Source organism: Aestuariivirga sp. (assembly GCF_020252395.1).
Classification (GTDB): Bacteria; Pseudomonadota; Alphaproteobacteria; order Rhizobiales; family Aestuariivirgaceae; genus Aestuariivirga.
Window position 1 is genome coordinate 1 of the sequence record NZ_JADCDB010000017.1, and the last position, 57,671, is coordinate 57,671.

Sequence of the window (57,671 nt, forward strand, 5' to 3'; positions counted from 1 at the left end):
GACGCTCAGAACACGTTCACGCAGATCTTGAGAATAGGCAACTCCCATCGCAGGTCTCCATGCCGAATCAACATGAACACTGAATCACCAAACAGGCCCTAAGAAAATCCGCGATTCCGCTAAGCGTGAAAATGCTCTAGCCAACGCTTCGGTGCATTTTGAGTGTAAACACGAAGCCGGTCCTTTTGACGGCCAATCATGTCCAGCACGGTTTCGTCAGCCTCGGTCAGGTTCTTGGCTTGGAACAGCGCCATGATAGATATCCAGTTTTAAACCATCGTTATGATGGATAATAACTATCATTGCGACAAGAGTTTTCTTTGGACGCGTCAACGTGGCCGCTCCGGGACCATCCACTTGCAATTCCTCCCCCATTTTGCTTAAAACCGCCCGTTCTAGCCGCCTGGCCTGTAAAGGGCATGCCATGGCGGCTTTATATCGCTTTGAAAGGATTAAGCAAAATGCCCAAGATGAAGACCAAGTCCTCGGCCAAGAAGCGGTTCAAGGTCACCGCTTCCGGCAAGATCAAGGCAGGTCAAGCCGGCAAGCGCCACGGCATGATCAAGCGCACCAACAAGCAGATCCGCAACCAGCGCGGCACGATGATCCTGGCTCCGGGCGATGAGCGCCTGGTCAAGATCCACATGCCTTACATCGCCAAGTAAGCCGAGGAGTTAAGACCCATGCCACGTTCAAAAGGCGGTACCGTCGCCCGCAAGTCCCACAAGAAGATCATCAAGCAGGCGAAGGGCTATTTCTCCCGCCGCAAGAACATCTTTCGCGTCGCCGTTCAGGCCGTCGAGAAGGCGGAGCAGTATGCCTATCGCGACCGGCGCACCAAGAAGCGCAATTTCCGCGCCCTGTGGATCCAGCGCATCAATGCCGCGACGCGCGAACTCGGCCTGACCTATGGCCGATTTATTCACGGCCTGGCCAAGGCCGGGATCGAGGTCGACCGCAAGGTCCTTGCCGATCTCGCCGTGCATGATCAGGCCGCCTTTGCCGCTCTCGTCGAGAAGGCCAAGGCTGCGCAGGCTTGACAGCCTCATAGATCACCACGTCGAATTCCGATTGCCTTGACCGGGCCACAGCGTGTCTTTCGCGGCACCTGCGCCCGGTCATGCCGTTTCTAGAGGAATACCTCAAATGAGTCTCGCCACTCTCGAACAGTCGATCCTCGCCGAGATCGACGCCGCAACCGATGAGACCGCACTTGACGCGGTGCGCGTCGCGGCGCTCGGCAAGAAGGGCTCGATTTCCGAACGCATGAAGAATCTCGGAGCCATGAGCCCGGATGAGCGGCGCGAGGCGGGTGCGGCCCTCAATGTGTTGAAGGACAAGGTTGCCGAAGCGCTTGGCGCGCGCAAGGCAAAGCTGCAGGAGATCGCACTCGAGGTCCGGCTCGCCTCGGAGAAGATCGACGTGACCCTGCCCATACGCCCCCAGGCGGCAGGCACCGTGCACCCCGTCAGCCAAGTGTGGGAAGAGGTGGTGCAGATTTTCGGCGACTTGGGGTTCTCCGTTGCGGAAGGCCCCCACATCGAGGACGACTTCCACAATTTCGATGCGCTCAATATCCCGCCTGAGCACCCCGCTCGGCAGGAGCACGATACGTTCTTCTTCCACGAGAAGGCCGATGGCTCGCGCATGTTGCTGCGCACGCACACGAGCCCGGTGCAGATCCGCACCATGCTGGCCTCCAAGCCGCCGATCCGCATCATCGCACCGGGGCGCACCTTCCGCTGCGACTCGGACATGACGCACACGCCGATGTTCAATCAGGTCGAGGGCCTCGTCATTGACGAGAAGGCGACGCTGGCGAATTTGAAGTGGGTGCTGACCGAATTCTGCAAGGCCTTCTTCGAGGTCGACGACGTGAAGATGCGCTTCCGCGCCTCGCACTTTCCTTTCACCGAGCCGTCGATGGAGGTCGATATTCAGTATTCGCGCGAGGCTGGCCAGATCAAGATCGGCTCAGGCGACAAGTGGCTGGAGATCCTCGGCTCCGGCATGGTGCACCCGAATGTCATCCGCAGCGGAGGCATGGACCCCGATAAGGTTCAAGGCTGGGCCTTCGGCGTGGGGCTGGACCGCATCGCCATGCTGAAATGCGGCATCCCCGACCTCCGCGCCTTCTTCGAGGCCGATCTACGCTGGCTTCGGCATTATGGGTTCAAGGCGCTGCAGGTGCCGACACTGGCGGGGGGGCTGTCGTGACTTCCCCTCACTTGCTCCGCATGCGGAGCGTTCTCTCCCGCTGCGCGGGAGAGAGTGCAGGAGTCGCTGCGCCCTTCTTCAACCTCTCCCGCAAAGCGGGAGAGGACGCCCGCGGCACGCGGGCCGGTGAGGGGAAGTCTCCCCATGCGTGACGGCGCCAAAACCACCCTCGCGCGGCAGCTCCGAAAGAGCGAGACCGCATCGCCATGCTGAAATACGGCATCCCCGATCTCCGCGCCTTCTTCGAGGCCGACCTGCGCTGGCTTCGGCATTATGGATTCAAGGCGCTGCAAGTGCCGATGCTGGCGGGGGGGGCTGTCGTGACTTCCCCTCACTTGCTCCGCACGCGGAGCGTTCTCTCCCGCTGCGCGGGAGAGAGTGCAGGAGTCGCTGCGCCCTTCTTCAACCTCTCCCGCAAAGCGGGAGAGGACGCCCGCGGCACGCGGGCCGGTGAGGGGAAGTCTCCCCATGCGTGACGGCGCAAAGACCGACCTCGCGCGGCAGCTCCGAAAGAGCGAGACCGCGGCGGAAAAGCGGCTGTGGCAGGCGCTGCGGGACCGCAGGCTCGACGGCCACAAGTTCGTGCGCCAGGCCACGGTCGGTCCCTACATCGCCGATTTCCTATGCCGCGAACGCAAGCTCATCGTCGAACTCGATGGCGCCACGCATTCCTCCGATGCGGACATCCTCTCTGACCGCCGGCGAACCGCCCATCTCGGTCGCCTCGGCTACAAGGTCGTCCGCCTACAGAACAGTGACGTGCTCAATGCCATGGACCTGGCCGTCATGGTCATCCGCGAGGCGCTTCGCGAGTTCCCCTCACCTGCTCCGCGTGCCGCGGAGCGTCCTCTCCCGCAAAGCGGGAGAGGCTGACGACGGAGTACACCCATGAAATTCACCCTCTCCTGGCTCAAGGACTATCTCGATACCACCGCCACGCTGGATGAGATCTGCGAGGGGCTGATCGGCGTCGGGCTGGAAGTGGAAGAAGTCACGGACAAGACCCGGCTGCTGGCCGACTTCTCCGTTGCCCATGTCCGGCTTGCCGGGAAGCACCCCAATGCCGACAAGCTGCGGCAATGCGTGGTGGAAACGAAGGACGGCACGAAGCAGGTGGTGTGCGGCGCCCCCAATGCGCGCACCGGCATCAAGGCGATCGTCGCGCTGCCCGGCGTCACCATTCCGGCCACGGGTGCGGTCTTCGCGCCCGCCACGATCCGCGGCGTCGAATCCCAGGCCATGCTGTGCTCGGAGCGCGAGCTGCTGATTTCGGACGAGCACAACGGCATCATCGAGATCGAAGGCGACTGGCCGGTTGGCACGCCCGCCGCCAAGGCCCTGGGCCTCGACGACCCGATGATTTACGTGAAGGTGACGCCCAACCGCCCCGATGCGCTCGGCATCTATGGCATCGCGCGCGATCTCGCCGCCAAGGGCCTTGGCACGCTGAAGCCGCTCGATGCGAAGAAGGTGGACGGCAGCTTCGACTCGCCCATCAAGGTCTCGCTCGATTTCCCCGATGACGACACCAAGCCCTGCCCGCTCTTCGTCGGCCGCTATATCCGCGGCGTGAAGAACGGCCCTTCGCCCGAATGGCTTCAGCGCCGCCTCAAGGCCATCGGGCTCCGTCCGATCTCGAAGCTCGTGGACGTCACCAACTACATCACCTTCGCTTATGGCCGCCCGCTACACGTCTTTGACGCGGACAAGGTGAAGGGCGATATCCGCGCACGCCTCGCCAAAGACGGCGAGACGCTGGAGGCGCTCGACAACAAGACCTACACGCTCTCGAGCGGCATGACCGTCATCGCGGACGACGCCGGCCCTGAGGCCATCGCCGGCATCATCGGCGGCATCCCCTCGAGCTGCACGGATGAGACGGTGAACGTCTTCCTCGAGGCCGCCTATTTCGACCCGCTGCGCACCGCGGCGACAGGCCGCGCGCTCGGCATAACGTCGGATGCGCGCTACCGCTTCGAGCGCGGCGTTGACCCCGCCTTCACAGCCCTGGGCGCCGAGATCGCGACCCGCATGATCCTCGATCTTTGCGGCGGCGAGGCCTCCCACGCCGTGGTGGCAGGCGAAGTGCCGAACACGGCGCGGAGCTATGCGCTGCGCAAGACGCGCGTTGCCTCGCTGGCGGGCGCCGCCATCCCCGTCATACGCCAGAAGGAAATTCTTGCTGCACTCGGTTATGGCGTCAGCGAGACGGCGGATGCGATCATCTGTTCGGTCCCTTCCTGGCGGCCGGATGTTCATGGCGAGGCGGACCTCGTCGAGGATGTATGCCGCATCTGGGGGCTCGACAACATCCCGCCCGCCCCGATGGAGCGCACCAGCGCCATCGCCAAGCCCGTGCTGAACCCGCTGCAGAAGCGCATGCTCGGGGCGCGGCGTGCATTGGCCGCGCGCGGCTTCAACGAGGCGATCACCTGGGCCTTCCTGCCCGAAGCGCATGCCAGGCTCTTCGGCGGCGGCCAGGCGGAGCTGAAGCTGGCGAATCCGATCTCGTCGGAACTCTCCGACATGCGCCCCTCGCTGCTGCCGAACCTGATCGCCGCGGCGGGCCGCAACATGGACAGGGGCTTCGCCGACATGATGCTCTCCGAAGTGGGTCACGCCTATGCCGGCGACCAGCCGAAGGATGAGACACTGCGCGCCGCCGGCATCCGCCGCGGCGCCTTCATGGGACGCAATGTGCATGGGGGTGCGCGCGCCGTCGACGCCTTCGACGCCAAGGCCGATGCGCTGGCCGTGCTCGAGGCCGCGGGTGCTGCCGTCGCCACGCTGCAGGTGGTGGCGGGAGCGCCTGCCTGGTTCCATCCCGGCCGCTCGGGCGCCATCCAGATGGGGCCGCAGAACAAGCTTGGGCACTTCGGCGAAATCCACCCGCGCGTGCTGGCGGCGATGGACGTGAAGGGGCCGCTGGTCGCATTTGAGCTCATCCTCAACGCCATTCCGGGATCGAAGCCGAAGGGTGCAACGCGCGCGGCCCTGGTCATCTCCGGCCTCATGCCGCTGTCGCGCGACTTCGCCTTCGTGGTCGACGATACGGTCGAGGCCGAGAAGCTGGTGAAGGCCGCGAAGAATACTGACAAGGCGCTGATTGCCGACGTCAGCGTCTTCGACCTCTACAAGCTCGAGGGCGGCAAGACGTCGCTCGCCATCGAGGTGACACTGCAGCCCAGGGACAAGACGCTCACCGAGGCGGAGATCGACGCCGTCTCGGCCAAGATCGTGCAGGCCGTCACCAAGGCCACCGGCGGAACATTGAGGAGCTGACCATGGCCAAGGCCAACAGCCGCAAAGTGCTTGCAGGCCTGAAGGCCCACCGGAAGAAGGGCGCGCCGGCCGACATGCGGCGCGCCTTCGAGCGCGATCCCAACCGCTTCGCGGAATTCTCCGCCACGGCCGGCGGCCTGCTGCTCGATTATTCCAAATGCGCGGTGAACAACCGCACCATGAAGCTGCTCGTGAAGCTGGCCAGTGCCTGTGACGTCGAGGCCAAGCGCGACGACATGTTTGCGGGCGCCATCATCAACTCCACCGAATCTCGCGCCGTCCTTCACACCGCGCTCCGCAACCGCGCCAACACGCCGGTGAAGGTCAACGGCAAGGACGTGATGCCGGACGTCAACGCCGTGCTCGCCGCCATGACGGACTTCGCGGAGAGCGTACGCCGCTCGAAGATCGCCGACGTCGTGAACATCGGCATCGGCGGCTCGGACTTGGGTCCCGCCATGACGACCCTCGCGCTGGCGCCCTATCACGACGGCCCGCGCCTTCACTATGTCTCGAATGTCGACGGCGCCCACATCGCCGATACATTGAAGCTCCTGACGCCCGAGACGACGCTGTTCCTCATCGCGTCCAAGACCTTCACCACCATCGAGACCATGACCAACGCGCAGACGGCGCGCAAATGGATCTCGGAGAAGCTGGGCGAACGACATGTGGGCGAGCATTTCGCTGCCATTTCCACCGCCAATCCCAAGGTCAAGGCCTTCGGCATTGCGGAGGACCGCATCTTCGGCTTCTGGGACTGGGTGGGCGGCCGCTATTCGATCTGGTCGGCCATCGGCCTGCCGCTGATGATCGCCATCGGCCCCGAACGCTTCATCGAATTTCTTGACGGCGGTCATGCGATGGACCGCCACTTCCGCGAAGCGCCTGTGCTCGACAATCTGCCCATGCTCATGGGCCTTCTCGGCGTGTGGCACCGGAACATCTGCGGCTATCCCTCGCGCGCCATCATTCCCTATGACCAGCGCCTGTCGCGCTTTCCCGCCTATCTGCAGCAGCTCGACATGGAATCGAACGGCAAGCGCGTCACGAAATCGGGTAAGCCCGTGAAGGGCGGCACTGGCCCCATCGTCTGGGGCGAGCCCGGCACCAACGGCCAGCACGCATTCTTCCAGCTGCTGCACCAGGGCACCGGCATCATCCCCGTCGAATTCCTGATCGCCGCCGAACCGCATGAACCTGGCGGTATGGCCGGGCACCACGCGCTGCTCGTCGCCAACTGCCTGGCTCAGTCACAGGCCCTCATGCTGGGCCGCACAGAGAGGGAAGCGGAGGCGCAGCTTCTCGCCATGGGCAAGAGCAAGTCGGAGGCGAAGGCGCTCGCCCCGCACCGCGTCTTCACCGGCAACCGTCCTTCGGTGACTCTCGCTTACAAGCGGCTCGACCCCTTCACGCTCGGCCGCCTCATCGCGCTTTACGAACACCGCGTGTTCGTCGAGGCCGCCATCTGGAACATCAACGCCTTCGACCAATGGGGCGTGGAACTCGGCAAGGAACTGGCCACGGGGCTGCAGCCGGTGGTGGAAGGCAAGAAGAGCGCCGGGGGGCTGGATTCGTCCACTGCGGGGTTGGTGACGTTCCTGCGCGGTTTCTGACCGCGTCAGAACATCGCCTCATCCATCTCCATCGCGGGGCCCGCCCCGGCGAGAATCTTCGCATGCAGTGCTGCTGAGTCCGGCAAGACCCGTTGCATGAAGAAGCGCGCAGTGGCGAGCTTGGCGCGGTGGAAGCCGGCATTGCTCCTGGGCAGCGACACGTCCGCAGCGCGGGCGAAGAGATAGGCCACCGCAGTGAGTGCAAGAAGCCGTGTGTAATCGACTGCCGCGGCCCCCACCTCTTCCGGGTGCGTGCCCGCCCGTTCGCGGATCACGCGCGTCGCATCCTCCAGAAGATCGAAGCTCGCCGCCAGCGGCTCCACGAATTCGGCCAGCGCGTCATTGCCCTCGTGGCGCCCGACGAAAGCCTCGACCGGCGTGGCGAAACTGCCGAACAGATCGAGATGCAACACCTTGCGGCCCAACAGGTCCATCGCCTGAATGCCGTTGGCGCCTTCGTAGATCGGCGTGATGCGCACGTCCCGCGCATATTGCTCCTGGCCATTGGCGCGGATGAAGCCATGCCCGCCCAGCACCTGCATGCCGATATTGGCCACCTCCACGCCGCTGTCGGTGAGGAAGGCCTTCACCACCGGCGTCATCAACGCCACCATGTCGCCGGCCTGCTTCCGAACCGCAGCATCGCCGTGCCGCTCGGACACATCCAGCGCCTGTGCCGTCCACAGCGCCAGCATGCGGCAGCCTTCGGTGAGCGCGCGCTGCGTCATCAGCATGCGGCGCACGTCGGGGTGGACGATGATCGGGTCGGCGGGCTCTCCCGCATCCCGCGCGCCGCCCGGCGCGCGCCCCTGCAGCCGCTCGCGCGCATAGGCGGCCGCGTTCCGGTAGGAGGCTTCGGCAATGGCGAGGCCATGGATACCCACCGCGATGCGCTCGGTGTTCATCATTGCGAACATGGCCTTGAGGCCCTGGTGCGGTTCACCCACCAGCCAGCCGGTGGCGCCGTCGAAATTCATCACACAGGTGGGGCAGCCATGGATGCCCATCTTGTGCTCCACCGAGCCGCAGGCCACCGCATTGCGCGCACCGAGCGAGCCATCGTCCTTCACCAGCACCTTCGGGACAAGGAACAGGCTGATGCCCTTGGTGCCCTTCGGCGCATCCGGCATGCGGGCCAGCACGAGATAGATGATGTTCTCGGTCAGGTCATGCTCGCCCGCCGAGATGAAGATCTTTGTTCCGGTGAGCGCATGGGAGCCATCACCATTCGGCGCCGCCATCGTCCTCAGCAACCCGAGGTCGGTGCCGCAATGCGCCTCGGTGAGGCACATGGAGCCCGCCCATTCGCCGCTTGCGAGCTTCGGCGCATAAAGCGCCTTCTGCTCCGCGCTGCCATGCTGGGCCAAGGCCACATAGGCGCCGCGCGTCAGGCCGGGGAACAGGCCGAAAGACAGGTTCGCGCCGTTGATCATTTCCTCGAACAGGACATTCACCATATGCGGCATGCCCTGCCCGCCATGCTCCGGGCTTGCGGTCAGCGCGGGCCAGCCGCCGTCGACCAGCCGCCTGTATGCCTCCTTGAATCCCTTCGGCGTTGTCACCACGCCGGAGTCGAAATGCACGCCCTCCTCGTCGGCACTGCGATGGAGCGGATAGAGCACTTCCGAGGAGAACCGCGCCGACTGCTCCAGCACGGCCCCGATCACATCGCGCGTGCAATGCCCGAAGCCGGGCAGTTGCGCATGGGTCTCGAAATCGAGAAGGTCGTAAAGCGTATAGAGGTGGTCAGCGAGCGGCGGGGCGAACACGGGCATGACCCGGAGTTCAGCACTCCACCACGTTCACCGCAAGCCCGCCGGTGGAGGTTTCCTTATAGCGCTCGCTCATGTCGAGCCCCGTCTGGCGCATGGTTTCGACACAGGTGTCGAGCGGCACGAAATGGGTGCCATCGCCGCGCAGCGCGAGGGAGGCCGCCGTCACCGCCTTCACCGCGCCGAAGGCGTTGCGCTCGATGCAGGGCACCTGAACGAGGCCACCCACGGGATCGCAAGTCATGCCGAGATGGTGTTCGAGCGCGATCTCGGCCGCATTCTCCACCTGCTCGTTCGTCCCACCCAGCGCCGCGCACAGGCCGGCAGAGGCCATGGCGGAGGCGGAGCCCACCTCGCCCTGGCAGCCCACTTCCGCGCCCGAGATCGAGGCATTGTGCTTGATGAGGCCGCCGATCGCCGCCGCGGCGAGCAGGAAGGTGCGGATGCCCTTCCCGTCGGCGCCCAGGCAATGGTCGAGGTAATAGCGGATGGTGGCGGGGATGACGCCCGCCGCCCCATTGGTGGGTGCGGTGACGACCTTGCCGCCCGCCGCATTCTCCTCGTTCACCGCCATGGCATAGACCGAGAGCCAGTCCATCAGCTGGTGCGGCTGGATGGCATTGTTGCCCTTCTCTTGGCTGAGCTTGGCATGGATCTCCGCCGCACGGCGCTTCACCTTCAACCCGCCCGGCAGCGTGCCGGTCTGGCGAAGCCCGCGGTTCATGCAGTCGCGCATCGCATGCCAGATGCGGTCGAGATTGGCGTCGAGCTGGTCCGGCGTCTGCGCCACCTGCTCGTTCGCCCGCTTCATCTCGACAATCGAAAGGCCGGAGCGCTTGCCCATCTCCAGCATCTCGGCGGCAGTGCGGAACGGGTAGGGCACGTCAACCGCCGGCTTCTCGGCCTTGCCCGCGGCGATGCTCTGGGCGCGCTCGGCCTCGGTCTGCACGAAACCGCCGCCGATCGAGAAATAGGTTTCCTGCAGCAGCACGTTGTTGTCATCGTCGAGGATGCGGAACACCATGCCATTGGCATGGCCCTTCAACGCCGGGCCGAAGTCGAAGATCACGTCGGTCGCCGGGTTGAAACCCACCGCGAAGTCATCGGCCACCTGAACGCACCCCCGCTCCGCCATCTGGCGCAGCACGTCGTCGACGCGATCGGGGTCCATGGTTTGCGGCTTTTCGCCGGCAAGCCCCAGGATCACCGCCCGGTCCGTGCCGTGGCCCTTGCCGGTGAAGGCCAGCGAGCCATGCAGCGTCACCGTCAGCCGCCCGGTGCGCGGCAGCGAGGCGGACGATGCAAGGCCGAGAAACCGCTCGGCCGCCACCATCGGCCCCACCGTGTGGGAGGAGGACGGCCCGATGCCGATCTTGAAAATGTCGAAGACGGAGAGGAACATGGCAACCAGAAATCATTGTTCGGAACCGGCAGCATAGCCGCTTCTGCCGCTTCTTGCGCCATAAACGTCTGGCTGGGGAGGGAAGCCAGTCGCAGCCGCCTGTGTCTCCCGTCCACCCCGGCGAAGCAGGAAACGGGAATCGCCATCCTCCGCCCTCCCGGCTCCGCCAGCCCGGCGCATGCTGGGGGCTGGCTTGATCCACGCCAGCACACCGGCCATAATGGGAACTTGCTTGGATAATTCAGGAATCGGAAGGATTCGCGAGAATTCGAATTCAGATGCTTCCGAATCGCGTGACCGGCAATCATGACCGCCGGCGTTTCCTTGTGGCGAATTTCTCCGAAAGCACTAGATTAGCGGTTCGTGAGCGATCTTTTTCTGATCTCGGGGGTTGATCTCCCGCACAGCGGCGGTGGCCCGGGGCCAAGGCCCCCGATGCGAAGGCCTGCGCGTGTACCGCTTGTCACCCCCAGGGTTCTTGAGGGTGCGATCCAACGCACCGTGTTCAAGCCCTCCGAGGGCCAGCTCGCAGCCGCGAAGAAGTATGCGCGCATCGCCAGGAGCGCCAATTTCGCCAGGCAAAAGGAAGTCAGCGTCCGCGACATCTTTTACACGGACATTCTCGGAACCATTCTCGGTTACTCGCGCTACGATCCCGAGAAGACCTACTCCCTGCATCTCGAGAAGGGCATCCGCACTGGTTCCGCGGATGCCGCGCTCGGGCGCTTCTCCGATGCCCAAGGCGATCGGCTCGTTGCGCCCCTGGAAATGAAGGGTCCTGCCTTCCGCGACCTGGATGCCATCATGCCAGGCCGGGGCAAAAGCCCGGTGCAGCAGGCGTGGGAATATGCCGTCGATTCTCCTGGCGTCTCCTGGGTGCTCGTCTCGAATTGCATCGAACTGCGGCTTTATCGCTTCGGCCGCGGGCGGGACGCCTATGAAAGCTTCGATCTCCGCCTGATCGATGACCCGGACCACCTCCGCCGCCTCATGCTGTTGCTCAGCGCGCAGCATCTGCTCGATGGCCACACGGAAGCGCTGCTCATCGAAACCGACAACGCGCTGCGGTCCGTCACGGACGAACTCTACAAGCAGTATCGAAAGCTGCGCGATGAAGTCCTCGCCTTCCTCACCTCGGCGGATGGCGGCCCCAGGCTCAACCGGCGCGCCGCCATCGAGCCGGTGCAGAAGCTGCTCGATCGCGTGCTGTTCATCGCCTTCGGCGGCGGAACGGGCCTGCTTCCGCAGCGCCTGCTTCAGAAGGCGGCGAAGGAACAAAGCTCGTGGCGTCCCGTGCCGGTGTGGGATAATTTTCAGCAGCTCTTCCGTTTCATCGACAAGGGCAGCGGCCCGCCCTTGCAGATCTGGGCCTATAATGGCGGGCTTTTTGCGCCCGATCCCGTGCTCGATGCCATCGTGCTGCCCGATCATCTGGCGCAGGCCGTGGCCGATATCGGCAATTGGGATTTCGGCAGCGAAATTCCGGTTACGGTTCTGGGCCGCATCTTCGAACAGTCCATCACCGACCTCGAAAAGCTGCGCGCCGAGGCTGAAGGCCGCCCCGCGCCGGACGTCGGCAAGGTTAAGAAGGAAGGCGTCGTTTACACGCCGGATCACATTGCCCGCTTCCTGGTCGAACAGACGGCCGGCAAGACGTTGGCGGAGCGTTTCGCTGCGCTGCTCAAGCAGCACACCGGCCGCGATTCCCTTCCAAAGTCGGATGACGATACACTGTGGCCAAGCCCCGGGGCCGAAGCCCGCTTCTGGCAGGATTATCTGGAGGTTCTTCGGTCGCTCAAGGTGCTGGACCCCGCCTGCGGGTCCGGCGCGTTCCTTGCCGCCGCATTCGATGTGCTGGCGGCGGACTATGCGCGGGTGCTCAACCGCCTCGACGAACTGAAGGTCCACACCGGCCTTGACGCCTTCGACGAAATACTGGGCCGCAACCTCTTCGGCGTCGACCTCAACATCGAGTCGGTCGAAATCACCCGCCTGTCGCTGTGGCTCAAAACGGCGCGCCAGAAGCACCGGCTTGCCAGCCTGGATGAGACCATCAGGGACGGCAACAGCCTGATTGGCGAGAAGAACTATGCCGACCGTCCCTTCGCCTGGGATGGCCGCTTCGCCGATATCTTGAAGCAGGGGGGCTTCGACATTGTCATCGGCAACCCGCCCTATGTCCGGATGGAGCTACTCAAGGACCAGAAGCCCTATTTCAGCAAGCATTACGAAGTGGCGGACGAACGCACCGACCTCTACGCCTATTTCTTCGAAAAGGGCGTGGATGTGCTGAAGCCCGGCGGGCGGTTGGGCTATATCTCCTCGTCCAGTTTTTTCCGCACCGGCTCCGGCGTCAAGCTGCGCGCCCTCATGGCCGAAGAAACCGAAGTCGAAACCGTCATCGATTTCGGCGACGAGCAGATTTTCGAAGGCGTCACCACCTATCCCGCCATCATCACGGCGCGCAAACTCGCCAAGGACGAGCAGCCCGCGGGCGAGTTGCGCTTTTTCAACATCAGAAAACTGCCGCCGGACTTGGGCTCAGCCTTTCAGGCCCAGTCGCAAGCCATGCCGCGAAACCGGCTGGGCTCCGCCTCATGGCAATTCGAAAGCGATGCCCTGGCGCGGCTGCGGGACAAGATCGCCAAGGGCCGAAAGACATTGGGCGAGGTCTATGGCGCGCCTTTGCGGGGCATCATAACGGGCCTGAACGACGCTTTCATCATTAACACGCCAACGCGTGACCGGTTGATTGCCCGCGATCCGAAATCGGCCGATCTATTAAAGCCGTTCCTCAAGGGCGAACACATCAAGCGCTGGCGCGTGGAGCCGGAGGGCTTGTTCCTCATCAACATCCCAAAAGGCAAGATCAGCATCGATGATTATCCGGCTATTCGGGATCATCTGTTTCCATTCAAAGCGGAACTGGAGAGGCGCGCAACAAAGCAGGAGTGGTTTGAGCTTCAACAGGCGCAGCTTGCGTATCAGAAAAAATTCTTACTACCGAAGATATCTTATCCCCATTTTCAGAACAGCAGAATGTTCTGCCTAGAAATTGATGGTTCCTTTTCGAATGATAAGTCCTACTTTATCCCAACTGGCGACCTTGCGCTCCTTGCGTATCTGAATTCGAACGTTTCTTGGGTTTTCCTGTGTGGAGTTTCGCCTGCTGTTCGAAACGGGTGGCATGAAATGAGGGTTCAGTATGTTGAGAGTTTGCCGCTCGCCAATCTTACGGCGGCAACTGAAGCTGCTCTGATCGATCTCGCGCAAATCTGTACCGAACTCTCGCGCGAAAGCTTCCAGATTAGCCGAGCGGTATATCTCCGTGTCGTCGCTGACCTGGCTAAAGGTAGAGCAGTTTCTGCAAAACTGCAGGAGTGGTATCAACTCGCTTTCGCTCAGTTCCGCTCCGAAGTGAAGCGAGTCTTTAGGGCGGATATTCCGGTCCGCGAGCGCGCCGAATGGGAGGCCTATCTCACGGAGGAAGGCACAAAGGTGAAGGCGCTTTCGGCTCAGATCGCAGCCGCCGAAGCAGAGATCAACCGTCTCGTTTATGCTGCCTTCGATCTCACCGATCCGGAAATTTCTTTGCTGGAAGAGTCGCTCGCCGGTCAGTTGTAACTTCGCCCGTGGAGCGTCAAACCCTCACTGCCAGAGCCCGCATCGGCTTCATCGCCGTCGACGACGGCGGCGCCCTTTTCGCGCTGCGCCGCACTGCGTGAACATGCATCAACCGCCCCGTCGTGAGCAGGGCAACCGCGCATGGCCTTCCCCACAAAGGGGATGAAAATCCTATCGCCAGCCGCTTGCGGGGGCGGGACGGCGAAGAGTTCCGTCGTCCCCTGTCGCCGCGCATGGGCGGCGGAAACGGGTGGTGCGGCGGGCGCGGGGGAGCGCCACCGCCGGTGGCCATTCCCGAATTGCAGTTCCCGCTTGCCGCGCCCCGTGCTCAAATGCCGGGCAAGGGAGCTGACGGGGATATCCGCTACCATGTTTGCCGTGCTTTTCGGCGTGTTCGCCGCGCTGTGCTGGTCTGTCCATGACGTGATTGCGCGGTCGATTGTTGGCGCGGTGGGCGGCTTCCGCACCGCGGCCTGGGTGATGGTGTCGGGCTTCATCCTGCTCTCGGCCTATGTGCTGTGGGAGGGCAGCGTCTGGCAGGCCTCCGGCCCCGCCATCTTCTCCGGCCTGGCTCTTGGCTTTGCCTATGGCTTCGGGGTGGGCGGGCTGTTCAAGGCCTTCAGCCTGGGGCCTGTGTCGCTGGTGGGGCCGATCACGGCGGGCTACCCAGTGCTCGCCGTGCTGTGGGGCGTGTTCAACGGTTTGGAGCCGACACCTTTGCAATGGGCTTGTGTCGGAGCGACACTGTTGGGCACCATTATCGTGGCACGATCCGGCGAGCCCGATGGCGGCATCAATGCTGTGGCGCCCGGCAAGATGCCAGTGCTGCTGTTCTTCGCGGTCATGGCGGTGCTGGGCTATTCGTCCTCCATCGTGCTGGGCCAGCAGGCGGCGCTGACCGTGGGCGAGGTCGATGCCACCTGGCTGTCGCGGCCCGTCGCGCTGCTGGTGCTGCTGCCCTTCGCCTTTCTCGATGGCAGGCGTTCGGTATTGACCCGAAACCAATGGATCGGGATCTTCGTTATGGGCGGGCTCGATGTACTGGGCGTCATCGCCGTCAATGCCTCGGGCCATTTTCCCGGCAAGGAGTTCGCCGGCATCGGTATTTCGGCCTATGGCGCGCTCTCGGTCATCATGGCGATGATCTTCCTCAAGGAAAAAGTTTCGCCCGGGCAGTGGCTGGGACTGGCCATGATCGTGCTCGGCGTGGCAACAATGTCGGTGACCCAGAATTGAGGTGGATTAAGTCAGACCACCTGATTTATCTTCGCGGCGATGACGGCAGGACCCGAGACATACCCATGATCAAGCCAGCCCCGCGCGGCGCCGACCCCGAGACGATCCGCGCTGAAATCCTTGAAAAACTTGCCTATTCGGTGGGCAAAGACCCCGCGGTTGCCAAGCGCCATGACTGGCTCACCGCCACCATCCTGGCGCTCCGCGACCGCATCATCGACCGCTGGATGGAATCGACCAAGCGCGCTTATCAGACCAAGGCCAAGCGCGTCTATTACCTGTCGCTCGAGTTCCTCATCGGCCGCCTGCTTCGGGATGCGATGAGCAATCTTGAGCTCACCGGCGCCTTCACCAAGGCCTTGGCCGCGCTCAATGTCGATATCGACCTGATCGAGGCGCTGGAGCCTGACGCGGCGCTGGGCAACGGCGGGTTAGGCCGTCTCGCCGCCTGCTTCATGGAGAGCATGGCGAGCCTCGACATCCCGGCCTATGGCTATGGCATCCGCTACAATCACGGCCTGTTCCGCCAGAAGATCACCGACGGCTGGCAGGTGGAACTGCCCGAAAACTGGCTTGAGCACGGAAATCCCTGGGAATTTCCGCGCCGGGAGGCCGCCTACGAGATTGGCTTCGGCGGGCAGGTGATGCCCGGCATCGATGCCAACAACCGCCACCAGCGGCGCTGGAAGCCGGCCGAGAAGCTCATCGCCTCCGCATGCGACACGCCCATGGTGGGCTGGCGCGGCAGGCGGGTGAATACGCTCCGCCTGTGGACGGCCCGCGCGCCGGACCCGATCCGCCTCGATGCCTTCAACAGCGGCGATTATGCGGCAGCCCTCTCCGGGAGCAACAAGGCGGAGATCATCACCCGCGTGCTTTATCCTGCGGATTCAACGCCCGCGGGCCAGGAGCTGCGGCTCCGGCAGGAGTATTTCTTCACCTCCGCCTCGCTGCAGGACATCATCCGCCGCCACATGCAGCAGTATGACGACATCCGGCTGCTGGCCGACAAGGTGGCCATCCAGCTCAATGACACGCACCCCGCCGGGGCGGTGGCGGAGCTCATGCGCATATTAGTGGATCATCATGGGCTGGACTGGGACGAGGCCTGGGAGATCACCAAGGCTGCGATCGGTTACACCAACCACACCTTGTTGCCGGAAGCGTTGGAAAGCTGGCCCGTGCACGTGTTCGAACATGTGCTCCCGCGGCACATGCAAATCATCTACGGCATCAACGCAAAACTCATCGGCGACGCGCAGAAAAGCAACTTTTGCAACGATGATTTTCTCGCTTCGGTGTCATTGATCGACGAGCACAATGGGCGCCGGGTGCGCATGGGGCAGCTGGCCTTCGTTGGCGCGCATTCGATCAACGGTGTTTCCGCCTTGCATACGGAACTGATGCAGCAAAGCGTGTTCCGAGACCTCAACAAACTCTACCCGGGCCGCATCAACAACAAGACCAACGGCATCACGCCGCGGCGCTGGCTTCTCGAGGTAAATCCGCGGCTTACGTCGCTTCTCAACGAGGCCGCCGGCGCCAATGCGATGGACGATGCCGAAGTTCTGACACAAGCCAAAGCCTCCGCCACGGATGCCGCCTTCCAGCAGCGCTTCGCGGCTATCAAACGGCACAACAAGGAAGAGCTTGCCAATCTGATCGCCGCGCGGATGGGACTGAAAGTCGATCCCGCGGCGATGTTCGATGTGCATGTGAAGCGCATTCACGAATACAAGCGCCAACTGCTCAACATATTGGAAACAATAGCACTTTACAACGCGATCCGCGCCCATCCCGAGCGGCCCTGGGCGCCGCGCGTCAAAATTTTCGCAGGGAAAGCAGCGGCGAGCTATGCCCAGGCGAAGCTCATCATCAAGCTGATCAACGATGTGGCGCAGGTCGTCAACAACGACCCTGACGTGCGCGACCTCCTCAAGGTCGTGTTCATCCCCAACTACAATGTGAGTTTGGCGGAAGTCATTGTTCCGGCTGCCGATTTGTCAGAACAAATTTCGACAGCGGGCATGGAGGCCTCGGGCACGGGCAACATGAAGTTCGCGCTCAACGGGGCGCTGACCATCGGCACGCTCGACGGCGCCAATGTCGAGATGCTGGAGCATGTGGGTGCGGACAACATCTTCATCTTCGGTCTGACGGCTGCGGAAGTTGATGAAAAGCGTCGCATTGGTGTTGACGCCGTTGCACTTCTGGATGCTGCCCCAGAGCTACGGAATGTCCTCGACCAACTGTCGTCCGGCGTGTTCTCGCCGGGTGACAACAACCGGTACCGGCCGATCGTCGACAGCATCACCCATGGCGACTGGTTCATGGTCGCCTCCGACTTCAAAGCCTATGCCGCGACCCAGCACGAAGTGGCCAAGCTCTGGCACCGGACCCGGGACTGGACGAAAAAGACGATCCTCAATACGGTGAACATGGGTTGGTTCTCGTCCGACCGGACGATCCGGGACTACGCCCGCGACATTTGGCACGTGCCCACCATTTGAGGAGCTGACGCCACATGGCCGACCCGGACTGGACACTGCCTGCACCTGAGGTCGAGGCAATCGTATCGGGTCGACACGGAGATCCCTTCGCCGTGCTGGGCTTGCACCAGGCTGGCGCGGAGTGGGTGGCCCGCGCCTTCGTGCCGGGGGCGGAGGAGCTCGAAGTCCTCGACACGGACGGCAGGCGTCTCGCCGCGCTGCCACGCCGGCACCAGGCCGGCTTCTTCGAGGGCTTGCTGCCAGTATCGTGTCGACAGGGGCTGGGCTATCTCGCGCGCAACCAGGGCGGCAGATGGACGGTGATCGACCCCTATTTACTGGGTCCGGTGCTGGGACCGCTCGACGATTATTACATCGGCGAGGGAAACCACCTGCGGCTTTATGACCGGCTGGGCGCGCATCCGATGCGGCACGAGGGGCATGACGGCGTGCATTTCGCGGTGTGGGCGCCCAATGCCTCACGCGTCTCCGCCGTCGGCGACTTCAACGGCTGGGACGGGCGAGCCCACGTGATGCGGAAGCGCCGCGACACAGGCGTGTGGGAGATCTTCATCCCCGGCGCGCAGGAAGGGCAATGCTACAAGTATGAATTGCTCGACCCCACAGGCAAACTGCTGCCGCTGAAGAGCGACCCGTTCGGATTTTCCGCCGAGATGCGGCCCAAGACGGCCTCGCGCGTGGCGCGTACCGATAATTTCAATTGGGAAGACAAGGCCTATCTGGACCGCCGCCGCAAGATCGACCAGCGCCGCACACCGATGTCGATCTACGAGGTGCATCTGGGCTCCTGGCGGCGCTGGAACGATGGCCGCTTTCTCACTTATGACGAACTCGCCGACACGCTGATCCCCTATGTGGCCGAGATGGGCTACACGCATATCGAGCTCCTGCCGGTGAGCGAGCACCCTTTCGACCCGTCCTGGGGCTACCAACCGACAGGGCTTTATGCGCCGACCTCGCGCTTCGGCGATCCGGCGGGCTTCGCGCGCTTCGTGGACGGCGCGCATCGCGCGGGGATCGGCGTCATCCTCGACTGGGTGCCGGCACATTTCCCGACCGACGAGCATGGGCTGGCACGCTTCGACGGCACCGCACTCTACGAGCACGAGGACCCGCGGCAGGGCTTCCACCCGGACTGGAACACCGCAATCTATAATTTCGGGCGGAGGGAGGTGGCAAGCTTCCTGCTCAACAACGCGCTCTACTGGCTGGAGCGCTATCACGTCGATGGACTGCGCGTCGATGCGGTGGCCTCGATGCTCTATCTCGATTACTCGCGCAGAGAGGGCGAGTGGATTCCCAACGAACATGGCGGGCGCGAGAACCTGGAGGCTATCGCCTTCCTGCAGCGCGTGAACCATGAGGCCTATGGCCAGAACCCCGGCATCGTGACCATTGCAGAGGAATCGACCGCGTTTCCCGGCGTGTCGAAGCCCACCAATGCAGGCGGCCTCGGCTTCGGCTTCAAGTGGAACATGGGCTTCATGCATGACACACTGTCCTACCTGAAGCGCGAGCCCATCCACCGCAAGCACCACCACAATGAGCTGACCTTCGGCCTGCTCTATGCCTTCTCGGAAAACTTCGTGCTGCCGCTGTCCCACGACGAGGTGGTGCATGGCAAGGGTTCGCTCTTGAACAAGATGGCGGGCGATGCGTGGCAGAAATTCGCGACCTTGCGCGCCTATTACGCCTTCATGTGGGGATACCCGGGCAAGAAGCTGCTCTTCATGGGGCAGGAACTCGCACCCTGGGGCGAATGGTCGGAGGCCAAGAGCCTGGACTGGAACCTGCTGGACCATGCGCCGCACCGCGGCGTGCAATCCCTCATGCGCGACCTGAACCACGTCTACCGCGGCACGCCCGCGCTCCATGCGCGCGACTGCGAGCCGGAGGGCTTCGAGTGGCTGACGGCGGACGACAAGGAAAACTCCGTCTTCGCCTGGGCGCGCCATTCGGGCGAGGGACACCCGATCGTGGTGGTGGTGAGCAACTTCACGCCTGTGCCGCGGACGTGCTATGCGCTGCCCATGCCGGTGGCCGGACGCTGGCGGGAGCTGCTCAACACCGACGCCCATATCTATGGCGGAAGCGGCATGGGCAACATGGGGGCGGTGGTGGCGGAACCGGAGCCGCTGAACGGCAAGCCGGCCCAGGCAAGCGTGACCTTGCCACCGCTCGCAACCTTGTATTTCATGCAGGATGGCTAGGGACGTGGTTTTCCCTCCCCCTTGTGGGGAGGGGAGAAGGAAATGGACGGCTCCCCACAAGAGCGAGGGGAACTGGAAACGGAGGAAGGCCCATGGCCGGACAGAGAAGGACCGGACCGCTGGCGCGCGATGCGATGGCCTATGTGCTGGCCGGCGGGCGCGGCAGCAGTGTCGCTGTGAGGTGGAGGTAACGATCATGCCTGACAGCAACCGGATAACGATGATCATCGAGGGTCTGCCCGAAGACGATGGCCGGGTCCGCTTTAAGACTTTCATCGATCAGCTCCAGAGTCTCAACGCAACAATCAATAGACTCGATCGAGAGCATTCCGAAGGTCGAGAGCACGTCGATTTTCAGATAGCCGAGCTTTCCTTCAACAGTCCTGTGCGCGTTGTTCTGGAACCAAAACCCACTGCGAATGCGCAAGGTATTGCGGCAGCCATCATCGATAGCTTCAAAAAAGTCGGGGATGCCATAGACGGCGATGATGATCTGAGCAGAATTGATAGCGATATTCTTGCTGATATGCGCGCCCTTGCCCGCCCGGTTGGTAAGCAGGTGAAATCCGCTTCTCTTCGATTCGATGGCGAAGAATTCAGATTGACCGAGCGTGTCTATAGCCGAGCTGATCAAGCTCTAGCCGTAACAGAAGAATGTGACGGAACCTTCGATGGAATGCTTGAGCAAATCAACATCCATCTTGGGGCGAACACCTTCCACATCTACCCGACTATCGGCCCCAGAAGGATCGCTTGCACCTTCCCAGCGACACTATACGACGATGCTGTCGCGGCCGTTGGTAGAAGAGTTGAAGTGTCCGGCTTACTCAGATACCGGTCGGGTGCAGACTTCCCCCATCAGATAATTGTGCGCGAAATCAGAGTGTTTCCCAACGAAGACAGCCTCCCAGATTGGGAGGACATCCGAGGAATAGCGCCAGATGCAACAGGTTCTTTAACGAGTGAGGCATTCGTAAGGGAGTTGCGTGATGCCTGGGTCTAGTCCTCTGTACTACTGGGATACATGCCTCTTCCTTGCTTGGCTGAAGGATGAAGAACGCCCAACGGGTGAAATGGCCGGGGTACGGGAAGTAATCGCCAAATGTAAGCGTCGCGACGCAGTCATGATGACTTCTGTTGTCACGTTGACGGAGGTCTTGAGCTCCCAATTGCCCGCTGGAACAGACAGACTCTTCACCGATCTAATGCAGAGAGTTCAACTCAAGTCCGTGGATACCAAAATAGCTCGCTTAGCTCATGACCTAAGAGACTGGTTTTGGCAAAGGCGAGCCGAGTACAACAATACCCCACTCTCTGTTCCTGATGCATTGCACTTAGCAACTGCTGTTCTGTACAAGGCAAATGAGTTCCACACATTTGATCGTAAAAACAGTCGTAACTCGCTCGGACTATTGCCTCTGTCTGGAAATGTGGGCGGCCACAAATTGGTTGTATGTAAACCAGAGGCAAAGCATCTGGAGCTTGATCTCCGAAGGCCGAAAAAATGACGAATGAAACGACATTCGATAACATAGCCGAATAGGGAGGAAGGCCCATGGCCGCACAGAGAAGGACCGGACCGCTGGCGCGCGATGCGATGGCCTATGTGCTGGCGGGGGGCCGCGGCAGCCGGCTGATGGAACTGACCGACCGGCGCGCCAAGCCCGCCGTGCCCTTCGGCTGCAAGTCGCGCATCATCGACTTCGCGCTGTCCAACGCGCTCAATTCCGGCATCCGGCGCATTGGGGTGGCCACGCAATACAAGGCGCACAGCCTGATCCGCCACATGCAACGCGGCTGGAACTTCTTTCGCCCCGAGCGCAACGAGAGCTTCGACATATTGCCGGCCTCGCAGCGCGTGTCGGAAGACCAGTGGTATGCCGGGACGGCGGATGCAGTGTACCAGAACCTCGACATCATCCTGAGCTATGGCCCCAAATACATGGCGATCCTGGCGGGTGACCATATTTACAAGATGGATTACGAGCTGATGCTGCAGCAGCACGTCAACTCCGGCGCCGACGTGACCATTGGCTGCCTTGAGGTGCCGCGCATGGAGGCGACGGGCTTCGGCGTAATGGCCGTGGACGGACAAGACCGCATCACCGCTTTCGTGGAAAAGCCGAAGGACCCGCCGGGCATTCCCGGCAACCCTGACATGGCGCTGGCCTCCATGGGCATCTATGTGTTCGAGACGGCGAAGCTGGCGCAGTGGCTGCGCGAGGATGCGGCGAACCCCCAGTCGAGCCGCGACTTCGGCAAGGACATCATTCCCTTCCTCGTCAATCACGGCAAGGCGGTGGCGCACCGCTTCACCGCGAGCTGCGTGCGATCGGAACATGAAACGGAAGCCTACTGGCGCGACGTGGGGACCGTCGATGCCTATTGGGAAGCCAATATCGACCTGACCGAGACGCTGCCCGCACTCGACCTCTATGACACCGAGTGGCCGATCTGGACTTACTCCGAGGTGACGCCGCCCGCCAAATTCGTGCATGACCTCGAAGGCCGGCGCGGCTCGGCCGTGGCCTCGCTCGTCTCCGGCGGTTGCATCGTGTCCGGCGCTTCCATCAAGCGCACCATGCTGTCGCCCAATGTGCGGGTGAACTCCTTCTCCGCGCTCGAGGAGGCAGTGGTGCTGCCGTCGGTTTTCATCGAACGCAATGTGAGCCTGAAGAAAGTTGTGATCGACACCAGCGTGCGCATCCCTGAGGGCCTCGTCGTCGGCGAGGATCCGGAGCTCGACGCCAAGCGCTTCCGCCGCACGGCGAGCGGCATCTGCCTCATCACCCAGCCGATGATCGACCGCCTGGCATTATGAAAGTTTTGTCTGCCGCTTCTGAACTCTTCCCGATGGTGAAGACCGGCGGGCTTGCCGACGTGACCGGCGCGCTTCCCGCCGCGCTCGCCGGACAGGGCATCGCGGTGACGAACATCGTGCCCGGCTACCCCGCCGTGATGGCGGCGCTGGAGAAGGCTTCACCCTTCCATGCCTACAAGGACCTGTTCGGCGGCGCTGCGCAACTCACCCGCGGCACGGCCCATGGGCTCGACGTCATCGCCATCGACGCGCCGCATCTGTTCGACCGGCCGGGCAACCCATATCTCGGCAAGGATGGCAAGGACTGGCCGGACAATGCCCAGCGCTTCGCGGCACTGGCCAAGGCGGCGGCCGACGTGGCGGGCGGCATCAACAAGGCCTATCGCGCCGAGGTGCTGCACTGCCATGACTGGCAGGCCGCGTTGGGGCCCGTCTACACGCATTTCCTCGGCGGGCCGAAGAGCGTGATGACGGTGCACAACATCGCCTTTCAGGGGCAGTTTCCGGCCTCCGTGTTCAGCCTGCTCGGCCTGCCGCAACAGGCCTTCGCCATCGATGGCGTCGAGTATTACGGCAATGTGGGCTACCTCAAGGGCGGACTGGCGACGGCCGATGCCATCACCACGGTGAGCCCCACCTATGCGCAGGAGATCTGCACGCCCGAATATGGCATGGGGCTGGACGGGCTGCTGCACGCGAGACGCCACGTGCTGCGCGGCATCGTCAACGGCATCGACACGGCTGTGTGGGACCCGGCGGCGGACGGGCGCATTCCAGCGACCTACAGCGCGAAGACGCTGCGGAAGCGTGTGGCCAACAAGCGGGCCCTCGAGGCGCGCTTCAAGCTTGAGCCCGGCGACGGCCTTATCCATGGCGTGGTGAGCCGGCTGACCTGGCAGAAGGGCATGGACATTTTCGCCGCGAGCCTCGATCAACTGGTGGCGACGGGGGCGCGGCTTGCGCTGCTGGGCACCGGCGAGACGGCGGTCGAGAACGCGGTCTTCGAGGCTTCGATGCGGCATCCCGGGCGGATCGGCGTCATCATCGGCTATGACGAGGACATCTCGCATCTCATCCAGGCGGGGGCCGACACCATTCTCGTGCCGTCGCGCTTCGAGCCCTGCGGGCTGACCCAGCTTTATGGCCTGCGCTACGGGTGCGTGCCGGTCGTGGCGCGCACCGGAGGGCTCAACGACACGGTGATCGACGCCAATGACGCCGCCCTGCAGGCGGGTGTCGCCACCGGCTTCCAGTTCGCGCCCGTCGACGCGGCGACGCTGGAACATGCGCTGGGCCGCGCCGCCGAATGCTATTCCAACGCGAAACTCTGGCAGGGTCTGCAGAAGCGCGGCATGGACCAGGACGTCTCCTGGGCACGCAGCGCCGCCGCCTATGCCCAGCTCTACCGCGCACTCGTGAAGGCCTGACCATCATGATCCTCACTGTCGCCACCACGCCCTTCGAGGGCCAGAAGCCCGGCACCTCCGGCCTGCGCAAGAAGGTGCCCGTTTTCGCAAAGCCGCATTATGCGGAGAACTTCATCCAGTCGATCTTCGACTCGCTCGAGGGCTTTGAGGGTCGGACGCTGGTGATCGGCGGTGATGGCCGCTATTTCAACAGCCAAGTCATCCAGACGGCGATCCGCATGGCGGCAGCCAATGGCTTCGGCCGCGTGATGGTGGGTCAGAACGGGCTGCTCTCGACACCCGCGGCCTCAAACCTGATCCGCAAGTACAAGGCCTTCGGCGGCATCATCCTGTCCGCCAGCCACAATCCCGGCGGGCCCGATGGCGATTTCGGCATCAAGTACAATGCCGGGAATGGCGGGCCAGCGCCGGAGAAGCTGACGGATGCGATCTACGCGCGCACGAAGACGATCGGCAGCTATCGCATCGCCACATCGCCGGACGTCGATCTCGGCCGCATCGGCGAAACGCGGCTGGGCTCGATGGCCGTGCAGGTGGCCGATCCGGTCACCGACTATGCCCAGCTGATGCAGGCGCTGTTCGATTTCGATGCGATCCGCGCGCTGATCGCCACCGGCTTCACCATGAAGTTCGATGCGATGGGGGCGATCACCGGGCCCTACGCGCACCGCATCCTCGAGGACATGCTGGGCTTTCCGAGGGGCACGGTGATGAACGGCACGCCCCTTCCCGATTTCGGCGGGCATCACCCGGACCCGAACCTCGTCCATGCGAAGGAACTCGTCGGCCTCGTGATGCCGGAGAGCGGGCCGGACTTCGGCGCGGCGTCCGATGGCGATGGCGACCGCAACCTGATCATCGGGCGCGGCATGTATGTGACGCCGTCCGACTCGCTCGCCATCCTCGCCGCCAATGCGACGCTGACGCCCGGTTACGCCAAGGGGCTCGCCGGCATCGCGCGCTCCATGCCGACGAGCTGTGCGGCGGACCGCGTGGCGGAGAAGCTTGGGATCGGCGCCTACGAGACGCCGACCGGCTGGAAGTTTTTCGGCAACCTGCTCGATGCGGGGAAGGCCACGCTCTGCGGCGAGGAGAGCTTCGGCACGGGCTCCAACCATGTGCGGGAGAAGGACGGGCTCTGGGCGGTGCTGATGTGGCTCAACATTCTGGCCAGGCGCCGCGAGAGCGTTGCCGGCATCGTGCGGAAGCACTGGGCGGAATATGGGCGGAACTTCTATTCGCGGCATGATTACGAAGAGGTCGATGCGGAAGCGGCCAACGGCCTGATGACGGCGCTGCGCGGGAAGCTGCCCGCGCTTGTGGGACAGCATGGTATCGCCACGGCGGATGACTTTGCCTATGACGACCCGGTCGATGGCTCGCGCACCACGAAGCAGGGCATCCGGCTGATCTTCGCTGACGGCTCGCGCATCATCTATCGCCTGTCGGGCACGGGCACCGCGGGGGCGACACTGCGCGTCTACATCGAGCGCTATGAGCCGGATGCCCGCCGCCACGCGATCGAGACGCAAGAGGCGCTGGCCGGTCTCATCGTGCTGTCGCGCTCCATCGCCGGGATCGAGCAGCGCACCGGACGCGCCGCGCCGACGGTGATCACCTGACAGAGGCTGCCCAACCCTTTCCACTCGGCGTGACGCCCTCGGCCGGGGGGGCGAATGCCGCCGTGGTGTCGCGCCATGCGACGCGGATTTTCGTCTCGCTGTTCGAGGGCGGCACGGAGGTGGCGCGGGCGCAGCTCACGCAGCGGCTGGGCGATGTGCACTACGGTTTCGTGCCGGGGCTGGTGGCCGGTACGCTGTATGGCCTGCGTGCAGAGGGGCCTTGGGCGCCGGAGCGGGGCCTTCGCTTCGATGCGGAGAAGCTGCTGCTCGACCCCTATGCGACGCGCATCAGCGCGCCGTTCCGTCATCTGCCGGAGCTGATGCAGCGGGGGGCGGAGACGCAGCACCTCGTGCCGAAGGCCATCGCCGGGCATGTGCCGGCCGATGCGGTGACGCTGCCGCCGCAGCGGCCGCAATTCATCTATGAAGTGCCGGTGCGGGCATTCACCATGCGGCATGCGCAAGTGCCGCAAGAGAAGCGCGGCACGGTGGCGGCGCTGGCCGAACCCGTCATCATCGGCCATCTGAAGCGTCTTGGCGCCGACACGGTGGAGCTGATGCCGCTCGCCGCCTTCATCGACGAGCGCCACCTGCCCGCCCTCGGGCTGTCCAATGCCTGGGGCTACAATCCCGTGAGCTTCCTCGCCCCCGATCCGCGGCTGGCGCCAGGCGGGCTCGCCGAGATCCGGGCCACGGTCGATGCGCTGCATGCGGCGGGGATCCGCGTGGTGCTGGACGTGGTTCTGAACCACACGGGCGAGAGCGACGCGCAGGGCGCCACCCTGTCGCTGCGCGGGCTCGACGAGGCGCTCTATTACCGGCGCGCAGGCGAGCAGCTCATCAACGACACCGGCTGCGGCAATACGCTGGCGCTCGATGAGCCCGCCGTGCTGCGGCTTGCGATGGATGCGCTCAGGAGCTGGGCCCAGCGCACGGGGCTCGACGGTTTCCGTTTCGACCTCGCAACCGTGATGGGGCGGACGGCCTCCGGTTTTTCCGCCGCTGCCCCATTGCTCGCCGCCATCGAGCAGGACCCGTTGCTCTCACGCCTCATCATGATCGCCGAGCCGTGGGACGTGGGTCCGGGCGGCTATCGGCTCGGGCACTTCCCGGCGCGCTGGCAGGAGTGGAACGACAGATACCGCGACGAGGTGCGGCGCTTCTGGCGCGGCGATGCCGGGGCCGGAGCCTTCGCCACGCGCATCGCGGGCTCGTCGGACGTGTTCGGCGGCCATCGCCCGCCCTCTGCCGGCATCAACTTCGTGGCGGCGCATGACGGCTTCACCCTGCGCGATTGCGTGACTTACGCCGCGAAGGACAACCATGCCAATGGCGAGGACAACCGCGACGGCAACTCCCACGAGCCAAGCTGGCCCGGCGGCGATGCCCGCGCACTGCTGGCGACACTGTTCCTCTCGCGCGGCACGCCGATGCTCACGGCCGGCGACGAGTTCGGCCGCAGCCAGCGCGGCAACAACAATGCCTATGCGCAGGACAACGCGATCACCTGGCTCGACTGGGCGAAGGCAGACCAGCGGCTCGTTGGTTTCACCACGGCACTCGTTCAGCTGCGCCGCACGCTGGCGCCGTTCTTCGCCGACCAGTTCCTGACGGCGGAGACGGCGCAGTGGTTCGGCGCCGATGGCGGGGCGATAGACTGGCAGGATGGCGGTGCGCCGGTTCTGGGCCTCCTGCTCACGGCGGGGACGCGGCGCATCGCGCTCGTCTTCAACCGCGGCGCTCCGCGTGCGGCGGCATTGCCGGTGCGCGGTGGCCGGCGCTGGGCGCGGCTGTTCTGCTCCGCCGAGGGGGACGAGCTTCCCGCACGTTCGGTCGCGGTCTTCGCGGAGGAGCGCATCGCGGCGGCGGGTGTTGCGGATGAGGAGGTCGCGGCGCTGGCGCGGGCGGCCGGCATTGAGCCTGAATGGTGGGAGGTCGATGGCACGCACCACCAGGTGAGCCTCGACACGCAGCGGGCGCTGCTCTCCGCAATGGGGCTCAGCTTCGCGACGGGAGACGACATCGAGCACGCGCAGGCGCTGCTGGCGCGGCCAAAGCCGGTGATCGCCAGCCCCGGCGCCTGTTTCGTGCCGGAGGACATTGCGCAGGGATGCCGCGTCTTCGGGTTGGCCTCGCACCTCTATGCGCTGCGGCATGGAAGGAGCGAGGGGATCGGGGATTTCGCGACGCTGGAGCGGTTTGCGGAGCTGACGGCGCGCATCGGCGGGCGCTATGCGGGGCTCAACCCACTGCACCACATGTTCCCCTCCGACCGCAGCCGGGCGAGCCCCTACCAGCCGTCGGACCGGCATTATGTCGACCCGATCTATATCTCCATCGCGCGACTGCTGGACACGCTCCCGCTGCCGCGCACGGCGGCGCTGGCGCAAGACGCGCGCGCGGGTTTCGCGCAGCTCGACCAGCTGCGCAATGTGGATTATCCGGCGGTGTGGGCGGCCAAGGCGCGGCTGCTGGAGAGCGCCTTTGCGGAATTCACCGGCAGCCCCGCCTTCGATGCCTTCGTGGCGGCGGGGGGCGACCAGCTGGCGGCGCATGGACGCTTCGAGGCGGAGCGGATGGGCGAGCAGCCTGCACCGCAGCGCATCGCCTATCGCGCCTTCCTGCAATGGGTGGCGGACGCCCAGCTGGCGGACGCGGCGCGGCGCCGGAACCTTTATGGCGACCTCGCCCTTGGCTGTGCCTTCGACGGGGGCGAGCTGGCGGCGAACCGGGAGGCCTTCGCCTCGGGTGTATCCATCGGGGCTCCGCCCGATCCGTTTTCCGAAGCGGGCCAGGTGTGGAACCTGCCGCCCTTTTCGCCACTCGCGCTCGACGCCCTGGGGATGGAGCCGATGCGCCGGGTGATTGCCGCCAACATGCGCCATGCCACGGCGCTGCGCATCGATCATGTGCTGGGCTTCGCGCGGCAGTTCTGGGTGCCGCAAGGGGCGGAAGGCCGCTTCGGGGCCTATGTGCGCTTCTCCCTCGACGCACTGATCGCGGTGACGGCCATCGAAAGCCAGCGAAACCGGTGCCTCGTCGTCGGCGAAGACCTCGGCACGGTGCCGGAGGGTTTGCGGGACAAGCTCGCGGCGGCGAAGATCTTCTCCTACCGCGTGCTGTGGTTCGAGCGCGAGGGGCTGGGCTTCAAGCCCGCCACTGCCTATCCGCCGCAGGCGCTCGCCTGCCTCGCCTCGCATGACCTGCCGACCTTCATGGGCTGGCGCGCGGGACGCGACATCGAGATTGCACAGGCCATCGGCCAGATCGATGCGGCAGAGGTAGCCGCGCGCAAGGCGGCACGCCGCGAGGAAGTGCGGCTGCTGGGCGAGCGCACCGGATATACAGGCGCCGATGAGATTGAGGCCAGCGCGGCAACGCATCGCTTCGTGGCCGGCACGCCATCGCAGATCATGCTGGTGCAGGCGGATGATCTTGCGGGCGAGACCGGCCCCCTCAACCTGCCCGGCACCGACACGGAATGGCCCAACTGGCGCCGCCGCGTGCAGGCGCCGGTGGAAGAACTGGCGGAGACCCCACTGGCAGAGGCAATCCTCACGGCTGTGAAAGAGGAGCGCGAGACATGAAGCGCCGCGTGACGATCGAGACGGTGGAGCCGCTCTCCCACCGCTGGGCGAAGCTCGACCGCTATACCATCCGTTATACGCGGAGCGACGGCCGCGAGGACGTGCTGATGCGGGAGGTGCACGACCATGGGCATGGCGCGGCCGTGCTGCCCTATGACGCCAAGCGCGGCACGGTGCTGCTGGTGCGGCAATTTCGCGTTCCCGCTTTTCTGCACGATGGCGATGGCTTCATCATCGAAGCCTGCGCGGGCCTGCTCGATGGCGATGATCCCGCGCACTGCGCCAAGCGGGAGGCGGAAGAGGAGCTGGGCGTGCACCTCGCCAGCCTGCGCTTCATGACCACCGTGTACAGCTCGCCCGGCGCAGTGACCGAGCGCATCTCGCTGTTCATTGCGGATTATGACCACGACGCGCGCATTGGCGTGGGCGGTGGCCATGCCCACGAAGGCGAAGACATCGAGGTTCTGGAAATGCCCTTCGACGGGATGCGCCGCATGGTGCAGGAGGGGCGGATCGCCGATGCCAAGACGGTGCTGCTCAGCTTGTTCCTCGAGCGTGAACTTGGCCTTCCGCCGTTGTGACGCCATCGGGACGGATCACGCGCAGCGTTCCGGCATCCCAGCTGACGCCGAAGCGCGCACCGGCGAAGAGCGGGGCCAGGCAGCGATAGTCGAAGCGCTGCGGCACATCGCCCAGCTTCTCCGCCGCGAGATTGAGCATCAGAACCGCCTGCAGGGGCCCGTGCACCAGCAGGTCCGGATAGCCTTCTTCCCGCGCATGGCGCAGGTCATAGTGGATGCGATGGCCGTTGAAGGTGAAGGCCGAGAATCGGAAGAGAAGCAGCGGCGTTGCATCGACCTGCCAGTCGGCCTTGATGTTTACTGCCGGCCCCACGGGCGGCACGCCCTCGCGGGGCGGATCGCGGAAGACCAGGTCCTGCCGCTCACGTATGGCGGTGCCCTCGCCATCGGCAATGCCGTGCTCCACCGACACGAGATACATGCCGCCGCTGCTGCCCTGCTTGAAACTGACATCACTGATCGCCGAGGTGCGGATGACCGTTGCGCCCTGGCGCAAGGGGCGCAGCATCTCGATGGAGCCACCAGCCCACATGCGCCGCGGCTGCGGGATTGGCGGCAGGAAGAGTCCTTTAAGCTCCGCGCCGTCCGGCCCCGTTTCGTCCGCTTTGGGCAAGGCGGGTGCAAGACCGAAGTGCAGGCCGGGCGGCGCGATGCGGTCTCCCGGTTCGAAGAGGAAGGGCGCCAGGGTGGCGTCGAATTCGTCGAAGAGCCGCTGGGTGAGCGTGTCGGCACGCGTGACGCTGCGGCCGACCCAGTCGCGGAAATCATCAGCCATCAATGAGACCTCGGGCGGCGCGGGATGTCGTCATGCATCATCGGCGAAGGATAGGGCTTGGCGCCTGGCCGCTTCAAGTGGACATGCCCGCGTGTTATGCCACGGGAACACACGGGGGAAAGGGATGAAGACGCCAAAGAAGATCCTGAACGATCCGCGCCGCGCCACCGCGGAGATGATGGAAGGCCTGGTGCTGGGCTATGACGGCAAGGTGGGCAAGGTGGAGGGGCATGGCGCCTTCTTCCTGAAGTGGATCCCCGGCGGCAAGGTGGCGCTGCTGGTGGGCGGCGGCAGCGGGCATGAGCCGATCTTCGGCGGCTTCCTCGGGCAGAACCTGGCGGATGGCGCGGCGGCGGGTGAGGTCTTCACCTCACCCTCGCCGCAGACGATCTGCGAGGCTGCGCGCGCCATCCACCGCGGCAAGGGCGTGGTCTTCGTCTATGGCAATTATTCCGGCGACAACATGAACTTCGACATGGCCGCCGAATTCCTGGCCGCCGAGGGCATCGAGACACGCACCATCAGGGTGCGTGACGACGTGGCGGTGGGCGCACCCGGCCGGCCGGACGAGCGGCGCGGCATCGCGGGCGATGTGTTCGTGATCAAGATCGCGGGCGGTGCGGCGGCGGAGTTGACTGATCTGGACGAGGTGGCGCGCGTGGCGGCGAAGGCGGAGGCCAATACGCGCTCGATGGGCGTTGCGGTGTCGCCCGGCTCCTTGCCGGAATCCGGCAAGCCCACCTTCGAGCTCGGCGACGACGAGATCGAGATCGGCATGGGGGCGCATGGCGAGAAGGGTGTTGCGCGGCAGAAGCTGACTACGGCGGATGACATCGTGGACCAGATGATGGCGCCAATCCTGCGCGACCTGCCTTACGCGCGCGGCGACGAGGTGGCGCTGCTCATCAACAACCTCGGCGCAACGACCATGTTCGAACTGCTGATCGCCAACCGGCGGGTGCGGCAGATCCTGGCGCGCGAGGGAATTGCCGTGCACAAAAGCTTCGTGGGGTCGTGGCTCACGTCACAGGAGATGGCGGGCTTCTCGATCTCGCTGATGAGGCTCGATGCGGAGCTGAAGCATTATCTCGATCTGCCGGCTTCGAGCTTCGGGTTCAGTTCACTCTGACGTCTTCTTGTCGCGTTTGCGTCTTCTCCCGCTTCAGCGGGAGAGGAACAAGAAGCTCAGCAGCTGCCATCCAGCTTGTTGATCGCCTCGACATTCGCCGCAGATGCGCCCTTGGGGTCGAACTCCGATGCGAGCCATGTATCCACGATGGCCTTCGCCAGTTCGGGGCCGATGACGCGGGCGCCCATGGTGATGATCTGAGCGTTGTTGGATTTCGCTGCGCGCTCGGCTGAATAGGTGTCATGTGTGAGGGCCGCGCGGATGCCCGGCACCTTGTTGGCGGAGATGCACACACCGATGCCGGTGCCGCAGATCAGGATGCCGCGCTGATACTCCCCATCCTTCACCTTGTGGGCGAGGCTGGCGGAAAGATCGGCATAAAAGCCCTGCTGGCTGAGGTTGGTGACCTGGAGGTCGGGCTTCGACTTCAGATGCGCCTCGATGACGTCCAGGAGCGGCTTTCCGGCGCTATCGGCGCCCACGGCGATCTTCATGCTGTTTCTCCCAATCTCTGTGTGACGGCGTCGATGATGCCGATATAGCCCGCGGGGTCCCAGGCGGACCTTCCGATGAAGAGCCCATCAATATCCGGCATGCTCGCCAGATCGCAACAGTTCTGCCGGTTGACGCTGCCGCCATAGAGAATGGGGAGCGGCTGGCCCGTGATCTCCGCCGTGAGGGCTTTCAGCTTCGCGTGCTGGGCGTTGGCGAAGCCCGGGCCGGCGGGGATGCCGCCCTCGCCGATAGACCACACGGGCTCATAGGCGATGACGACATTGCCGGGTGCTGACTTGCCAACGTCGCGGAGCGCGTAGCGCGTCTGCTTCGCCAGCACGTCAGCCGTGGCGCCAACTTCATACTCGCTGCGCGTGTCGCCGATGCAGACGAGGGCGATCAGGCCGTGCTTCACGGCAGCGGCAACCTTTTTCGAGACCGTCTCGTCCGTCTCGCCAAAATGCGTGCGGCGCTCGCTGTGGCCGAGCTCGACGAGCGTGGCGCCGCAGTCCTTCACCATCAAGGCCGAGACCTCGCCGGTCCACGCGCCCTGATCGGCCCAGTGCATGTTCTGCGCACCGGTAATGACGCGCGTGCTGGAGAGAATGTCCGCCACTTCGGCGATATAGGGGAAGGGCGGGATGACGAAGAGCTGGGCCTTCGTGGTGTTCGCAAAGGGCGATGCCTTCAGCGCTTCGGCAAAGGCGCGCGCTCCCGCGCGCGTCTTGTTCATTTTCCAGCTGGTGCCGATCCACGGCGTCTTCATCAGTTGTATCCCGTCTTGGTGTAGGGCGCCCAATAGGCAACGGACTCGCGGATCGCCGCCACTACGCTGCGGTCGGTGGGTTCGCGCTCGCGGAAGGCGAGCTCGAGGCAGAGCTCGTTGTCGGTGCCGCCGCCCGCCTTCACCGCGGCGATGAGCGTCTCCGGCGTGATGCGGCCGTTCTCGTTGTATTGCGCGGTGAAGGGCCAGTGGCCGCCCTTGTTCATGGTCGACTGCTTGATGTGGATGATGGGCGACTGGGTGGCGAAATCCTTCGCCCAGGCGAAGGGATCGACGTCAGCTGGATTCGGCGAGGTGACGTCGCCGTGGTCGATGTCGACCATGGGCTTCAACGGGATCGGCAGCTGCGCCGCATCGATCCAGTCCTGCAGCGCTTGCGTGTCCTTCAGCGTGTGGCCCAGTTCGCGGCCCACCGACATGGGTTCCCAGAACAGCCAGGCGAGGCCGCGCGACTTCGCATGCTCCGCCACATCGCGCCAGCAGTCGAGCGCAATCTTCATCAGCTCATCGCGTCGGCCGAGGTCGTCGTAGTCCTTGAAGGTGAAGATGCCGAACTGCGTGCCGATGGCGGGTGCGCCGAGATCGGCGGCGATGTCCGCCATCCCCTTGAACCAGCCGGCATAGTATTGCCGAACCTCCGCGTCCGGATGGGCGAAGTGGTTTAGGCGGCCATAGGGGCCGGTCATGATCGAGGTGATCTGCGCCCGCTTGCTGGCACAGGCCTTCGCCATGCGGCCGGTGAGGCGCTTGACGGTCGCGGGTTTCCAGGACGGGTTGATGAACTCATGCACCAGCTGGATGTGGCCGATGCCCACCTCGTCAGCCAGCGTCGCAATCAGGTCCTCGGGTTCCGCGAAGCGGTTCACGAAGGGGTTGGTGTTGACCGAGAGTGAAAATCCCATGCCTGGAGGTCCATGCCTGCAAATCCATGCCCACAACCATGCGCCGGATCAGGCTGTCCTGCCAGCGCAACGCCCGCTTCTATCGCGGGCGGAGCTTATCTGGAAGATATCTTACCTAGAGAAGAACTTTTCACGAGCCAAAGCAAGCGGCGCGTGGCCGCCTGCCCTGGCCCGGCCTTCCAGGTTAGGGCCTGCGGAACTGGCCGAAGTTCCACACGGGAGCGCCACCGATCACCAGGCGCATGTCTGAAACGTCAGGCAACTGCCGGAACTCCGCCTCGTCGAGGGAAAACACGATGCGGTTGGCGGCCCCCGCGACGAAACGCGACCAACGGAATGCCCTGTCGCCGATATACAGGGTGGGAAGCGAATCCATCACTGGAAAGCGGCGCGTGGAGGCGAGTTCGATCTCCACCACGCCGGCCTGACCGGCACCGCTGCGCGTGGCGGATTCTGGAACGGCCGGCCTGACCGCCACAACCTGGTTGTTTTCCCAGGCGGGAGGCAAAGCCCTGCTCGCCGCCGGGACGGAGCCTGCCGCGGTCCGCGGCGGCGCGGTGGAGAGCGGGGCCTCCGCCCGAACCAGCCTCACATTGCCCAGCGAGACGAGGCCGCTGGGAGTCTCGTCGAAGACGAACCGCACCCCGCGAAACTGGGACATGTCGGCTCCCCCAAAGGCCGAGAGGGGTATGCGCACCGTCTGGAAGACGGAGTTGTCCGGGGCCGGAATGGCGCTCACGGGACGGTAAACGAGGGCCACCGAGGAGAGCTTGACCGGAGCCGAAGGGTTTCCCGCTCCGGTCACCAGCCGCACAGAGAAATCGACGTCTCCGGCCGGGTTCATTTTCTGATCGCACAGCGAGTCATGGCATTCGAGCTTCACCCGGAACTCAAGGGCTTTGAAGGCGGCCGTGTTCACGCGGAGCGGCATTCTGGAGGCATTGACCTGCAGATAGGCGTCCGGCGTAGACCAGCCTACGAGGGCGGCGCGCTGTGAGCGGTCATGGCTCGGGCCGGCGCCGCTATGCATATACTGCGTCAGGCGATAAGGGGTATTCGCCACGCCGCGACTGGATCTTCCGGTCTTCCCCCTGAAATCGTCGATCACGAAGTTTGCCACCCTCCGAAGATTGGCCGTGTGGCCGCGGGCATAGGCAGCAATCTCCGTAAGCTCCGGCGGCAGGGGCCGCGACGGATCGAAGCGATCGGCCAGCGCGCCCAGTTTTACCGCGCCCACATGAGCGCGGAAAAATGGAATGACGGTGTTCTCCGCCGTGCTGCGCTGCGGAGCCGAGCCGGGATAGGGCGGGAACAGCGGTGTATGGCCGGCGCACTCGCCGGCATCCGACACCTGCCATTCGGTGTTGTAAAAATTATGGTTCGCGCCGAACACCTCGAAGCTAGACTTCGGCAAGACCTGCTTTTCGGCGCTGCGCATGATCATGCGGTCGAAGGGTCTCACGCCCTGAAGATCGTAAACATCGCCGTCGCACCCGGGCAGCAGCACATTCCACGCCACCCCCTCGGCATCGAGCGTGCGCGCGGTCTGGCCGTCGACCGGGCCGATCTCGAACAGCGCCTCGAAATTGACCGGTCCGATGCGCTTCGGCCATGGGCTTTTCAAATCGCGATACCGCGCGAGGGCGGCGCGCATGCCCTCGCCGCCGCGCGAATGCCCGAGGAGCCCGACGTGACCGAAGTCGATCAGGCCCTGCAAGCTGAAACCCAGACCTGCCGGCGTGGCGGCGCGGCCCGCGTTCCAGTCGGCAAGCTGCTGCAGATGGCGGAGCACGAGGCGCCCACGCCGCAGGTTCAGGCCAAAGTCGCCTCGCAAACCATCGGCGCCGGTGACACCGCGATTGGCATTGATCGACACAACGACGTAGCCCTGCGCCGCAAGCTTGGCGGCGAGGTAGTCATAGCCGCGATGGTTTGGCGTGGGCACGTAACCCTCGGGGCAGGTGCCCGAAAAAGTGTAGTCGATGCGGTCGTCGATGCGGATTCCCAGCTCTGGATCGACTCTGCCGCAGGTGCCGTGGTTGCCGTGCAGAAAACCAGAAGCGGATAGCGCCCGCTGGCGCTGGGGCGAAACACCGCGGCCCAGAGCTCCGTCTTCACATTGACAGCTACTGAAGAATCGAAAGCGGCTGGCAACTTGTATTCGCCCACGAGAAAGGCCGGGTTATCTTCAGCCGTCCGCGCGCCTGCGGCGGCGGAGCCGGACAAGAGGGCAGCCAGACACAGGAGAACCCAGCAAAGGCGCGTGGCCGTGTTCGGGGCGGAACACGTTGAAAAAGACGGATCGCGCATCGGGAACTCCGAGAACAGTGGGAAACAATATCGAATAAACATATCTCTCCGAGGTGTAGAAGGACAAGGCTTTTCTCTACGTCTCGATTTTCCGGCGGCCCTCCAATCGGCCCTAACACCGCCCGGCCGGATCCTGGGCCGTCCGTGCTGCACTGCACCACCGAATTCGGTTGACGCCACGCCGCATCTGAAAAATATTGCACCTCAAGAAAAAATTTGCACACGCCAAATGGGAAGACGTTGACGCTGTACCAGCCAGCCCCTCAGGTGGATGAGGAGGCCGCACTCGCGGCCCGCGCCGCGTGGCTGCATTTCGCAGGCGGCAAGACGCAAGGCGAAGTCGCCGAGCTGCTGGGCGTTCAGAGCACCAAGGCGCACCGGCTGATCGCGCGGGCGCGTGCCGATGGCCTCATCCGCGTCTTCGTCGAGGGCCCGATCTCCGGCTGCATCGCGCTCGAAGAAAAGCTCAAGGCCGATTACGGCCTCGCCTTCTGCGAGGTGGTGCCCAACATCGATGAAGGTTCACTGCCGCTGCGGACGCTGGGCATGGCGGGCGCGCGCTATCTGCGCAACCTCATTGAGGCGGGCAAGTACCGCATGATCGGCATGGGGCATGGGCGCACCCTGGCGGCCGCCGTCGATCTGATGCCGGGCGTTGCCGCGCACAAGACGAAATTCGTGTCGCTCCTGGGCGGCCTCACCCGGCGCTTCGCGGCGAGTCCCTTCGACGTGATCCACCGCCTGGCCGAGCGCACCGCGGCGGAAGCCTATGTGATGCCGGTGCCGTTCTTCGCCAACAGCGAGAAGGACCGCCAGGTTCTGGAGGCGCAATATGGCGTCTCCGGCGTCATCGCCATGGCCAGGGAGGCGGAACTCTACATCGCCGGTATCGGCGAGGTGGACGCCAAGAGCTTCATCGCCACCGCCGGCATGGTGGACGAGGAGGACGTCGACGAGGTGATGAAGACCGGCGCCTGCGCCGAGCTCCTCGGCCACTTCTTCAACGAACATGGCGAGCACCTGCCAAACTCGGTGTCCGCGCGCGCCATGGCGCCGCGCTTCGCCGGCCTGAAGAGCCACCGGATCGTCGCCCTTGCCGGCGGCACATCGAAAACTCGGGCCATCCGCGCCATTCTGGCGCACGGACTTCTTTTCGGCCTGATCACCGACGAGGCGACCGCCAAGCGCCTCGTCTCCCTGAAACCGGGACGTGAGCCCGGCAAGAAGAACGGAAAACCCGCGCCGGGCTAACAAAGAAGACCCACAACCAAAACGGAGGAATGGGAATGTTCGAGAAAGAAAAGGGCCTCTTCGACGCCTTCGTGGCGAAGAAGATCAGCCGCCGCGAAGTGATCAATGGTGCAGGCAAGCTGGGCCTTTCGGCCTCGATGGCCGGCATGTTCCTGACCCAGGCGCAGACCCGCGCCATGGCCGCCGACTTCGACTGGATGAAGCACAAGGGCACGAAGCTCAAGCTTCTGCTCAACAAGCATCCTTATGCCGATGCCATGATCGCCAATATCCAGGCCTTCAAGGACATGACCGGCATGGACGTCTCGTGGGACATCTTCCCCGAGGACGTCTATTTCGACAAGGTGACGGCGGCGCTGTCCTCGGGCTCGACCGAGTATGACGCCTTCATGACCGGCGCCTACATGACCTGGACCTATGGTCCGGCCGGCTGGATCACCGACTTGAACGAGTTCATCAAGGACCCGGCCAAGACCAATCCCAACTATAATTGGGAAGACGTGCTGCCAGGCCTGCGGGCTTCCACCTCGTGGAACGGCGTGCCAGGCGGCGAGCTGGGCTCCGCAGATGCCAAGCAGTGGTGCATCCCGTGGGGCTTCGAGCTCAACAACATCGCCTACAACAAGACGATGTTCGACAAGGCGGGCGTGCAGCCGCCGAAGAACATCGGCGAGATGATCGAAGTCTCGGCCAAGCTCACGAAGGACCTCGGCGGGCCTTATGGCATCGGCGTGCGCGGCTCGCGCAGCTGGGCCACCATCCACCCGGGCTTCCTCTCCGGCTATGCCAACTTCGGGGAGAGGGACTTCAACGTCACCGGCGGCAAGCTGAAGGCGGCGATGAACTCGGCGGGATCCAAGTCCTATCACAAGGACTGGGTCAAGATGATCCAGGACTCAGGGCCGAAGAACTGGTCGACCTACACCTGGTACCAGGTCGGCACGGACCTGGGCGCCGGCGCCTCCGCCATGATCTTCGATGCCGACATTCTCGGCTACTTCATGAACGGCGGCGACAACAAGGAGAAGGGCAATCTCGGCTTTGCGCCGTTCGCGGCCAACCCGGCGGCGGCGGCCCCGACGCCCAATGTGTGGATCTGGTCGCTGGCCATGAACAATGCCGGCGCCCAGAAGGACGCCACATGGTATTTCCTGCAGTGGGCAACCTCCGTCGAGCACGACCTGTTCGGCGCCCGCAAGATGGACTTCGTCAACCCCGTCCGCGCCTCCGTCTGGAAAGACGAGGAGTTCCGCGCCCGCATCGACAAGTCCTATCCGGGCTACCTCAACCAGTACGAAGTCTCCGCGCCGGGCGCGAAGATCTACTTCACCGCCCAGCCGCTGTTCTTCGACCTCACCACGCTGTGGGCGGAAAACCTGCAGAAGATGGTGGCCAAGGAAATCGCGGTCGACGAAGGCCTCGACGCGATGGCCGCCGAAATGGACAAGAAGCTGGTTGAAGCCGGCCTCGGTTAAGTAACTGACTGGCGCGCGGGGCAGCCGTCTCCCTGCGGAACCCCGCGCGCTTTTCCGTCTCCACCGTCCCACCGCCGAATTCCGGGTCCCCCGAATGACAGCCGCCGCCACAGAGATGCAGAGCCCCGTAAAGCAGAGCCGCTTCATGCGCCGGGCGCTTCCCTACATCCTGTCGCTCCCTGCACTGCTGATGTGCATCGGGATCCTCATTCCGTTCTTCACCGCCGTCTATTATTCGATGCTGCGCTACCGGATGAACCTGCCCGCCATGAAGGGCTTCATCTGGTTCCAGAACTACATCAACTTCTTCACCGACCCGAAATTCTGGAACACCGTCTACATCTCGCTCACCTATGCCTTCCTAACCGTGAGCCTCGAACTGCTGCTCGGCCTCGCCATTGCACTGCTCCTGCAGCGGCCGTCGCGCTTCAACAACATCGCCTCGATCCTGCTGTTGCTGCCGCTGATGACGGCGCCGGCGCTGGCCGCGCTGATGTGGAAGCTGATGACGAATCCGGGCTTCGGCGTGCTGAGCTATCTGCTCTCGGTGATCGGCATCCAAGACTTCAAGTGGGCGTCGGACCCTGACACCGCCCTCTTCACCGTCGTGCTCGTCGACATGTGGGTCTACACACCCTTCATCATGATCCTGCTGCTGGCAGGCCTGCGCTCGCTGCCCAAGGCTCCCTTCGAGGCCGCCGCACTCGACGGCGTGCCGCGGAGCTTCGTATTCTTCCGCATCACGCTGCCCATGCTCATGCCCTATATCATCACGGCCACACTCTTCCGCCTGCTCGACTCGATCCAGCAATTCGACATCATCTATGCGATGACGCAGGGCGGGCCCGGCGACAAGCTCCTCGTATTCCAGGTGCAAGCCTATCTCGACTTCTTTCAGGCCACCAATGTCGGCCGGTCGGCGGCGCTCATGATCATCCTCTGGGCGATCACCTATGCGCTGTCGAATGTCTTCATCAAACAGTGGCTGAAACTGCGCGAACGCGCCCACGGAGCGCATTGACACCCATGGACCATTCATCAAGCCTCGAGAAAATCCTGCGCAGCGTGGCGATCACGCTGGTGCTCATTTTCTTCCTCTTCCCCATCGCCTGGATCTTCCTCATGTCGCTCCAGACCAATGAGACGATCCTGCGCATTCCGCCGTCGCTGGCTTTCACGCCGATCATCGACAATTACACGGCCCTCATCACCGGCCAGCTCAGGACCGCGGCGGGCAGCCTGCAGCTGAACTTCATGCAAAACATGTTCAACTCTGTGCTGCTCTCCGTCTGCTCGGTGGCGCTCTCGCTGGTGCTGGGCGTGCCGGCGGCCTATGCCTTTGCGCGCTTCAAGTTCCGGCTGGGCGAGGACATCGCCTTCACGCTGCTGTCCTTCCGCTTCGCGCCGGCGCTTCTCGTGCTGCTTCCTCTGAGCCTCTATTTCAAGACGCTGGGGCTGACCAACACCTATATCGGGCTCATCTGGGTCTATCAGCTGATCTGCCTGCCGCTTATTCTGTGGATCGTGCGCGGCTATTTCGAGGACATCAGCCCCGATATAGAGCATGCCTATCGCATTGCCGGCAACAGCTGGTGGAAGACCTTCACGAGGATATCGATCCCGCTGGCCAAGCCCGGCATCGCGGCGGCGGGCTTGCTCGCCTTCATCTTCGCCTGGAACAATTTCGTCTTCGCGCTGATCCTGGCCTCCGCCGACAAGCAGCCGGTGACGGTGGGCGCACTTGCCTTCGTCACCGCATCGGGCATCCAGTATGGCCAGATCGCGGCGGCCATCATCATCTCCATCACGCCCACGCTGGCGCTGGCACTCTATGCGCAGCGCTATCTCGTCGAGGGGCTTTCCATGGGTGCGGTGAAGGGATGAGCCAGCTTGCCATCACGTCGCTCGCCAAGTCCTACGGCGCCCTCAAGGTCTTCGATGGCTTGAACCTCGAAGCCGATGCCGGCGAGATTGTCGTGATCTTCGGCGGCTCCGGCGCCGGCAAGACCATCCTGCTGCGGCTGATCGCAGGCGTGGAGGAGCCGACGGCGGGTTCAATCGAGATCGGCGGGCATGACGTGGCCGACATTGCGCCTGAGCACCGCGGCGTGGGCATGGCCTTCCAGAACTTCGCGCTGTTCCCGCACATGAATGCATCGGACAACATCGCGACGCCGCTGCGCGCCGCGGGGGCGGATGAGAGCAAGGTTGCTGTGGGCGTTGCCAAGGTGGCGAAGCTCCTCAAGATCGACCATGTGCTGAACCATTCCCCGCGCGAGCTTTCCAACGGCCAGAAGCAGCGCACGGCGCTGGCCCGCGCGCTGGCGGCGAGCCCCAAGATCCTGCTGCTGGACGACCCGCTGCGCAATGTCGACGCCAAGCTGCGCTTCGAAATGCGGCTGGAGCTGCCGCGCCTCCTGCGCCAGTCGGGCGCCACGGTTCTCTACGTGACGCAGGACTACAAGGAGGCCATGGCGCTGGCCGACCGCATCGCGGTTCTGGCCAATGGCCAGTTCGTGCAGACGGCCACACCAGAAGACATCTACATGCGCCCGGCGACGCTCGGCGTGGCCCGGCTGTTCGGCGACCCCTCGATTAACACCGCCGATACGGTGATCGAAACTGAAGGCGGTACCCATGTGATGCTGGGCGGCACGCGGGTTCCGCTGGCCGATGGCTATCGCGGCTTCGCCGGCCGCGAGGTGATCTTCGGTGTCAGGCCCGAATCGGTCGAGATCGGTTCGACCGGCGTCGAGGCTGAGGTGATCGCCGTGACGCCGCTCAACGAGCGCACGGTGCTGCTGCTGCAGAATCCCAATGGCTGGGAGTTCCTCGCATCGCTGCCCTCCACCGCCAGCAACATTCCGGAGGCCGGCGCGAAAGTGAAGGCCAGCTTCGCTGCCGCCGGCACCCATATCTTTGACCGCCAGACGGGTGAGCGCCTCCATGGCTGAGCTCGGCATCGCGAAGGTCGACAAGATCTACCATTCCCGCAAAGGCGACGTGCATGCCGTGAGGGCGCTGGACCTGGTCGTGAAGCCGGGCGAGATCGTGGCGCTGCTGGGGTCCTCCGGCTGTGGCAAAACTTCGACGCTGCGCATGATCGCGGGCTTCGAGGAAGTGTCCAACGGCTCGATCACGCTGGGAGGCAAGCCGATCCACACGCTGCCCCCCGCGGCGCGCGGGGTGGCCATGGCCTTCGAGGCCTATTCGCTCTACCCGCCGCTCACCATCGGCGAGAACATGTCCTTCGCACTCAAGTCCTCGAAGCTGCCGCAGGCGGAGCAGGACAAGCGCGTGAAGGCCATGGCCGGGATGTTGGAGATCGCGGATATCCTGAACAAGTATCCCACCTCCGTGTCGGGCGGGCAGCAGCAGCGCGCCAGCCTGGGCCGCGCGCTGGTGCGCGATGCGGGGCTCTATCTGCTCGACGAGCCGATGGGGCAGCTCGAGCCGCAGCTGCGCGCCGTGCTGCGCGGGCGCATCAAGCATTACCTGCGCGAACACAAATGCACGACCATCCTGGTGACCCACGACCAAACAGAGGCCAATGCGCTGGCCGACCGCATCGCGGTGATGGAAGGCGGCGTGCTGCAGCAATACGCAACGCCCGCCGAGCTCAAGGCGCGGCCCGCCAACCTGTTCACCGGCACATTCATCGGCGAGCCGCCAATGAATGTGTTCACGGCTGATGCGAAGGTGTCCAGCGATACCGTGGCCTTCGGCGTCGAGGGTGGCGCGACACTGACCTATCCCGCGGCGGATTTCTCGCAGAGCCTGCGCGAGATGCTTGCGCGCACACCCAGGATTGCGCTGGGCATTCGCCCGCATGCGCTGCACCTGGGCGACGGGCCGGTGAAGGGCAAGGTCATGGCCTGCCAGTGGCTGGGCGACCAGACGCATGTGGCCGTGGACGTCGCTGGACGCACCGTCGTCTCCGTGTCGCAAGAGCGCGTGTCACGTGCGCCGGGCAGCGACGTGGCGCTCACCGTCGCGGCGGGAGACCTGCATCTGTTCGAGACCTCCTCCGGCAAGGCCATCGCCCATGGAGGTACGCTGGCATGACGGACGGCGTGCTGATCGGCATCGATGCCGGCACCTCGGTCATCAAGTCCGTGGCCTTCACGGTGACGGGCGAGCAGATTGCCGCCGCCGCGATCCCGAACCGCTACCAGACCTTCCCCGATGGCGGCGCGGAACAGGACATGGCGCGCACCTGGACCGATACCGCCGCGACGCTAAAAGAACTTTCCGGCAAGGTGCCGAACCTGCGCGAGCGCCTCATCGCCATTTCGGTTACGGGCCAGGGCGACGGCATGTGGCTGATCGACAAGGCGGGCGACCCCGTGGCGCCGGCCTGGCTGTGGCTTGACGCGCGCTCCGCCGCCATCACCGAAGACTTCGTCGCTGGCCCGCATCATGCCGCTCATTACCGGCGCACGGGCACGGGCGTGAATGCCTGCCAGATGAGCATGCAGCTGGTGTGGATGACGCGCAACCGGCCGGACCTGCTGGCGCGCGCCGCCACCGCCTTCCACTGCAAGGACTGGCTCTATTTCAAACTGACGGGCGACCGCCGCACAGACCCGTCGGAAGCGAACTTCACCTTCGGCCAATATGCGACGCGCAATTACCAGCCAGACGTGCTGGACGTGCTCGGCGCGCCGGATGCGAAGTCGCTGCTGCCGGAGATCGTGGATGGCGTGCAGGTGGCGGGCGCGCTCACGGCAGACGCCGCTGCACTCACCGGGTTGAAAGCAGGAACGCCGATCACGCTCGGCTATGTGGACGTGCTGTGCACCGGGCTCGGCGGCGGGCTCTATGACCCGAAGGGCGAGACCGGCTGCACCATCGTCGGCTCCACCGGCATGCACATGAAGATCGCGCCGGGCGCCCAGCACGTGAAGCTCAATGCCGAACTTTCCGGCTACACCATGTGTTTCCCGGTACCGGGCATGTATGCGCAGATCCAGTCCAACATGGCGTCGACCCTCAACATCGACTGGCTGCTGGATGTGGGGCGCGATGTGCTGGCCATGCAAGGCGTGGAGCGCTCGCGCGGCGACCTGCTCGAGGGCCTCGACGGGCGCATCATGAAGGCGAAGCCGGCGCGGGCGATCTATCATCCTTACATTTCGCAGGCGGGCGAGCGCGGGCCGGTGATGGAACCCGCCGCGCGCGCCATGTTCACCGGGCTCGAGCTCGGCATGGGCTTTGCCGGCCTGATGCGCAGCGTGTTCGAGGGCCTGTGCTTCGCCTCGCGCGATTGCTATTCGGCGATGGGCGATATTCCGCGCGAGGTGCGTGTCACCGGCGGCGCCGCACGCTCCCAGGCGTTGCGCGTGATCCTCGCCAGTGTCCTCAAAGCGCCGGTGCGCAGCGTGCAGCGCGAGGAGGCCGGAGCCGCCGGCGCCGCCATGATGGCCGCTGTGCAGCAGAAGCTTTACCCCGGCATGGATGCCTGTGTCGCGCAATGGGTGAACCCGCTCTTGGGCGCCGTGACCGCGCCCGATCCGTCGCTGACCGCCCGCTATGACGGGGCCTTCGGCCTCTACAAGGAAACCCGTGAAAGAATGCGCCCCATCTGGCGCGCCATGGCGGCCAATCGTGCTTCGTAAGATCTCCGTCATCGGCGACCGCTTCATGCTCTCCTCCATGTTCGAGGAGGCGCTGCGCGAACGCTGCCGCCTGTTCGATCTCGATATCCGCACCCACGACATGCCCTGGCCCGACGAGCCGATGGAGCATGGCTATGCGGTGAAGGGCATGGACGGGCTGAAGGAATATATGGGCAGTGCCGACGAGGTGGTGGCGTTGACGGGCGATGCCGAGATCCTGGTGACGCAGCTGGCGCCGCTGTCCGCCTCCATCATGGACCGGCTGCCGAACCTCAAATTCGTCGCGGTGTCGCGCGGCGGCCCTGTCAACATCGACATGGCGGCGGCGCGGGAGCGTGGCATCACGGTTGTCAACACGCCGGGGCGCAATGCCTCCGCCGTTGCCGAATTCACCATCGGCGCCATCCTCAACGAGACGCGCAAGATCACCCAGGGCCATGACGCGCTGCGCCGCGGCGAGTGGCGCGGCGACCTCTACCGCGCCGACCTCACCGGCCAGGAGCTTTCCGAGATGACGGTGGGACTCATCGGCTATGGCGAGGTGGGACGGCGCGTCGTCAAGTTTCTGAAGGTCTTCGGCTGCCGCATCCTGGTGAGCGACCCTTACGTGCAGTTGACAGCGGATGACCTGAACGATGGCGTGATCCAGTGTTCGCTGGATCGTGTTCTGGCCGAGTCTGACGTGGTGTCGCTCCACCCGCGCGTGACGGCGGAGACGGCGAAGATGATCAACAAGGACACGCTGGCGCAAATGAAGGACGGCGCCTATCTCATCAACACGGCGCGCGGGCCCTTGATGAATTATGACGACGTCTACGAGGCGCTGGTCTCTGGCAAGCTCAAGGGCGCGATGCTGGAGACTTTCGACGTCGAACCCGTGCCGCCGGACAACCGCTTCCTGAAGCTCCCCAACGTGACGCTGACGCCGCATATCGCCGGGGCGTCGGTCAAGACGGTGAGCTATGCCGCGGGCCTCACGGCGGAAGAAGTGCGCCGCTATCTGGCGGGAGAGCCCGCTCTCAACAGGTGCTGACGGGTTCCGGGCCATGCAGGAGCTGAAGCCGGTGGATCTGGTCGTCATCGGGGGCGGTGTCAACGGGGCCGGCATCGCACGCGATGCCGCGGGCCGGGGATTATCGGTCATCCTGTGCGAGAAGGACGACCTGGCGCAGGGCACCTCCTCGCGTTCCGGCAAGCTGATCCACGGCGGCTTGCGCTATCTCGAATACTATGAATTCCGCCTGGTGCGCGAGGCGCTGATCGAGCGCGAGGTGCTGCTCAATGCGGCCCCCCACATCGTTTGGCCCATGCGGTTCGTGCTGCCGCATTCGCCGGAGCAGCGGCCGGCCTGGCTCGTGCGGCTCGGCCTGTTCCTTTACGACCATCTGGGCGGCCGCAGGAAGCTTCCCGGCTGCCGCAACATCGATTTGCGGCGCGGCCCCGAGGGCAAGCCGATTCGCCCGGAATTCACCCGCGCCTTCGAATATTCGGACTGCTGGGTGGATGATGCGCGGCTCGTGTCGCTCAACGCGCTCGACGCGAAGGAGCGTGGCGCCATGGTGATGACGCGCACCGCGGCCACCGCGGCGCGCCGCGAGGATGGTGCGTGGGAGGTGGAATTCACCGCCTCCGATGGCACGCAGTCGAAGGTGCGCGCCAAGGCCATCGCCAATGCGGCGGGGCCGTGGGTTGAGACTGTGATCAACGGCGTCGCCGGTTCCAACTCGCCGCGCCGCGTGCGCCTCGTCAAGGGCAGCCACATCATTGTCCGCAAATTCTGGGAAGGCCCGCAGGCTTATCTGTTCCAGAACGACGACAAGCGCGTGATCTTCGTCAACCCTTACGAAGGCGGCATGGCGCTGATCGGCACCACCGACATTCCTTACGAGGGGCGGGCGGAAGACGTGGCGATCGACGAGAAGGAGACGGACTACCTTCTCGCCGCCATCAACCGCTATCTCAAGGCGCCGGTCACGAGGGACCAAGTGATCCATGCCATCTCCGGCGTGCGCCCGCTCTATGACGACAATGCCGAGAACCCCTCCGCGGTGACGCGCGACTATGTGTTCGACGTGACGGGCGAGCCACCCATGCTGTCGGTGTTCGGCGGCAAGATCACCACCTACCGCAAGCTTGCCGAGCATGCGTTGGAGAAGCTGAAGCCTTTCTTCCCCGCCATGAAGGATGCGTGGACCGCAACAGCACCGCTGCCGGGCGGCGATATGCCGGATGCGGATTTCGAGCGCTTCCTCGGCGACCTGCGAAAGGCCAATCCATGGTTGCCGGAGAAAGTCGCGCATCACTATGCGCGGCTCTACGGCACGCGGACGAAGGAGCTGCTGAACGGCGCGCGCGGCATGCCCGGCCTCGGCCAGCATTTCGGCGGGCTGCTGTACAAGGCGGAGATCGACTACCTCCGCAGGGCGGAGTGGGCGCGGACGGCGGACGACGTTTTGGACCGGCGCACCAAGCATGGGCTGCACATCACGGCGGAGCAGCGCGCTGCGGTGCAGAGCTACATGGGTGGCTGAATTTCCCCTCGCGCGTGACGGTGGTTTGTGGAACCATGCCCGGCCATGAGCAGTGACGACGAAGGCAGCGGCGGCGGCCGCATGATCGCCTGGCGGCTGGAACGGCTGGCCCGCGTGATGCGCGCGCGTGAGCATGAGGGCGGGATGACGCCCGCCCAACGCGAGGCGCTGCGTTATCTCGTACGCGCCAACCGCTTCTCCAACACTCCCGGCGCGCTGACGCGCTATCTCGGCGCCACCAAGGGAACGGTGTCGCAGACGGTGATGGCGCTGGAGCGCAAAGGCTACGTAGCCAAGGCGGAGCGCAATGCGCGCAAGGCGGTTCACCTGTCGCTGACGGAGAAGGGACTCAGCGCCCTCGGCAACGACCCCTGGACCGAACTCGCGGCAGAGGCCGAGGAGCTGGGCGGCAAGACCAAGCGCCGCATGCAGCGTGGGCTCGAGCAGCTGCTGGAGCGTGAGTTGACGCGCGCCGGGTTGGCGGGCTTCGGCGTGTGCGCGAGCTGCCGCTTTTTCCGCGAGAAGGGCCGGGAGGGAGATGCAAAGGGCCCGCATCTCTGCATGCTGTTCGAGGATGCGCTCTCGGACGAAGACGCCTGCCGCATCTGCATCGAGCACGCAGCGGCGATCTAGCGCCAGACGGGCAGGCTCGTGAGCACCGAGGCGGCGATCAGGGCGAAGCAGAGGCGGCGGAAGATTTCGGGGCTGGCGAAATGGAAGGCGCGGGAGCCGGTGAAGAGGCCCAGCGCATAGGCTGGCGCCACGAGAGCGGCGAGCCAGAGGGCTTGCGCGGTGATGATGCCGGAGACGAGATAGCTGATGAAGGTGAAAACAGTGGTGGCGCCGAAGAACAGGATGATGGAGGCGCGGATGGTGCCATGCGCCTCCTTGCCGGAAAGCCAGTAGGCAACGGCGGGCGGTCCGGTCATCTGCGCGAGGCCGCCGAAGAGCCCGGCCACAGCGCCCACCGCAGCCGTGACCGGTGCGCGCGGCGTGCCGTGGTAGCGCCAGCCGGAGACGAGGAGCAGGAGCATCGATGAGGCGAGGCCGCAGATCACCCAGCGCAGGAGAAGGGGATCGGCATGGCGCAGTATCAGGGCGCCGAGCGGCACGCCGATGATGGCGCCGGACGCCATCAACGTGACGTCGCGCCGCCTGGCCAGCATCCAGGCGCGTGGCAGGAATGCCAATGCGAGAACACCATCGGCCATCAGCAGAACGGGTGCGGCGACCGCAGGGCCCACCAACGCGCTGCCGGCTGGCATGAAGATCAAGGCCGCGCCGAAGCCCGAAAATCCGCGCGCCAGGCCCGCGATGCAGGCCACGAGCACGGTGAGGGTGAGGGTCAGGAGGCTGAAGTGATCGAAAGACGAAGGCACGGGACCCTTCATGAGCCCGTGCCCCCGAATCTGCAAGCCGGGCTCGGGTAAGGGCATCGGCGGCTGTGTGCATGGCGTGCCCCTGTGAACCGTGAAGAAAAGTGTTAAGACTGCCCACGGGGGTCCTGCAGGAATAAATGATGAAAAAGCAAATTACACATCATTGAAATGCGGTATGATTCACCATTTTCTGAAAAGAGCCCTTAGCCTTTGGTATGCTCCCCCAGCTTCGCAAGAAGGGACCGCAGGGCCCCGCCGGAATAGACCGGGGTGCTGAAGGGCAGGCGGAGAACCTCCTCGCCGCGCCGAAGATCCGCCCCGTCCGGGTCAATGGCCGCGATTTTCCAGCCCCCGGGTTCCGCCCCGAGCAGTTTCCGGGCGTAGCGCTGGATGGCGTCCTCATGGTCGTCATTCATATGCTGCACGGCACCCTCCTCCAGCGCGATCATCTCATCGGCCGAGGGGAACATCTCACCGGCGGGAATGGTTTCGATCCGGCCGAAGCCCGCCACGGCATGGGCCCGCTCGGGCTCGAGCCGCCAGAAGGCGAAATCGCCGAAGCCGGCATACATCTCCGCCGCCGGGTGGCGGGCGAGGTAGCGGCGCGATACCCGGGCGGCCTCCGCCTTGGAAAACCGGCCCATGACCGTGACGCGGGTTCCGGTCAGCGCATCGCCCGCGGACGGGAGTTCTGCCACCATGACGCTGGCGCGGGGGTCTGCCAGCAGGTTGCGGGTGTGCCAGGCGAGCGTCGAAACCAGGATGACCGGGCAACCCTGCACGTCGGTGGCGATGTTGACAAGCGAGGCATAGGGGGCGCCATCATCGGCATTAAGGGTGCCGAGCGTGGCCGCGCGGGCCCGGCGGAGCAGGTTGCGGGCCTCTTCTGCACTGAAACTTCTGCTGTTATTCATCAACATACCTCGCAATTGCGGCCGGAAGCACTTATCATGACCGCCACATTTTGTTCCAGTTCCACCCCTAGTGCCGAAGGAAGGACATCGTTGAAGGGATGAACAAGAGAATGCCCACCATTGCGCTGGTCGACGACGACCGCAACATCCTGACATCCGTTGGCATGGCGCTCGAAAACGAGGGCTACGCGGTGCAGAAATACAACGACGGCGCGGCAGCCCTGCAGGGCCTGCAGGATAATCCCCCCGACATGGCGATCTTCGACATCAAGATGCCGCGCATGGACGGGATGGAGCTGCTCCGCCGCATCCGCCAGAAGTCCGACCTGCCCGTCATCTTCCTCACCTCCAAGGACGACGAGATCGACGAGCTTTTCGGCCTCAAGATGGGGGCCGACGACTTCATCAAGAAGCCCTTCTCGCAGCGCCTGCTTGTGGAGCGCGTGAAAGCGGTGATGCGCCGTGCGGTGAACCGCGACGTGACCACTGCCCCCACCGAGGCCGCCAAGGTCATCGAACGCGGCAAGCTGGCCATGGACCCGGACCGCCATTCCTGCACCTGGGACGGAAAGCCGGTGACGCTGACGGTGACGGAATTCCTGATCCTGCAATCGCTGGCGCAGCGCCCCGGCATCGTGAAGAGCCGCGACGCGCTGATGGACGCGGCCTATGACGACCAGGTTTATGTCGACGACCGCACCATCGACAGCCACATCAAGCGGCTGCGCAAGAAATTCAACGCGGTCGATGCCGAGTTCGACGCCATCGAGACCCTCTATGGCGTGGGCTACCGCTTCAAGGAACAATAGGACCGGACCTCCGGGGCCGGTGACCGCCGATGCTTGACAAGGTGATGCCGCCCGAGACCGCGGAGCGCGCCGAAGCCGACGAGGCCGAGAACGTGGAACGCGAGGCCGCGCCAAATCAGGGCTTCGTGCGGCGCATCTGGCCGCACCGGCTGACCAGCCGCATCGTGCTGCTGAACCTTCTGGGCCTCATCGTTCTCGTCTCCGGCATTCTCTATTTCAACCAGTTCCGCCAGGGCCTGATCGACGCGCGGGTGCAGAGCCTGACGACACAGGCGCAAATCATCGCCGCGGCGGTGGCGGGTTCGGCCACCGTCGACACCGGCTCGATCGTCATCGACCCCGACTCGCTCGCCGACACCAACGACGAGGTGCTGCCCGACTCGGATCAGATGTCGAGCCTCGACTTCCCGATCGACCCGGAAGCCGCGGGCCCCGTGCTGAAGCGGCTGCTGGCAAACACCACCGTCCGCGCACGGATCATCGACAAGGACGGAAACCTCGTGGTCGACAGCCGCTTTCTCTATTCGCGGGGCGACATCGTGCAATCCGACTTGCCGCCGCTCAACGGCGAGCAGGAGGGCTTCAGTCTCCGGTCGCAGTGGAACCGCTTCGTCACTTGGACCTTCAGCTACGATTATCCGAAGCAGATCGAATACGGCATCGACAATGGCAAGGAATTCGGCGAGGTTGCCGCGGCGCTCAGGGGCGCCAAGGTGGCCATCGTGCGCCTCAACGACCGCGGCCAGATCATCGTGCTTGTGGCGGTGCCGATCCAGCGTTTCCGCGCCGTGCTGGGAGCGCTCGTTCTCTCCACAACCGGCGGCGAGATCGACAATGTGCTCAAGGCCGAGCGCCAGGTGGTGCTGATGACCTTCGGCTTCGTGGCGCTCGTCACCATTCTGCTGTCGGTCCTGCTCGCATCCACCATCGCGCTACCCCTGCGAAAGCTGGCGGCCGCCGCCGAACGGGTGCGCCGCGGCATCAACAAGCGGGTGGAAATCCCCGATTTTTCCGGCCGCGGCGACGAGATCGGCGATCTCTCCGGCGCGGTGCGCGACATGACCAATGCGCTCTATAACCGCATTGCCGCCATTGAGGCCTTCGCGGCGGATGTGTCCCATGAGCTCAAGAACCCGCTCACCTCGCTCCGCAGCGCCGTCGAGACGCTGGCCTATGCCAAGACGCCGGAGCAGCGCGAGCGGCTGGTGGAGATCGTGAACCATGACGTGAAGCGGCTGGACCGCCTGATCACCGACATTTCCGATGCATCCCGTCTCGACGCCGAGCTGGCGCGCGGCGAGGCGCAGGCCTTCGACCTGTCGCAGCTGCTCGAATCGATCGCCAGCTTCGCCAACGACACGCGCAAGGAAGGACAGGCGGAGGTCGAGTTCGAGGTGGCCAAGCCACCGCTAGGCATGGACCGCGCAAAAGCCTACACCGTGATGGGGCACGACTCGCGGCTGGGCCAGGTGGTCAGGAACCTCATCGACAACGCGCGCTCCTTCACCAGGCCCGGCACCAAGCTTCAAATGCGGGTGCGCCGCGTGGGGCCCGACGTCGAATTCCGCGTCGATGACTTAGGCCCCGGCATTCCGCCCGACAATCTGCAGCGCGTGTTCGAGCGCTTCTACACCGACCGGCCAGAAGGGAGCTTCGGCTCGAACTCCGGCCTCGGCCTGTCGATCTCGCAGCAGATCGTCGATGCGCACAAGGGCCACATCTGGGCCGAGAACCGCTATGGGAAGCCCGACGAGTCCGGCGGGAAGCCGGTGCTCGGCGCACGCTTCACCGTGCGCATACCGGCCGCACTCCATGCATGAGGAAGCCCTCATCCACGGCACCTGCCTCGCCATCGGAACTGACGGCGTGCTGCTGGTGGGAAAGCCCGGCAGCGGCAAGTCGGATCTCGCGCTGCGGCTGATCGACCAGCAGGGACTGGGCCTTTCCGGCAAGGCGCGCTCTGCGCTGCTCGTCGCCGATGACCAGGTTGTGATCCGCAAGATCAAGAGCGCGCTTATCGCCTCCGCGCCAGCTTCCCTGAAGGGCAAGCTGGAGATCCGCGGCCTCGGCATTGCGGAACTTGCGGTTGCCGCCGAAACCCGTTTGCGGCTTGCCGTCAGGCTCACGCCCGCCGGCGAAATCGAGCGCCTGCCGGACCTGGGCGCCGCGCGCATGGACGTGCTCGGAATCGGCCTGCCGCTGATCCTCCTGGACCCCGGATCCGCATCGGCGCCAGCACGGCTGCGGGCCGCGCTGGACCAGTTCGTGCAGGGCTGAAACAATGTTGCATCGCGGGGGCGTTAGAGGCATTGTGCGCCACCCTGAGCGGGAAAAGCGCGGAGTTTCACCACCATCATGATCGGACTCGTCCTGGTCACCCATGGCCGCCTGGCGGAGGAATTCCGGTCTGCACTGGAACATGTGGTGGGGCCGCAAAGTGCGATCGAGACCGTGGCCATAGGTCCGGACGACCGCATGGAAGCGCGCCGCGCCGACATCGCCGCGGCGGTGGCGCGCGCCGACACCGGGGTCGGCGTCATCATCCTCACCGATATGTTCGGCGGCACGCCGTCGAATCTCGCCATCTCGCTGCTCGAGATCGGCAAGGTGGAGGTGGTGGCCGGGCTGAACCTGCCGATGCTCGTCAAGCTCGCGCGCATTCGCAAGGACTATGCGCTCGACAAGGCGGCCACCGCGGCCCAGGACGCGGGGCGGAAATACATCAACGTCGCCAGCCAGATCCTGGGAGACTGACGATGCCGGAAACGGTCGCCGCCCGCGAGCTCGCCATCGCCAACCAGCGGGGCCTCCACGCCCGCGCATCGGCCAAGTTCGTCAAATGCGCCGAAGGCTTCGATGCCGAGATCACGGTGACGCGCGACGGCATGTCGGTGCCCGCCACCTCGATCATGGGCCTGATGATGCTGGGCGCGGCCATGGGCACATCGATCATGGTGGAAGCCAGAGGCAGGCAGGCCGAGGAAGCCCTTGAGGCGCTGGCGCAGCTCGTCGAGAGCAAGTTCGACGAAGAGTGAGGGCCTCGTCCCACACACTCTCACTCATCATCGCCGGGACAAGCCCGCGTATGATGAACGTGGGGAACGGTTGATCTAAATCGGATCCTTCGTGAACAGCTGGTTCTGGATCACCGCCTCGGCGGGCCGCACCATTGGGTCTTCAGCGCCGCGGCAGCTGGCGTCGAGATAGTTGAGATAGGTCTCGTTCACCGGCTGGCCGATCCAGTCCAGCACCAAAGGCGACAGGCAGTAGAGCGGGCGGCCGTGAATCGCCTCCGCCAGCTCCTGCGGCTTCTCCGCGTTGCTGGCGATCAGCACCGGGACCTGGTGGAGGCGCGGGTCCTGCTCGGACACCATGCCGTTATGGAACTGATGCATGCGCAGCCCCGGCAGGTGATCGCCGAACAGGACGAGCGCATAGGGGCGGCCCTTCGCATCGAGCGCCTTCTTGAAGGCGGCGAGCGACCGGGCAGCGCCATCGAGACGCGTGCGATAATCGTGGACGCCTTCATGGCCCCTGGGGTCGGCGCCGTCCGCTTCATAGGGGCCGTGGGTCTGCACGGTGACGATGAAATGGAACCCGGGGCGATTGCCGCCGATGCGCGCGAGCACGCTGCGGTACAGGCCCTCGTCCGTTGGCCAGTCATTGGGCTGGATGGTCAGCGTCATCTGGTCCATCGACACAAAGTCATCGAAGCCGAGCTTGGGGTATATCTGGTCCCTGAGCCAGAAGCGGCGGGTGAAATTGTGATAAGCGGTGGTGGCGTAGCCCTTCTCGACCAAGATGCGGGGCAGGCTGCGGGCACTGGCGGTGAAGTACTGCACATAATGCTGGTAGGGGATGATGCCGTCCTGGAAGGTCTTGATCGGAATGCCGGTCAGCACTTCGAATTCGGAATTGGGCGTCGTGCCGCCATAGACGGGAGAGACGGCCATCGATTCGGTGAAGCCCGCGTCCTTCAGCTGGTTCAGCGGCGATAAGGCGTCATCGGGGTCATGCCACCACGCTTCGCCAAGGATGATGTAGACATCGGGGGCCGGCGTGCTCGCGGCAGCAGCCGCCGGCGGCTTCGGCGCCGCAAGCGCGTCCATTGCCTGCTTCACCTCGGCCTGCGTATAGGTCTTGAGGCGAAGGCCCGCCATGGAAAAATAGAGATGCGTGCCGAGCCCGTTCATCCGCTCGCTCTCGGCCTGGCTGAAGGTGAGGTTCTCCACGCCCACCCAGTAGGAATTATCGTGGATCCAGTTGGCCACGGCCTCGATGCGGTAGGTCGAGAGAAGGCCGGCGAAGCACAGCGCCAGCGGCAGGCTCCACCAGCGGAGGCGCAGGTTGCGGAGATACCAGATGCCGGCCGGAATGATCAGTGCGCCGAGAAACCAATGATACCAATGCACGTAATGCAAGAGATGCACCGACTGGCCGGCGAGGAAGAGATCGCTGATCTGGAACGGCTCGCCGGTCGAATCCTTCTTGATCTGCGACAGCGTGCCGACGAAGAGGAGGCCCGCCCCCAGCATGGCCCCCGCCGGCAGCAGCCGGGCAAGAGCGGCGAAGAAACCCAGCATGACCATGGGAACGATCATGCGCGGGAACCAGAAGTGCCACAGGCTGCGGCCGTGCAGATAGCCGGGGGACCACCAGCCGAGATAGGCCTGGATCGCAAGCAGCACCAGGTATACGGCGAACAGCCGCAGGGCCAGTGGGCCCGCAATGGTCATCCAGTTCGGCAAGACCCAGCCACGGTCCGGCACGGGCCGGGCACTCGCCTCAGCGATCGTCAATTGGTCGTCCTCCCGGCGGGCAGCCTACCCAACCGACAAATTCATGACAACCGTATGAAGATCAATGCATGGCAGTATCAAGGCAGTGTGCTGCCGCAAATAGGAATGGCCGCCCCATGGGTGGCCACGAGGACATGAGGACAGCCGGACCGGTCAGATCGACTGTTCGATCCAGCTCTGGAGCTGGTTCTTCGGCGCCGCGCCCACTTTGGTGGCCGCCACCTGGCCGCCCTTGAACACCATCAGCGTGGGGATGCCGCGCACCCCGTACCGGGAGGGCACCGAGGGGTTCTCGTCGATGTTGATCTTCACGATCTTGGCTTTGGGGCCAAGGCTCTGGGCGATTTCCTCCAGCGCCGGGGCGATCATCTTGCAGGGGCCGCACCACTCCGCCCAGAAATCGACGACGACGGGCGTGCCGGACTGCAGGACGTCCTTTTCGAAGGACGCGTCGGAGACCTTGTGGGTGGCCATGGGAACCTCTTTCGGGCTGTGGCGGGGATTCGCCGTTGCGGACGACGGAAGGTAGGAGCCCCCCTGCCGGGGGTCAAGGCCGGGCGGCCCGCAGGGCGGCCATGCGGTCCAGAAGCGCGTCCGGCACCATGATCAGCTTCGGCGCCTCGGTGTAGAGGAGGCAGAAGCGCAGCGGCAGCCCGGGGGCCGTGCGCCGCAGCGCGTCACGGTAAGTGGCGAGTTGGGTAAGATAATCTGGGTTGCAGTCGGACGCCTGCTCCGGCACAGCGCGGTCCGTTTTGTAATCGGCGATGAGGATCCCCTCACCCGTCATCACCAGCCGGTCGATGCGGCGGCGCTCCCGGCTGCCATCTACCCGCTGGGCGATGATCGAGGCCTCCGAGTGGCCGTCGGCCGACAGGAGTTCGGCCACCACCGGCTCGGCGATGAGTGCCTTGAGCTGCGCGGCAAGCGCCCCGTCATGCCCGGCGCGGCGCACCGCGAAGTCGATGTGGCCGGCACGCCCGGCCTCGGGCAGATCGGCCAGGTTCTGGAGGATGCGGTGAATGAGGATGCCGCGCGCCACCCGCGCCTCCGCCCGCTTGCGCATGGCCGGCGCCGCCGCCACCGGCACGGCCTCCGCCTGCCGTGCGATCCAGCCGGGCAAGGCGAGGGCTTCCATGGGCGCCGCCGCTGGCGGCTCCGCCATGACAGGGTCCGCGCCGAGGCGCCAGCCTTCGCCAGCATCGAGCGGGGTCATCTTCGGCGTCAGCGCGGCGGAGATGGTGTTGTACCAGCAGTTCTCCGAGGGCTCCTGCACGCCGCGATAGCCGCAGACATAGAGCGCGTCGCAAGCCCTGGTCATGGCGACATAGAGCAAGCGCCGGTACTCCGCCGTGGCCACATCCTTCTGGGCCGCCTTCAGCGCCTTCACCGCCTTGGAGGCGCCGAGCCCGGGCACCACCCAGAGCGGCACGCGGGCATGGGGATCGCCGCCTTCCAGCATCAGCAGCGATTCGCCGCCGCGCGGCTGCTCGTCGCTGGTGGTGTCCGGCAGGATGACGATGGGCGCTTCGAGGCCTTTGGCGCCATGCACCGTCATCACCCGCACTTCGCCTGCCCACTGCTCCATGTTGCGCTTGATCTCGATCTCACCGGCCTCAAACCAGTTGACGAAGCCGCTCAGCGAGGCGCCATGCGCCTCCTCGTAGTCCAGAGCGCGGTCGAGGAACGCGTCAATGGCATCATTCGCCTCGCTGCCGAGCCGCGATACGATTCTGAGCCGGGCCTTGCCGAGGATGGCGGAAAAGAACTCGAAGGGCCGGACGGAAGGCGCCGCGTCAATCAGTGGACGGAGGAACGCGGCGGCGGCGCGGCAGGCTTCGGTGTCCTGCGCGGCGAGGCTGTGCCAGAGCGAGAGCGCGTTGCGCCCGGCAGCGGCCGCAATCAGCTCGTCCTCCGTCAGCGCGCGCTCCAGCAGCGGGCTCTTGAGCAGGCAGGCCAGCGCATGATCGTCCTCCGGCATGATGGCGAATTGCGCCAGCGCCACGAGATCCAGCACCGCGATGTTGTCGCCCAGCTTCAGCCGGTCGGCGCCGGCCACCGGCACCTGCTCGTTCCACAAGGCGCGGATCATCGCATCGAAGAAGCTGTTGCGCTGCCTGACCAGAATCAGGATGTCGCCCGCCTGCACCGTGCGATTGCGGCCCGGCAACATGCGGGCGCCGATCCAGCCCCGGATGGTTTTTGCCAGCTTCCGCGCCAGGAGGCGGCGCGGCGACTGCGCGGGCTCGCGATCGACCGGCGCCTGCCACGGCTCGGGGTCTTCCTTCTCGACCGGTTCGACCAGCGGCCAGAGCTCGACGGTGCCGGACGCATTGCGGCGGTTGGGCACATGCTCCCATTCGCGCGGCGATTCGCCATCGAGCCCGGTGCGCGCGGCGGAGCCCGGCGGGAACACGCCATCGACGGCCTGCAGGATCTCGCCCAGCGAGCGGAAGGAGACGCTGAAATCCACCTCGCGGAACTCCTGCCCCACGCCCTCGACCTGCGACTTCACCCTCGCGAGCACCTGCTCGAAGACATTGGGATCGGCTCCCTGGAAGGAATAGATCGACTGCTTCCTGTCGCCCACCACGAA

At 64.6% G+C, this 57,671-nt stretch carries 48 protein-coding genes and 1 pseudogene (1 of these 49 running past the window's edge); 35 read left to right on the forward strand and 14 right to left on the reverse strand.

All coding sequences use genetic code 11. The features are described 5' to 3' along the window. Positions 1 to 119: 119 nt before the first annotated feature. Positions 120 to 254 carry a hypothetical protein gene (locus IOC82_RS09005; protein ID WP_290545848.1) on the reverse strand — a complete coding sequence of 45 codons (135 nt, stop codon included), beginning with the start codon at positions 252 to 254 and terminating at the stop codon, positions 120 to 122. A gap of 207 nt (positions 255 to 461) precedes the next feature. Here IOC82_RS09005 and rpmI point away from each other — a divergent pair, with 207 nt between their 5' ends. The 7 genes and pseudogenes from rpmI to pgi all read left to right on the forward strand — a co-directional run bounded on the left by rpmI (position 462) and on the right by pgi (position 7,115). Continuing rightward, positions 462 to 665, forward strand: coding sequence for a 50S ribosomal protein L35 (gene rpmI / locus IOC82_RS09010; protein WP_290545849.1), 204 nt, complete (start codon positions 462 to 464; stop codon positions 663 to 665). A gap of 18 nt (positions 666 to 683) precedes the next feature. After that, positions 684 to 1,040, forward strand: a complete 357-nt coding sequence (rplT, locus tag IOC82_RS09015) for a 50S ribosomal protein L20 (RefSeq protein WP_290545850.1) — start codon at positions 684 to 686, stop codon at positions 1,038 to 1,040. A 106-nt stretch (positions 1,041 to 1,146) separates the two neighbouring features. Further along, positions 1,147 to 2,217: a phenylalanine--tRNA ligase subunit alpha gene (gene pheS, locus IOC82_RS09020; protein ID WP_290545851.1), complete on the forward strand. Its 1,071-nt coding sequence runs from the start codon at positions 1,147 to 1,149 to the stop codon at positions 2,215 to 2,217. Between the two features lie 194 nt (positions 2,218 to 2,411). After that, positions 2,412 to 2,531: pseudogene (locus IOC82_RS09025) on the forward strand (phenylalanine--tRNA ligase subunit alpha); the annotation flags it as partial. Between the two features lie 154 nt (positions 2,532 to 2,685). After that, entirely contained in the window at positions 2,686 to 3,090 is a 405-nt protein-coding gene (locus IOC82_RS09030; protein ID WP_290545852.1) for an endonuclease domain-containing protein, read from the forward strand. A gap of 15 nt (positions 3,091 to 3,105) precedes the next feature. Continuing rightward, the gene (gene pheT / locus IOC82_RS09035; protein ID WP_290545853.1) at positions 3,106 to 5,499 is read left to right on the forward strand and encodes a phenylalanine--tRNA ligase subunit beta; all 2,394 of its coding nucleotides are present in this window, start codon (positions 3,106 to 3,108) and stop codon (positions 5,497 to 5,499) included. A 2-nt stretch (positions 5,500 to 5,501) separates the two neighbouring features. Beyond that, positions 5,502 to 7,115, forward strand: coding sequence for a glucose-6-phosphate isomerase (pgi, locus tag IOC82_RS09040; RefSeq protein ID WP_290545854.1), 1,614 nt, complete (start codon positions 5,502 to 5,504; stop codon positions 7,113 to 7,115). Positions 7,116 to 7,120: 5 nt separating this feature from the next. Here pgi and IOC82_RS09045 read toward each other — a convergent pair whose 3' ends face one another. From IOC82_RS09045 to IOC82_RS09055, 3 genes are all read right to left on the reverse strand, one after another. Then, positions 7,121 to 8,890, reverse strand: a complete 1,770-nt coding sequence (locus tag IOC82_RS09045; RefSeq protein ID WP_290545855.1) for an acyl-CoA dehydrogenase C-terminal domain-containing protein — start codon at positions 8,888 to 8,890, stop codon at positions 7,121 to 7,123. 10 nt (positions 8,891 to 8,900) lie between these two features. After that, positions 8,901 to 10,289 (reverse strand): L-serine ammonia-lyase, encoded by a 1,389-nt coding sequence (locus tag IOC82_RS09050; RefSeq protein WP_290545856.1) that lies wholly within the window; start codon positions 10,287 to 10,289, stop codon positions 8,901 to 8,903. 348 nt (positions 10,290 to 10,637) lie between these two features. Continuing rightward, entirely contained in the window at positions 10,638 to 11,567 is a 930-nt protein-coding gene (locus IOC82_RS09055) for a hypothetical protein (RefSeq protein WP_290545857.1), read from the reverse strand. On the opposite strand from IOC82_RS09055, the gene IOC82_RS09060 reads away from it, so the two are divergent. The 11 genes from IOC82_RS09060 (at position 11,493) to IOC82_RS09105 (ending at position 29,907) form a co-directional block, all read left to right on the forward strand. Beyond that, entirely contained in the window at positions 11,493 to 13,913 is a 2,421-nt protein-coding gene (locus IOC82_RS09060; protein WP_290545858.1) for an N-6 DNA methylase, read from the forward strand. The genes IOC82_RS09055 and IOC82_RS09060 overlap by 75 nt on opposite strands. A 369-nt stretch (positions 13,914 to 14,282) precedes the next feature. Then, on the forward strand, positions 14,283 to 15,149 hold the full coding sequence (locus tag IOC82_RS09065; RefSeq protein WP_290545859.1) for a DMT family transporter: 867 nt from the start codon (positions 14,283 to 14,285) through the stop codon (positions 15,147 to 15,149). Between the two features lie 65 nt (positions 15,150 to 15,214). Further along, positions 15,215 to 17,659, forward strand: a complete 2,445-nt coding sequence (locus IOC82_RS09070; RefSeq protein WP_290545860.1) for a glycogen/starch/alpha-glucan phosphorylase — start codon at positions 15,215 to 15,217, stop codon at positions 17,657 to 17,659. Positions 17,660 to 17,673: 14 nt separating this feature from the next. After that, on the forward strand, positions 17,674 to 19,869 hold the full coding sequence (gene glgB, locus IOC82_RS09075) for a 1,4-alpha-glucan branching protein GlgB (protein WP_290545861.1): 2,196 nt from the start codon (positions 17,674 to 17,676) through the stop codon (positions 19,867 to 19,869). A gap of 196 nt (positions 19,870 to 20,065) precedes the next feature. Further along, positions 20,066 to 20,872 carry a hypothetical protein gene (locus tag IOC82_RS09080; RefSeq protein WP_290545862.1) on the forward strand — a complete coding sequence of 269 codons (807 nt, stop codon included), beginning with the start codon at positions 20,066 to 20,068 and terminating at the stop codon, positions 20,870 to 20,872. Continuing rightward, on the forward strand, positions 20,859 to 21,377 hold the full coding sequence (locus tag IOC82_RS17160) for a PIN domain-containing protein (RefSeq protein ID WP_366935663.1): 519 nt from the start codon (positions 20,859 to 20,861) through the stop codon (positions 21,375 to 21,377). Before IOC82_RS09080 ends, IOC82_RS17160 begins: the two co-directional genes overlap by 14 nt. Before the next feature lie 47 nt (positions 21,378 to 21,424). Beyond that, positions 21,425 to 22,690, forward strand: a complete 1,266-nt coding sequence (glgC, locus tag IOC82_RS09085; protein ID WP_290545863.1) for a glucose-1-phosphate adenylyltransferase — start codon at positions 21,425 to 21,427, stop codon at positions 22,688 to 22,690. After that, positions 22,687 to 24,117, forward strand: coding sequence for a glycogen synthase GlgA (glgA, locus tag IOC82_RS09090; protein WP_290545864.1), 1,431 nt, complete (start codon positions 22,687 to 22,689; stop codon positions 24,115 to 24,117). Before glgC ends, glgA begins: the two co-directional genes overlap by 4 nt. 5 nt (positions 24,118 to 24,122) lie before the next feature. Then, positions 24,123 to 25,739, forward strand: a complete 1,617-nt coding sequence (locus IOC82_RS09095; RefSeq protein ID WP_290545865.1) for an alpha-D-glucose phosphate-specific phosphoglucomutase — start codon at positions 24,123 to 24,125, stop codon at positions 25,737 to 25,739. Further along, on the forward strand, positions 25,736 to 29,326 hold the full coding sequence (gene glgX, locus IOC82_RS09100; RefSeq protein WP_290545900.1) for a glycogen debranching protein GlgX: 3,591 nt from the start codon (positions 25,736 to 25,738) through the stop codon (positions 29,324 to 29,326). The genes IOC82_RS09095 and glgX overlap by 4 nt, the downstream gene beginning before the upstream one ends. Next, positions 29,323 to 29,907, forward strand: coding sequence for an NUDIX domain-containing protein (locus IOC82_RS09105; RefSeq protein ID WP_290545866.1), 585 nt, complete (start codon positions 29,323 to 29,325; stop codon positions 29,905 to 29,907). The genes glgX and IOC82_RS09105 overlap by 4 nt, the downstream gene beginning before the upstream one ends. Here the strand turns inward: IOC82_RS09105 and IOC82_RS09110 are convergent. After that, positions 29,864 to 30,682, reverse strand: coding sequence for a MaoC family dehydratase N-terminal domain-containing protein (locus tag IOC82_RS09110; RefSeq protein WP_290545867.1), 819 nt, complete (start codon positions 30,680 to 30,682; stop codon positions 29,864 to 29,866). The two genes, IOC82_RS09105 and IOC82_RS09110, sit on opposite strands and share 44 nt — an antisense overlap. Before the next feature lie 124 nt (positions 30,683 to 30,806). Here IOC82_RS09110 and IOC82_RS09115 point away from each other — a divergent pair, with 124 nt between their 5' ends. Beyond that, positions 30,807 to 31,811, forward strand: a complete 1,005-nt coding sequence (locus tag IOC82_RS09115) for a dihydroxyacetone kinase subunit DhaK (RefSeq protein WP_290545868.1) — start codon at positions 30,807 to 30,809, stop codon at positions 31,809 to 31,811. Between the two features lie 56 nt (positions 31,812 to 31,867). Here the strand turns inward: IOC82_RS09115 and IOC82_RS09120 are convergent, their stop codons facing one another. The 4 genes from IOC82_RS09120 to IOC82_RS09135 form a co-directional block, all read right to left on the reverse strand. Beyond that, entirely contained in the window at positions 31,868 to 32,305 is a 438-nt protein-coding gene (locus IOC82_RS09120) for an RpiB/LacA/LacB family sugar-phosphate isomerase (protein WP_290545869.1), read from the reverse strand. Further along, positions 32,302 to 33,072 (reverse strand): triose-phosphate isomerase, encoded by a 771-nt coding sequence (locus IOC82_RS09125; RefSeq protein ID WP_290545870.1) that lies wholly within the window; start codon positions 33,070 to 33,072, stop codon positions 32,302 to 32,304. Before IOC82_RS09125 ends, IOC82_RS09120 begins: the two co-directional genes overlap by 4 nt. Next, positions 33,072 to 33,992 carry a TIM barrel protein gene (locus IOC82_RS09130; RefSeq protein ID WP_290545871.1) on the reverse strand — a complete coding sequence of 307 codons (921 nt, stop codon included), beginning with the start codon at positions 33,990 to 33,992 and terminating at the stop codon, positions 33,072 to 33,074. The genes IOC82_RS09125 and IOC82_RS09130 overlap by 1 nt, the downstream gene beginning before the upstream one ends. Positions 33,993 to 34,176: 184 nt before the next feature. Further along, positions 34,177 to 35,709: a hypothetical protein gene (locus tag IOC82_RS09135; protein ID WP_290545872.1), complete on the reverse strand. Its 1,533-nt coding sequence runs from the start codon at positions 35,707 to 35,709 to the stop codon at positions 34,177 to 34,179. On the opposite strand from IOC82_RS09135, the gene IOC82_RS09140 reads away from it, so the two are divergent. The 11 genes from IOC82_RS09140 (at position 35,683) to IOC82_RS09190 (ending at position 47,810) form a co-directional block, all read left to right on the forward strand. Continuing rightward, entirely contained in the window at positions 35,683 to 36,060 is a 378-nt protein-coding gene (locus IOC82_RS09140; protein WP_290545873.1) for a hypothetical protein, read from the forward strand. The two genes, IOC82_RS09135 and IOC82_RS09140, sit on opposite strands and share 27 nt — an antisense overlap. A 482-nt stretch (positions 36,061 to 36,542) precedes the next feature. Continuing rightward, positions 36,543 to 37,553, forward strand: coding sequence for a sugar-binding transcriptional regulator (locus IOC82_RS09145; protein ID WP_290545874.1), 1,011 nt, complete (start codon positions 36,543 to 36,545; stop codon positions 37,551 to 37,553). A 35-nt stretch (positions 37,554 to 37,588) separates the two neighbouring features. After that, positions 37,589 to 39,028, forward strand: coding sequence for an extracellular solute-binding protein (locus IOC82_RS09150; protein WP_290545875.1), 1,440 nt, complete (start codon positions 37,589 to 37,591; stop codon positions 39,026 to 39,028). Positions 39,029 to 39,143: 115 nt separating this feature from the next. After that, positions 39,144 to 40,049 carry a carbohydrate ABC transporter permease gene (locus IOC82_RS09155; RefSeq protein ID WP_290545901.1) on the forward strand — a complete coding sequence of 302 codons (906 nt, stop codon included), beginning with the start codon at positions 39,144 to 39,146 and terminating at the stop codon, positions 40,047 to 40,049. Positions 40,050 to 40,054: 5 nt separating this feature from the next. Next, entirely contained in the window at positions 40,055 to 40,912 is an 858-nt protein-coding gene (locus IOC82_RS09160) for a carbohydrate ABC transporter permease (RefSeq protein ID WP_290545876.1), read from the forward strand. Beyond that, positions 40,909 to 41,982: an ABC transporter ATP-binding protein gene (locus IOC82_RS09165; RefSeq protein WP_290545877.1), complete on the forward strand. Its 1,074-nt coding sequence runs from the start codon at positions 40,909 to 40,911 to the stop codon at positions 41,980 to 41,982. The genes IOC82_RS09160 and IOC82_RS09165 overlap by 4 nt, the downstream gene beginning before the upstream one ends. Next, a complete protein-coding gene (locus IOC82_RS09170; protein WP_290545878.1) occupies positions 41,975 to 43,093 on the forward strand; it encodes an ABC transporter ATP-binding protein in 1,119 nt (372 codons plus the stop codon). Before IOC82_RS09165 ends, IOC82_RS09170 begins: the two co-directional genes overlap by 8 nt. Next, positions 43,090 to 44,646: an FGGY-family carbohydrate kinase gene (locus tag IOC82_RS09175; RefSeq protein WP_290545879.1), complete on the forward strand. Its 1,557-nt coding sequence runs from the start codon at positions 43,090 to 43,092 to the stop codon at positions 44,644 to 44,646. Before IOC82_RS09170 ends, IOC82_RS09175 begins: the two co-directional genes overlap by 4 nt. Beyond that, positions 44,636 to 45,679 (forward strand): 2-hydroxyacid dehydrogenase, encoded by a 1,044-nt coding sequence (locus tag IOC82_RS09180; RefSeq protein ID WP_290545880.1) that lies wholly within the window; start codon positions 44,636 to 44,638, stop codon positions 45,677 to 45,679. The genes IOC82_RS09175 and IOC82_RS09180 overlap by 11 nt, the downstream gene beginning before the upstream one ends. Before the next feature lie 13 nt (positions 45,680 to 45,692). Further along, on the forward strand, positions 45,693 to 47,177 hold the full coding sequence (locus tag IOC82_RS09185; protein WP_290545881.1) for a glycerol-3-phosphate dehydrogenase: 1,485 nt from the start codon (positions 45,693 to 45,695) through the stop codon (positions 47,175 to 47,177). Between the two features lie 45 nt (positions 47,178 to 47,222). After that, positions 47,223 to 47,810 (forward strand): MarR family transcriptional regulator, encoded by a 588-nt coding sequence (locus tag IOC82_RS09190; protein ID WP_290545882.1) that lies wholly within the window; start codon positions 47,223 to 47,225, stop codon positions 47,808 to 47,810. Here the strand turns inward: IOC82_RS09190 and IOC82_RS09195 are convergent. Further along, positions 47,807 to 48,568: a sulfite exporter TauE/SafE family protein gene (locus IOC82_RS09195; protein WP_290545883.1), complete on the reverse strand. Its 762-nt coding sequence runs from the start codon at positions 48,566 to 48,568 to the stop codon at positions 47,807 to 47,809. The genes IOC82_RS09190 and IOC82_RS09195 overlap by 4 nt on opposite strands. Positions 48,569 to 48,759: 191 nt before the next feature. Continuing rightward, positions 48,760 to 49,470, reverse strand: a complete 711-nt coding sequence (locus IOC82_RS09200) for a HugZ family protein (RefSeq protein WP_290545884.1) — start codon at positions 49,468 to 49,470, stop codon at positions 48,760 to 48,762. A gap of 110 nt (positions 49,471 to 49,580) precedes the next feature. Between IOC82_RS09200 and IOC82_RS09205 the strand changes: the two genes are divergently transcribed. From IOC82_RS09205 to IOC82_RS09225, 5 genes are all read left to right on the forward strand, one after another. Continuing rightward, the gene (locus IOC82_RS09205) at positions 49,581 to 50,279 is read left to right on the forward strand and encodes a response regulator transcription factor (RefSeq protein WP_290545902.1); all 699 of its coding nucleotides are present in this window, start codon (positions 49,581 to 49,583) and stop codon (positions 50,277 to 50,279) included. A 29-nt stretch (positions 50,280 to 50,308) separates the two neighbouring features. Further along, a complete protein-coding gene (locus IOC82_RS09210) occupies positions 50,309 to 52,099 on the forward strand; it encodes a stimulus-sensing domain-containing protein (protein ID WP_290545885.1) in 1,791 nt (596 codons plus the stop codon). Further along, positions 52,092 to 52,556 carry an HPr kinase/phosphorylase gene (locus tag IOC82_RS09215; RefSeq protein WP_290545886.1) on the forward strand — a complete coding sequence of 155 codons (465 nt, stop codon included), beginning with the start codon at positions 52,092 to 52,094 and terminating at the stop codon, positions 52,554 to 52,556. Before IOC82_RS09210 ends, IOC82_RS09215 begins: the two co-directional genes overlap by 8 nt. 78 nt (positions 52,557 to 52,634) lie before the next feature. Beyond that, the gene (locus IOC82_RS09220; RefSeq protein WP_290545887.1) at positions 52,635 to 53,033 is read left to right on the forward strand and encodes a PTS sugar transporter subunit IIA; all 399 of its coding nucleotides are present in this window, start codon (positions 52,635 to 52,637) and stop codon (positions 53,031 to 53,033) included. 2 nt (positions 53,034 to 53,035) lie between these two features. Then, entirely contained in the window at positions 53,036 to 53,314 is a 279-nt protein-coding gene (locus IOC82_RS09225) for an HPr family phosphocarrier protein (RefSeq protein ID WP_290545888.1), read from the forward strand. 75 nt (positions 53,315 to 53,389) lie between these two features. Here the strand turns inward: IOC82_RS09225 and IOC82_RS09230 are convergent, their stop codons facing one another. From IOC82_RS09230 to addA, 3 genes are all read right to left on the reverse strand, one after another. Next, on the reverse strand, positions 53,390 to 55,078 hold the full coding sequence (locus tag IOC82_RS09230) for an LTA synthase family protein (protein WP_290545889.1): 1,689 nt from the start codon (positions 55,076 to 55,078) through the stop codon (positions 53,390 to 53,392). A gap of 153 nt (positions 55,079 to 55,231) precedes the next feature. Beyond that, the gene (gene trxA, locus IOC82_RS09235; RefSeq protein WP_290545890.1) at positions 55,232 to 55,552 is read right to left on the reverse strand and encodes a thioredoxin; all 321 of its coding nucleotides are present in this window, start codon (positions 55,550 to 55,552) and stop codon (positions 55,232 to 55,234) included. Positions 55,553 to 55,625: 73 nt separating this feature from the next. After that, on the reverse strand, positions 55,626 to 57,671 hold the 3' portion of the coding sequence (addA, locus tag IOC82_RS09240) for a double-strand break repair helicase AddA (protein ID WP_290545891.1). The gene runs 1,290 nt beyond the window's last position; only the last 2,046 of its 3,336 coding nucleotides appear in the window; its start codon lies off the right edge, out of view; its stop codon occupies positions 55,626 to 55,628.

Bases quoted from the DNA above. Each gene is read 5' to 3' on its own strand.
- IOC82_RS09005 (WP_290545848.1), bottom strand. From the start codon at position 254: ATGGCGCTGTTCCAAGCCAAGAACCTGACCGAGGCTGACGAAACCGTG.
- rpmI (WP_290545849.1), top strand. From the start codon at position 462: ATGCCCAAGATGAAGACCAAGTCCTCGGCCAAGAAGCGGTTCAAGGTC.
- rplT (WP_290545850.1), top strand. From the start codon at position 684: ATGCCACGTTCAAAAGGCGGTACCGTCGCCCGCAAGTCCCACAAGAAG.
- pheS (WP_290545851.1), top strand. From the start codon at position 1,147: ATGAGTCTCGCCACTCTCGAACAGTCGATCCTCGCCGAGATCGACGCC.
- IOC82_RS09030 (WP_290545852.1), top strand. From the start codon at position 2,686: ATGCGTGACGGCGCAAAGACCGACCTCGCGCGGCAGCTCCGAAAGAGC.
- pheT (WP_290545853.1), top strand. From the start codon at position 3,106: ATGAAATTCACCCTCTCCTGGCTCAAGGACTATCTCGATACCACCGCC.
- pgi (WP_290545854.1), top strand. From the start codon at position 5,502: ATGGCCAAGGCCAACAGCCGCAAAGTGCTTGCAGGCCTGAAGGCCCAC.
- IOC82_RS09045 (WP_290545855.1), bottom strand. From the start codon at position 8,890: ATGCCCGTGTTCGCCCCGCCGCTCGCTGACCACCTCTATACGCTTTAC.
- IOC82_RS09050 (WP_290545856.1), bottom strand. From the start codon at position 10,289: ATGTTCCTCTCCGTCTTCGACATTTTCAAGATCGGCATCGGGCCGTCC.
- IOC82_RS09065 (WP_290545859.1), top strand. From the start codon at position 14,283: ATGTTTGCCGTGCTTTTCGGCGTGTTCGCCGCGCTGTGCTGGTCTGTC.
- IOC82_RS09070 (WP_290545860.1), top strand. From the start codon at position 15,215: ATGATCAAGCCAGCCCCGCGCGGCGCCGACCCCGAGACGATCCGCGCT.
- glgB (WP_290545861.1), top strand. From the start codon at position 17,674: ATGGCCGACCCGGACTGGACACTGCCTGCACCTGAGGTCGAGGCAATC.
- IOC82_RS09080 (WP_290545862.1), top strand. From the start codon at position 20,066: ATGCCTGACAGCAACCGGATAACGATGATCATCGAGGGTCTGCCCGAA.
- IOC82_RS17160 (WP_366935663.1), top strand. From the start codon at position 20,859: ATGCCTGGGTCTAGTCCTCTGTACTACTGGGATACATGCCTCTTCCTT.
- glgC (WP_290545863.1), top strand. From the start codon at position 21,425: ATGGCCGCACAGAGAAGGACCGGACCGCTGGCGCGCGATGCGATGGCC.
- glgA (WP_290545864.1), top strand. From the start codon at position 22,687: ATGAAAGTTTTGTCTGCCGCTTCTGAACTCTTCCCGATGGTGAAGACC.
- IOC82_RS09095 (WP_290545865.1), top strand. From the start codon at position 24,123: ATGATCCTCACTGTCGCCACCACGCCCTTCGAGGGCCAGAAGCCCGGC.
- IOC82_RS09105 (WP_290545866.1), top strand. From the start codon at position 29,323: ATGAAGCGCCGCGTGACGATCGAGACGGTGGAGCCGCTCTCCCACCGC.
- IOC82_RS09110 (WP_290545867.1), bottom strand. From the start codon at position 30,682: ATGGCTGATGATTTCCGCGACTGGGTCGGCCGCAGCGTCACGCGTGCC.
- IOC82_RS09115 (WP_290545868.1), top strand. From the start codon at position 30,807: ATGAAGACGCCAAAGAAGATCCTGAACGATCCGCGCCGCGCCACCGCG.
- IOC82_RS09120 (WP_290545869.1), bottom strand. From the start codon at position 32,305: ATGAAGATCGCCGTGGGCGCCGATAGCGCCGGAAAGCCGCTCCTGGAC.
- IOC82_RS09125 (WP_290545870.1), bottom strand. From the start codon at position 33,072: ATGAAGACGCCGTGGATCGGCACCAGCTGGAAAATGAACAAGACGCGC.
- IOC82_RS09130 (WP_290545871.1), bottom strand. From the start codon at position 33,992: ATGGGATTTTCACTCTCGGTCAACACCAACCCCTTCGTGAACCGCTTC.
- IOC82_RS09150 (WP_290545875.1), top strand. From the start codon at position 37,589: ATGTTCGAGAAAGAAAAGGGCCTCTTCGACGCCTTCGTGGCGAAGAAG.
- IOC82_RS09155 (WP_290545901.1), top strand. From the start codon at position 39,144: ATGCAGAGCCCCGTAAAGCAGAGCCGCTTCATGCGCCGGGCGCTTCCC.
- IOC82_RS09160 (WP_290545876.1), top strand. From the start codon at position 40,055: ATGGACCATTCATCAAGCCTCGAGAAAATCCTGCGCAGCGTGGCGATC.
- IOC82_RS09165 (WP_290545877.1), top strand. From the start codon at position 40,909: ATGAGCCAGCTTGCCATCACGTCGCTCGCCAAGTCCTACGGCGCCCTC.
- IOC82_RS09170 (WP_290545878.1), top strand. From the start codon at position 41,975: ATGGCTGAGCTCGGCATCGCGAAGGTCGACAAGATCTACCATTCCCGC.
- IOC82_RS09175 (WP_290545879.1), top strand. From the start codon at position 43,090: ATGACGGACGGCGTGCTGATCGGCATCGATGCCGGCACCTCGGTCATC.
- IOC82_RS09185 (WP_290545881.1), top strand. From the start codon at position 45,693: ATGCAGGAGCTGAAGCCGGTGGATCTGGTCGTCATCGGGGGCGGTGTC.
- IOC82_RS09190 (WP_290545882.1), top strand. From the start codon at position 47,223: ATGAGCAGTGACGACGAAGGCAGCGGCGGCGGCCGCATGATCGCCTGG.
- IOC82_RS09195 (WP_290545883.1), bottom strand. From the start codon at position 48,568: ATGAAGGGTCCCGTGCCTTCGTCTTTCGATCACTTCAGCCTCCTGACC.
- IOC82_RS09200 (WP_290545884.1), bottom strand. From the start codon at position 49,470: ATGAATAACAGCAGAAGTTTCAGTGCAGAAGAGGCCCGCAACCTGCTC.
- IOC82_RS09205 (WP_290545902.1), top strand. From the start codon at position 49,581: ATGCCCACCATTGCGCTGGTCGACGACGACCGCAACATCCTGACATCC.
- IOC82_RS09210 (WP_290545885.1), top strand. From the start codon at position 50,309: ATGCTTGACAAGGTGATGCCGCCCGAGACCGCGGAGCGCGCCGAAGCC.
- IOC82_RS09215 (WP_290545886.1), top strand. From the start codon at position 52,092: ATGCATGAGGAAGCCCTCATCCACGGCACCTGCCTCGCCATCGGAACT.
- IOC82_RS09220 (WP_290545887.1), top strand. From the start codon at position 52,635: ATGATCGGACTCGTCCTGGTCACCCATGGCCGCCTGGCGGAGGAATTC.
- IOC82_RS09225 (WP_290545888.1), top strand. From the start codon at position 53,036: ATGCCGGAAACGGTCGCCGCCCGCGAGCTCGCCATCGCCAACCAGCGG.
- trxA (WP_290545890.1), bottom strand. From the start codon at position 55,552: ATGGCCACCCACAAGGTCTCCGACGCGTCCTTCGAAAAGGACGTCCTG.